We start from the raw sequence: 57671 nt of genomic DNA, 5'->3' as shown, positions 1-57671 counted from the left end.
GTACATGACCGCCGACCGCCGCGGCTTCTGGGAGGAGCGCGGCTACCACAACATCGGCGACCCCTGGAAGGAACAGCGGTACAGCTACCAGGAGGAGCCCGGGGACGGCCCCGAGCTCTGACTCCTGATCCTTCCGGTGGCCGTCAGTGGTACTGGTGCACCACCGCGTGCCCCTTGCCCCGGCCGATCATCCACTTGTTGACCGGCGTCGTCAGGACGAAGGCGACCGCCAGCGCGATGGCCAGCACCCACCAGAACAGAGGGTCGGTGAGCTCGGCGTCCATGGCGCCCGGCCACAGCACGATCACACCGTTGTCGACCAGCTCCATCACGGCGATGGACAGGGTGTCCGCGGCCAGTGCCACCTTGAGCGCCGGGCGCAGGCCGACGCCGGCCTTGAGCACGCCGCGCAGGGTGAGGGCGTAGCCGAAGAAGAAGGCCAGGACGATCGCCAGCACCAGGGTCGGCACGTTGCCCCAGCCGAGCGCGGTGCCGATGATCATGCCCAGCACCTCGCCGATGGCGCAGCCGGTGAGGCAGTGCAGGGTCGCCCGGACGGCCATCGCCCAGCTGCTGGTCGCGGCCACCTCGTGGTGGTGCGCGTGTGCCGCGTGTGATTCGTGCTGCATGAGAGCCCCCAATGCCAGGTCACGGTTCCTGCACCGACAGGAACCGTATACCCCCCTGGGGTATTCCGTCACGGGTTATGCGTCCCGGAGTTTCTTCAGCCGCTCCACATCCGCCGCGTGCCCTTCCTTGCCGCCGGGTGTCTCGATGATCAGCGGTACGCCCTCGGTGGCCGGGTGCGTCATCAGCGCCCGGAAGGGGTCCTCGCCGATGTGACCGGCGCCGATGTTCTCGTGCCGGTCCTTGTGGGCGCCGACGACGTCCTTGGAGTCATTGGCGTGGATCAGCTTCAGCCTGCCCTCGCCGACGGTGTCCACCAGCAGGTCGAGCGTCTGGTGCATGCCGGACGGGCCGGTCAGGTCGTGGCCGGCGGCGAAGATGTGGCAGGTGTCCAGGCACACGCCCAGCTTCGGATGGGCGTCCAGCGCCTCGAAGTACGGACCGAAGTCCCAGGTGCGCGAGCACAGCGAGAAGCCCTGGCCCGCCGTCGACTCCAGCAGCAGGAACGGGTCGTCGTCGTGGGTCAGCTCGTCCAGCAGCGGAAGCATGTACTCGCGTACCTGCTTCAGAGCCACCGAACGCTCCCGGCCGCCGGTCGCGCTGCCCGTGTGCACGACCACGCCGAGCGCGCCGATCTCCCGCCCGCGCCGCAGCGAGTGCCGCAGCGACTCCACCGACCTCTCGACCGTCGCCTCGGTGTGCGAACCGAAGTTGATCAGATACGGGGCATGGACGTACGCCGGGATCGACTCCGCCTCGCACACCGCGCGGAACTCCTCGTCCTGCCGCGGATTCCCGGCGGGCGTGGCCCAGCCGCGCGGGTTGGCCACGAAGACCTGGACGGTCTCCGCCTTGAGGTCGTGGGCGTAGGTGAGCCCGACGGAGCTGAGGCCGCCGGCCACGGGGACATGACCGCCGACGGGGTTGCGGGACGGGCCCGTGAGGGCGGGGCCGGACTGCTGATCTCTCACCCGTTCAGGGTGTCATGCGGTCCGGCACGGCCGGTCACCGGCCGGTGAGGGGTGACTCACCGGATGGTGATCGTGATCGTCGATCCCTTGGGCGCGGTCTCGCCGCCCTTCACGGACTGTTTCTTGACCGTGTCGCCGAACAGGCCCAGCAGACCGCGGTCCTCGTCGACCCCGAAGCCGGCGGCCTCCAGCTCGGCCCTGGCGTCGTCGACGTTGTCCCCGACCACGTCCGGGACCTCGATCATCTCGGGACCCTTGGACAGCGTCAGAGTCACGGTGTCGCCCTCGGCGGCCTGGCGGCCCTCCGCCGGCGACTGCTGCGCGACCTGGCCCGCATCGAACTCGGAGTTGACCCGCGCGGCGGCGATCTTCACCTTCAGGCCGGCCTCCTCCAGCTCGGCCCTGGCGTCGGCCGGGTCCTCGCCGGTGACGTCGGGGACGTCCACCGGGCGGCCCTTGCTCACGGTCAGCGCGACCGCGGAACCGGAGCGGACCTTGGTGCCGTCACCGGGCTCCGAGGAGATGACGGAACCCCGGCTGACGTCGTCGTTGAACTCCCGGGTCACCATGCCCGGTTGGAGACCGCTCTCCTTCAGCTCGCTTCGCGCCTTCGCCAGCGGATAGCCCTGGAGGTCGGGCACCTTCACCGTCTCCGGGCCGGCCGAGATGACCAGCGCCACGGAGTCGTTGTGACGTATGCGGGCACCGGTCTCCGGGTCCGTGCTGATGACGGTGCCGCGCCTGACGGTGTCGCTGTAGGAGCGCTCCACCTTGCCGACGTCGAGCCCGGCCTCCTCCAGCCGGTCCCGGGCCTGCGCCTCGGTCTTGGACAGCAGTGGCGGGACCTGGGTGAACTGGCCGGAGTTGATGTACCAGATGCCGACACCGAGGCCCAGGACCAGCAGGACGGCGGCGACGACGAGGAGCGGTCCGCGCGGCGCGCGCGAGCCCGACCGGCGCCGGGGCGGCGGGGGCGGCGGCGTCTGGAGCCGGCTGGTCCGGTTGAGGACGGCCTCGGGCTCGTCCCCGTTCACGGGGAGCGGACGCTGGATGTTCAGTGCGCGGGGGATCACGCTCGTGCGGTCGTCGGCGTTGCTGTGCTGCGCCGAGAGCGCCTGCGGCGGCACCGCGTCCAGCTGGTCCTCGCTCAGCGCGGCGCGCGTCTGGCGGGTCTGCGCGAGCAGTGCCACGGCGTCGTAGGGGCGGATGTCCGGGGTGCGCGCGGTGGCCGACGCGACCAGCTCGTCGAGCTCGTACGCCAGCCCCGGCACGATCGCCGAGGGCGGCGGGACGTCCTCGTGCAGGTGCTTGTAGAGCACCACGGCGGGGGAGTCCCCGTCGTGCGGCTTCTCGCCGGTCAGCATCTCGTAGAGGACGACACCGCACGCGTACACGTCGACCCGGGCGTCGGCGGTGCCGGGCTGCTCTATCTGCTCGGGGGCGAGATAGGAGACGGTGCCGAGGACGGCGCCGGTGGTGCTGGTCACGGTGTCCACGGACCGCACGAGCCCGAAGTCGGCGACCTTGACCCGCCCGTCGTCCCCTATCAACACGTTCTCGGGCTTCATGTCGCGGTGCACGAAACCGGCCCGGTGCGCGGCGCCGAGCGCGGCGAGCACCGGCTCCAGGATGTCCAGGGCGGCCCGCGGCTGCAGCGCCCCGCGGTCGCGCAGCACGTCACGCAGGGTGCAGCCCGCGACGTACTCCATGGCGAGATAGACGTACGACCCGTCGGTGCCCTGGTCGAAGACCTGCACCACGTTCGGATGCGCCAGACGGGCGACGGACTTCGCCTCCCGGATGAACCGGTCGACGAACGCACCGTCCACCGCCAGCGCGGGATGCATCACCTTGAGCGCGAGCACGCGGTCCAGGCGGGTGTCCAGGGCCCGGTAGACCGTGGCCATCCCGCCGACCGCGATCCGCGCGTCCACGCGATACCGGCCGTCGAGCACCTGCCCGACCAGAGGGTCCTGAAGGGTCGTATCCACGCAGGTGAGTGTACGAGCAGACACTGACACGCCGTCCGGTTCGGCCGGGATCGGAGCGGGACTGAAGCTGACCTGTGACGGACGCCTCACTGGCCGAAGACTTTCCCTCGAACGCGCGTTCAGAACGCGGGGCGTTCCGGGTCCAGCCGTGCGAGGCCCGCCACCGGCGACGACGCCTCCGCGAAGTGCCGCCGCGGGATCCGCCCCGCCCGGTACGCCAGCCGTCCCGCGTCCACCGCGTGCCTCATCGCGTCGGCCATCAGCACCGGCTCCTGCGCCCGCGTCACCGCCGAGGCGAGCATCACACCCGCGCACCCCAGCTCCATCGCGAGCGCCGCGTCCGACGCCGTACCGGCACCCGCGTCCAGGATCACCGGCACGCGCGCGTGCTCGACGATCAGCTGGAAGTTGTGCGGATTGCGGATGCCGAGCCCGGAACCGATCGGCGACCCGAGCGGCATGATCGCCGCGCAGCCGACGTCCTCCAGCCTCCGCGCCAGCACGGGGTCGTCATTGGTGTACGGCAGCACGGTGAAACCGTCGTCCACCAGCGTCTCGGCCGCGTCCAGCAGCTCGATCGGATCCGGCAGCAGCGTCCGCTCGTCGGCGATGACCTCCAGCTTGATCAGCTCGGTGCCGAGCGCCTCGCGCGCGAGGCGGGCCGTCAGCACGGCCTCCCCGGCGGTGAAGCAGCCCGCCGTGTTCGGCAGCACCCGGATCCCGAGCTTCTCCAGCACGGACAGCACCGAACCGTGCACCGACGGGTCCACCCGCCGCATCGCGACCGTCGTCAGCTCCGTACCGGACGCCACCAGCGCCCGCTCCAGCACGTCCAGGCTGGGCGCTCCGCCGGTGCCCATGATCAGGCGGGACGTGAAGGACGTACCGCCGAGGACGAAGGGATCGTCGGCCATGGTTCAGCCTCCTTGGACGGCGGTCAGGACCTCGACGCGATCACCCTCGGTCAGGGGCGTCGACGGCCACTGCGTGCGCGGGACGACGGTTTCGTTGAGGGCGGCGGCCACTCCGGAGGGCGCCGCGGTGAGCAGCTGTACGGCGCCGTCGAGCGCCGTACCGGGAGCGATCTCTCGTCGCTCCCCGTTGAGGGAGATGTTCATGCCGGCTGCTCCGTGAGGACGGCGGCGGTGAACCGCCGGGGTGTGAAGTCGCGGGCCTCTTGAGGGAGTTCACCGGTGGCCAGCACATGCGCCATGACGTCTCCGGTGACCGGTGTGAGCAGCACGCCGTTGCGGTAGTGCCCGGTCGCCAGCGACAGTCCCGCAAGCTCGGTCGGGCCGAGCAGCGGCGCGTTGTCGGGGGAGCCGGGGCGCAGGCCGGCCCGGGTCTCGGTGAGCGGCAGTTCCGTGATGCCCGGCACCAGCTCATGGGCGTCGCGCAGCAGTTCGTACACCCCGCCCGCGGTCACCGTGGTGTCCCAGCCCTGCTCCTCGCTCGTCGCCCCCACGACCAGCTCCCCGTTCTCGCGCGGCACCAGATACACGTGGCTGCCGCGCACCACGGCCCGCACGGTCCGGCTCAGGAACGGCGCGTACCGCCGCGGCACGGTGAGCCGCAGCACCTGCCCCTTCACGGGCCGCACGGGCGGCAGTACCTCGTCCGGGACACCCGCGAGCCGCCCGCTGAGGCTGCCGCCCGCGAGGACCACCTGGTCCGCGCCCAGCTCGGTGCCGTCCGTGGTGGTGACGCCGGCCGCCCGGTCCCGGACGACATCGAGGCGCTCGGCCCACGACCGGTGGAAGACCACGCCGGCCCGCTCGCACGCGGCCACCAGCGCCCCGGCCAGCCGCCGCGGGTCGATCTGATGGTCGCCGTCCACCCGCAGCCCGCCGCGCACACCCGGCGCGAGCATCGGCTCCAGGCGCCGGCACTCGCGCCCCGACAGCCACTCGGAGTCCAGCCCCGACCGGTGCTGCAGGGCGTGCAGTTCGCGCAGGTGCGCGCGGTCGTCGGCGTCCAGCGCGACGGCGAGCGTGCCGCAGCGGCGGTAACCGAGGTCGTGGCCGGTGAGGTCGGTGAGCTCGGCCGCGAAGTCCGGATAGCGGCGGGCCGAGGCGAGGTTCAGCCCCAGCAGGGTCTGCTCGCCGTAGTGCAGTTCCGTGACGGCGGCCAGCATCCCGGCCGCCACCTGGGCGGCGCCGCCACCCGGCTCCGGGTCCACGACGGCCGTCGTGAACCCGCGCTGCGCGGCCCGCCACGCCGTGACCAGGCCGATGATTCCGCCCCCTACGACGAGGACGTCTGACGTTCGCGTACGCGACATGGGCGTCCAGCCCCTCCCTTCGCCGGCATGACCCGGATCAGGTTCGTACGGTCGGAGGCCGCCAGCCTCCCTCTCAGCCCGGTGCGTCCGGGCTCCCGCGAGTGCTCTACTTGGGCCACCCTAGCCCGCTGCCGTATGTCTCAGTAAGGGAGCCTCAGCCCATGGCCCGCTCGCTCGACGGTCTCGTCCTCGCCCCCGTCGCGGACCAAGCCCCAGGTCAGGTGGGTACCCGGACCCGGTTCACGTACCACGAGAAGGACGGCGAGATCTGGGCCGAGTACGCGGGCGGCGACGTCGTACGCGGGTATCTCGTGGGCGTCCGGGAAGGCGACCGGCTGGACTTCCGGTACGTGCAGCTCAAGCGGGACGGGACCACGTCCTCGGGGCACTGCGTGTCCACGGTGGTCGACCTGCCCGACGGGCGGGTGCGGCTGGAGGAGAGCTGGGAGTGGGAGTCGCAGCCGGGCAGCGGCACCAGCGTTGTGGAGCAGGTCACTGAGCACGACTCCTGACTGACAAATTGTCAGTTGTCTATGGTGATCAGGTGAGCGAGCAGACGACGCAGTCGCAGCGGTCCGTGGTCGTCGCCGGCGCCGGCATGGCCGGCGTGCAGACGGCGGTCGCCCTGCGGGAACAGGGCTTCACCGGCACCATCACCCTGATCGGCGCCGAGCCCCATCAGCCCTACGACCGGCCGCCCCTGTCCAAGGCCGTGCTGCTCGGCAAGGCCGAGGGCTCCGCCTTCGACGTCGACTTCGACGCGCTCGGCATCGACCTGCGGCTCGGGCGCGAGGTGCTCGGCGTGCGCGTCGCCGACCGGGAACTGGACACCGAGGCCGGGCCCGTCCCGTACGACGTCCTCGTGCTCGCCACCGGCGCCGAACCGATCCGGCTGCCCGGCGCCGAGGGCGTGCCCGGCGTGCATCTGCTGCGCACCCTGGACGACGCCGAGCGGCTGCGGCCGGTGCTCGCCCGCCAGCACGACATCGTGGTCGTCGGGGCGGGCTGGATCGGCGCCGAGTTCGCCACGGCCGCGCGCGAGGCGGGCTGCGCGGTGACGGTCGTGGAGGCCGCCGACCGGCCGCTCGCGGGTGCGCTGCCCGCGGAGGTGGCCGCGCGGATGACCGCCTGGTACGAGGACAGCGGCACGGAGCTGCGCACCCGCGCGCGCGTGGCGCGCGTCGAGCCCGGCGCGGTGATCCTCGACGACGGCTCGCGGCTGGCCGCGGGCGCCGTCGTGGTCGGCATCGGAGCGCGGCCCGCCACGGCCTGGCTGGCCGGCTCGGGCATCGAGCTCGGCGCGCACGGCGACGTCGTCGCCGACGACCGGCTGCGCACCTCCGCGCCGGACGTCTACGCGGTCGGCGACTGCGCGTCCTTCCCGTCGGCCAGGTACGGCGAGCGCCTGCTCGTGCACCACTGGGACAACGCCCTCCAGGGCCCGCGCACGGTCGCCGCGAACATCCTCGGCGAGACCGCCGCCGTCTACGACCCCGTGCCGTACTTCTGGTCGGAGCAGTTCGGCCGTTTCGTCCAGTACGCCGGTCATCACGCCGCCGCCGACACGACCCTGTGGCGCGGCGATCCCTCGGGCCCGGCGTGGAGCGTCTGCTGGCTGCGGGAGGGGCGCCTCGTCGCCCTGCTGGCGGTGGGCCGGCCGAGGGACCTCGCGCAGGGGCGGCGGCTGATCGAGTCGGGCACGCCGATGGACGCGCGGCTGCTGACGGACCCGGCCCGGCCGCTGAAGGCGGCGACGGCTTAGCGCGTTGAGGCGATGGCTCCTCCCAGGTGGACCGGCCTGACTTCCGACTGTCAGTGGCAGATGGCAGGCTTGTTTCCGTGACCGAGATTGACGCAAAGATCGATGCTCTCGTCCCCGCCTGGCTCACCCTGCCCGACATCGCCGAACAACTCGATGTCGAGGTGACCCGCGTCCGGCAGCTGGTCAAGGAGGGCCAGCTCATCGCCGTACGCCGTGGTGAGAACCGCGCGCTGCACGTCCCTGCCGCCTTCATCGACGGCGACAAGGTCGTCAAGGGCCTGTCCGGGACCCTGACGCTGCTGCGGGACGACGGCTTCACGGACGAAGAGATGCTGGAGTGGCTCTTCACTCCCGACGAGAGCCTGCCCGGCACCCCCGCGCAGGCCCTCAGCGAGAACCGCGGCACGGAGGTGAAGCGCCGCGCCCAGGCGCTCGCCGTCTGAGCCGAACACCGGGATCCGAACAACGTCCGGCGTCCGGGCCGGGGCCGTGCGGGCCCCGGCCGCGGGCCGGCACGACCCCGGCGCCGATCGATCGCCGTCGGCGACGGGCGTGGTTCCGCGCCGCCGTACACGAGGACACCGCCGGGCCGCATACGACGGCACCGCCGGGGCCGCCCGCCGACCGGCGCCGCCCCGCCCGCTCCGCTCCGGCTACCGTGCCTGCGTCCGGCACCCGCCCGACCTCACCCGACCGGCAGTCCGACCCCAGGGGGCACCGCATGTCCGAAACCGTCACCGCAGGCAGCGTCCGCAGTCAGCTCGCCGACGCCCGGCTCTACCTCTGCACGGACGCCCGTAAGCGGCAGGGCGACCTCGCGGAGTTCCTGGACGCCGCGCTGGCCGGTGGCGTCGACATCGTGCAGCTGCGCGACAAGGGCATGGAGGCCGCCGAGGAACTGGAACACCTGAAGGTCTTCGCCGACGCCTGCGCCCGGCACGGCAAGCTGCTCGCGGTCAACGACCGCGCGGATGTGGCGCACGCCGCCGGCGCCGACGTCCTGCACCTGGGTCAGGGCGACCTCCCGGTTCCCGCCGCCCGCGCGATCCTCGGGGACGACATCCTGATCGGCCGCTCCACGCACGCCGACACCGAGGCCGACGCGGCCGCCGCCCAGGACGGCGTGGACTACTTCTGCACGGGCCCCTGCTGGCCCACCCCCACCAAGCCCGGCCGCCACGCGCCCGGCCTCGACCTGGTCCGGCACACCGGCTCCCTCGCTACCGACCGCCCCTGGTTCGCCATCGGCGGCATCGACCTCGGCAACCTCGATGAGGTGCTGGAGGCCGGCGCCCGGCGCGTCGTGGTCGTACGGGCGATCACGGAGGCGGACGACCCGGGCGCGGCGGCGGCGGAGTTCGCCAAGCGACTGCGGCAGGCCTAGGCGCGTGCTCTCGGCGTGCCGGGCGACGGCGACCTAGGCCGACCGGAGGCGGGTTCGGCCCCGCCGACGTCTCAGCCTGTGGTCAGCGCGGCCGCGTTCCCGTGGGCTTGGGGCGCTGTTCGGCCGTCGTTTGTCCAAGGAGTGGACAACAGGCCGACAAATCGGGCAAATGTCCGGCGTCCGGTTGGGGGACCGGGGACCCCTGGCTAACCTGCGGGTATGGCCCTCGGCAGCGCATCCATCAGATCGGACCACGCTCGCACCGTGCGCGAGATGCTCGCGACCGGCAAGACGACGTATTCCTTCGAGTTCTACGCCCCCAAGACCCCGAAGGGCGAGCGGAACCTGTGGAACGCGCTGCGCCGGGTCGAGGCCGTCGGCCCTGACTTCGTCTCCGTGACCTACGGCGCGGGTGGCTCCACCCGCGCCGGCACCGTCAAGGCGACCGAGGCGATCGCCTCGGACACCACGCTCACCCCGATCGCCCACCTCACCGCCGTCGACCACTCGGTGGCCGACCTGCGCAACATCATCGGCCAGTACGCCGACGCCGGGATCCGCAACATGCTGGCGCTGCGCGGCGACCCGCCCGGCGACCCGCTGGGCGAGTGGGTGCGCCACCCCCAGGGCCTGACGTACGCCGCCGAGCTCGTCGAACTGATCAAGGCGTCCGGCGATTTCTGCGTGGGCGTCGCGGCCTTCCCCGCGATGCACCCGCGCTCCGCGGACCGGGAGCTCGACGTCCGGCACTTCGTCGACAAGTGCCGCGCGGGCGCGGACTACGCGATCACGCAGATGTTCTTCGATCCGGAGGACTACCTGCGGCTGCGCGACCGCGTCTCGGCCGCCGGCTGCGACACCCCGATCATCCCCGAGATCATGCCCATCGCCAGCACGAGGACCCTGGACCGGATCCCGTCCCTCACCAACGCCGCCTTCCCGGCCGCCCTGAAAGAGCGGATCCTCACAGCGAAGGACGATCCGGCGGCTGTACGCTCGATCGGGATCGACTTCGCCACGGAGTTCTGCGCACGGCTGCTGGCCGAGGGAGTGCCCGGACTGCACTTCATCACGCTCAACAACTCCACGGCGACGCTGGAAATCTACGAGAACCTGGGCCTGCACCATCCCCCGCAGGCCTAGACCGGCCGTCCTGACATACGTCACACTGCGTAGGCGGCCACTGGGAGAGGGGCGTACATGGGCTGGACGGTCCTCTACATCGCGTTCGGCATCGTCGCGCTGTGGCTGTTGGGCGAGGTGCTGCTGCAGTACAAGGCACGGCTGCGCTGGCGGCTGCTCGCCTTCGCCGGATTCCTCGGCGTCGTGGTCGGGGTGCTGATCCCGTCCGTCATCGTCATCGGTCTGGGCGCGGCGGCGTTCGCGGTCGGCCAGACCTACGTCACGCTGTCTTTCCGCCGCGGCTTCTCGGCGGGCTGGGCGGTCTCCGCGCCGGCCCTGGGCCCGCTGGCCGCCGCCAAGCGCCGCCGCGGTGAACCGGAGCGCCAGGAGCCGACCCTGGAGGTCTCCGGCCTGGAGGAGTCCGAGGACGGATTCGCTGGCGCCGCGGCCCCCTACGGCCAGGAGACCGCCGGCTACGGCGACGACTACGACCGCGACGACGTCTTCACCCCGGCGCGCGGCCAGCACAACGCCGCGGAGACGACGGCGGTCTACGAGCCGCAGCCGATGCCGGACGACACCGGCTCGTACGGCATATACGGCGACCCCGCCTACGCCGGCGCCGACCAGAACTACGCGGCCGCGGGCCAGCAGCAGCCCCAGGACCAGTACGCGACGGCCGACCAGAGCTACGGGTACGACGCCTACGCCGGCTACGACCAGCAGAATTACGGCTACGACCCCAGCGGCCAGCAGCAGTACGCCGCCTACTCCGACCCGTACATCGGCGCCCAGACCTACGGCGGCGCCTCCTACGACGCCTACGGCCAGCAGCAGTACGGCCAGCAGGGCTACGGCCAGGACCAGTACGCCACCGGCGGCTACGGCGAGACGACCCCGCCCGGCGGCGTCTGGGTCCCGCAGCAGCGCACCGACGAGGCGTACGGCGGCGAACTCCCGCCGGAGCAGCAGTACCCGTACCAGGGCAACGGCCAGGAGAACGGGCAGGGGTACGACGAGCAGTACCGTTTCTGACGGCCCCCCGCGACACCCCTCACCCGCTCACCCGCGGATCACTGAGAGCCGCGGAACTCCGGCCCCTCCACGATCAGCCCCGCCACCAGCGCGCCCGACATCCCGGCGTGCGGCAGCCCGCCGCCCGGGTGGGACCAGCCGCCGACCGTGAACAGCCCCGCTACGGCCGTGCTGTTGGACGGGTGCAGCAGACGTCCCCGCGCCGCGGCCAGCGCGGGTGCCGGAACCGCTCCGCCCCGCACCCCGGTCACCTCCGCGATGTCGGCGGGAGTGCGCACCTCGTGCCAGAGCAGCCGGTCGCGCAGGTCCGGCACGGCACGCTCGGCGACCGTGATCAGGTGCTCGGCCTGCCGGTCGAAGATCTCAGGTCGCGCCCCGCTCCCGTCGGGCTGTGCCGGAACCGTCGACGAGAGCGTGACCGCCTCATGGCCGGCGTCCGGAACCAGCGCCGGGTCGTCCGGCCGCAGGACGGTCACCGTGGGACGCGCGGCAGGGGCGCCCGCCCCGAACAGAGCGTCCAACTCGGCCGCACGGTCCTGCGCGTGCACCACCGTGCGGTGCGCCGCGCCTTCCGGGCGGCCGCCGCGCAGCGCCAGCAGCACGGTCAGCCGGCTCGCCGCCGCGCGCTGGGGCGCGACCCCGCCCTCGCCGCGCACCGCCGTGCCCCGCAGGAGGTGGTCGAGCACGCCCGGCGCGACCCCGGAGACCACGAAGTCGGCTTCGACCACCGATCCATCGGCCAGCTCGAGTCCCGCCGCCCGGCCGTCCTTCTCCAGGATCGCGGAGACCTCCGCGCCGAAGCTGAACTCGACCTTCCGGGCCACACACCGCTCGTGGACCGCCCGCGCCAACTCCCTTGTGCCGCCCCGCACATACCAGGTGCCGAAGGCGTGCTCCAGATACGGCAGCACCGCCGCGCTCGCCGGAGCGGCGCCGGGGTCCAGGCCGTAGGCGAGGGCGTGGCTCTCCAGCAGGGCGACGAGCCGGGGGTCGCGCAGCTCCCAGGCGCCGACCTCGGCGAGCGTGCCCGCGCGGCGGGTGCGCAACAGCCGCTTGTGGGGGACCGACGGATACGGCTCGCGCTCGGCCAGCACCTGCCAGTTGGGCCACAGGGGCTCCTCCAGCAGCGGTCTGCGCGTGCGGTCCCAGGCCTCGCGGGCGCGGACCAGGAAGTCGCCCCAGCGTCCGCCCGTGCCGGCGCCCAAGGCCTCGTCCAGGGCGGCCACGACACCCGCGCGCGAGGCGTTCGGCAGCGAGACCTCGGTGCCGTCCGCGAAGACGTGCCGCGCGGACGGGTCGACCTGGACCAGCTCGACGCAGGCCTCCAGCGGCTCCTTGCCGGTCTTGATGAACAGATCGCGGTACACGGCGGGGAGCGGGAGCAGTCCGGGTCCCGTGTCGAAGCCGAAGCCGTCCCGCTCGAAGCGGCGCACCGCTCCGCCGTACGTCTCCGCACGCTCGTACACCGCCACCCGGTGGCCCGCGACGGCCAGCCGGGCGGCGGCCGCCATGGCGCCCATGCCGGCGCCGATCACCGCAATCCTTGCCATGTCAGGGACTTTATCGGCCGTCACCGACAACGGCGGCCGGGCCTCGGGGCGGCGGCCCGGCTGAGCCGGCGGCGGCTCAGCCGGGCCGCTGGGCCACCGCGTGCGCGAGCCGCTTCTCCGCCCGGCGCTCGGCCCTGCGGCGCAGGAAGCGGCGGATCCGCGAGATCATGAAGTAGAGCAGGAACAGCCCGGCGAGCAGCAGCGCGCCCGCGACGCAGGCCGCCGCGACGGGATGGAAGATCGCGAAGGTGATGATCGCGGCCACCCCGAGATCCTCGGCGAGGCTCACCACGACGTTGCTGAACGGCTCGGGCGAGGTGTTGACCGCCATCCGCGTCCCGGCCTTGACCAGATGGCTCAGCAGCGCCGTGGAACCGCCGACGGCCCCCGCCGCCAGCTCCGGCACCGATCCGCTCTGCCCGGCGAGCAGCGCCGCGACGACCGCGCCCGACACCGGCCGGATCACCGTGTGCACCGAGTCCCACGCCGAGTCGACGTACGGGATCTTGTCGGCGACGGCCTCGCACAGGAACAGCACGCCGGCCGCGATCAGGACGTCGGGCCGTTGCAGTGCGTCGGGCACCTCGTCGCTCAGCCCCGTCGCCCCGAACATGCCGAGCAGCAGCACGACGGCGTAGGCGTTGATGCCGCTGGCCCAGCCGCTTGTGAACACCAGAGGGAGTACAGACACGGGGGCGATCGTAACCAGTCGGCGACACCCGGTCCTGGGGGTGAGTGCGCAGCTCTGAGTACGCGTACCTAGCCGGTGAGATGAGTACGCGCGCGGATGGGTCGCGACCTGCGTGAACGAGAGAGTGGAGGCACGGAGAAGGGGAACGGCTCCGGCACCGGCGACACGGGGCGCCGGAACGGAGCGTCCCCGGATCCGCTCCTTCCGCCGGCCTGGTGTCGGCGGGAGTGAGACCGGGGGACCCGGGGGAACGACCGAACGGGGGTCCAGGGGGACACGGGGGAGTACGGGGGAACGGGGGAGCGCCGGTTCGAGTGTGGCCCGCGGGGGACGCGGCCACACCCGGACCGGCGCTTTCGTGTGCGCGCGTGCGCCGGGCGCCTCAGCGGCGTCCGCTCACCCGGCCCTGCAACAGCCGGGACAGCGCCGCGTGCACGTCGTCCAGGGACCGCTCCGGCTGGAAGGACTGCCAGTCCAGGGCGGCCACCAGGACCATGCCCACCAGAGCCGCGGCGGTCAGCGGGACGTCGATCTCGTCGCTGAACTCGCCGCTCTCCACGCCCTCGCGCAGCACGCCCTCGACGACCGCCACGGCCTGCTGCCGGACCACCATCAGCGTGGACTGCCAGGCCCGGTTGGTCCGCCACAGCTCGGCGACGTACAGCTGGGTGAAGGACGGGTAGCGCTCGATGAAGACCAGCCCCGCGCGGATCATCGCGTCCAGGGCGTCCACCTTGTCGCCGCCCTGCCGTGCGGTCTGCTCGGCGGCCTCGCGCAGGGAGACGGTGAGCAGGCCCACTCCGTGCCGCAGCAGCTCCTCGAAGAGGACCGACTTGCTCGCGAAGTTGTAGTAGACCGTGCCCTTCGCCACCCCGGCCCGCTCGGCGATCTCGTCGACCGTGGTGGCGGAGAAGCCCTGCTCGGCGATGAGGGTGACGGCCGCCTCGTAGAGCTTCTGCCGGGTGGCCTCACGGCGTGTGCTGCCGCCCGACGCGGCGTTGCTGCTTTCCATGCGCCTGATTGTCCCGCGCCCGCTCACAGGCTCAGCTCCGGGTGCAGCCGGTCGAGCGTCCACACCTGGCGGCGACGGGCCGACACCGCGGTCAGCGCGAGGGCGCCCGCGGTGAAGGCGACGAGCACCGCGCACGCCTGCCACACCGGTCCCAGACCGCCGCCCGTGATGAGCCTCCTGAGGGCCTCCACGACGTAGCTCATCGGGAGGAAGGGGTGCAGCGCGTTGAAGAAGCCCGGGCTGGTCTGCACCGGGTAGGTGCCGCCCGCGGAGGTCAACTGGAGCATCAGCAAGGCCAGGACCAGGATCCGGCCCGCCGCCCCGAAGCGCGCGTTGAGCCACTGCACGATCGCCGCGAAGCACGCGGTCACCAGGAACAGGAAGCCGACCGTCCCGGCCGCCCGCGCCATCTGGAGCCCGACGGCCCAGTGGAGCACCGACATCAGGGCGATGGTCTGGAGCACCCCGATCGCCACCACGGGCAGCCATCCGGCCAGCGCGATCCGCCACGCCGGGGCGCCCGCGGCGAGCGCGCGCCGGTTCATGGGCGCGATCAGCATGTACGCCACCATCGCGCCGACCCACAGGGACAGCGGGATGAAGTACGGGGCGAACCCGGTGCCGTAGTTGGGCGCCTTGTGCAGATCGCTGGAGAGGAGCTGGACCGGGTCGGCCATCACCTCGGTGCGCTGGTCGCGGTCCTTCTTGTCGTAGTCCGGGATCCGTCCCGCACCGTCGTGCAGCCCGTCCGAGAGCTTCCCGGAGCCGTCGACGAGCTTGTAGATGCCGCCGTTGAGGTCGTACGCCCCCGTCTTCAACTCGCCCACACCGCTGTCCAGGTCGGCCGCGCCGCCCTTCGCGTCGCCGAGCCCCGTGTGCAGCTTCCTGGCGCCGGCGGCGACCTTCGCGGCTCCCTGGTTCAGCTTGTTGATCCGGCTGACGGCGTCGTCGAGGTCCTCGGAGAGCCGGGGCGCGCGGTCGGCGAGCGCCTGGGACTGCTTCTGGAGGGTGGCGAGGTGCTTGTCGAGCTTCTTCAGGTCGCCGTTCTGGTCGGCGATCAGCGTGTTGAGGTCGTCGGCGATCGTCGCCACGTCCGCGGCCGACTGCCGGGCCTTCTTCAGGTCGGCGCAGGCCGGGTCGGGCAGGACGGCGTCCTCGCAGCGCGCCCGGTAGACGGTGTCCAGCACGTCGGACGCCGTGTGGGCCTTCCTGGCGGCGCCCGGAGCCCGCTCCACCAGGTCGTCGAGGTTGTCGCGGATCGCCGCAGAGGTGTGGGCGACCAACTGGGCGGTGTCCCCAATGGTCTTCTCGTTGTCCTTGAGGAACGGGCCGATCTTCCCGTTGATGCCGTTGACCTTGTCGGCCAGCGTCTGCGTGCCCTGCGCGACCTGCCGGGAGCCGTCCTCCAGGTCGCCCGCGCCCTTGTTGAGCTTGCGCAGACCGGTGGACAGCTTGCCGCTGCCCGCCTTGGCGTCCTTCAGCCCGTCGGCGAGGTCCTTGGAGCCCTTCTCCGCCTTCCCGATGCCGCCTTCGAGCCGGTCGGCCCCATTGGCGGCCTTGACCGTGGCGCCGTGGATGTCGGAGAACGACACGAAGATCCGGTCCAGGAACGACCGCGACGCCTTCGTGGACGCGGCCTCGCGCACCTCGCCGAAAACCGTCCGCGAGATCTGCCCGACGATGTAGTTGTTCGCGTCGTTCGTACGGACCTGAAGGGCGCCCGTCTCCGGCGTGTTCCCCGCGCTGGAGGCGATCCGCTCGCTGAAGTCGGCCGGCATGGTCAGCGACAGGTAGTAAGTGCCGTCCTCGACGCCCTTCTCGGCCTCGGCGGCGCTCACCTCGCGCCAGTCGAAGACGTCGCTCTCGCGCAGCCCCTTGGTGATGTCGTCGCCGGCCGTCAGCTTCTCGCCCTCGACGGCCGCCCCCTTGTCGTCGTTCACGAGCGCCACGGGGATCTTGTCGAGACGGCCGTACGGGTCCCAGAACGACCACAGGTACAGGGCGCCGTACAGCAGCGGGAGCACCAGCAGCGCGACCAGGGCGGCACGCGGCAGCTTCCCCCGGCCGAAGCGCCTCAGCTCAAGCGCGGCCAGCCTCGGCGAGCGCATCGGCGGCCTCCTTTCCGTCGGTCTTTCCGTCGGTTCCGTCGGTTCCGTCGGTTTCCGAGTCGTCCTGGGTCTCTTCGGCGTCGTCGGCCGTGGCCTGCGTGGACACCTTTACCGTGCCGTCCGGGGCTTCGCTGCACACCGCCACGACCGTGGTCCCGGCCTCGGCGAGCGACTTCAACAGCGCCCAGATGTCGGCCCGTTCGGCGTCCGAGAGCTTCAGGTCGGTGTCGTCCACGCCGAGCAGCCGCGGGCGGGCGATCAGGGCCAGCGCGAGCGACAGCCGCAGCGCCTCCGAACGCTCCAGATCCCGTACGGCCGTACGGCCGCCTTTGGGCAGCGACTCCAGGTCGAGGCCGGCCGCCGTCAGCGCGGCGTCGATCCGCAGCCTCTCCTCGGTCCGCCGCTCGGCGCGCGGGCCGAACAGGGCGCGCAGCGAGTCGCCGAACCGCCGCTGGAGCAGCGCCCGTTCGCGCAGGTGCTCGGCGACGGTCAGGGCCTGGTCCAGGTCGGTCACACCCGGGACGTGGGCCAGCGCGCTGACGCGCCGGACGGCCGCCATGCGCTTGGGCAGTGCCGCTCCGTCCACGGACGCGGTGCCCTCGGTGGGCTTCATCCGTCCCGTGAGCGCCAGCAGCAGGGACGTACGGCCGGTGCCGGACGGCCCCTCGATCGTGATCAGCGAGCCGGGCTCCGCCTCGAAGGAGACCCCGCGGAACGCCCATCCGCGGGGTCCTTCGAGCCCGAGGCCCTGGGCCGTGACGCCGACTCCGGTCACGGTTCCCCCCATCCCTGCCCCTCCAATATTTGAACTGACTGGTCAGTGCAAAAACTAGTCCGAACTCGCGCTCGAAGCAAAGTCGCAGGTCAGAACGGATTGTCAGTGCCATACCTCACGATGGGCACATACGGCATCCCGTATCGGGCATGCCGTCACACAGACGACAGGAGGTTCGTCATGGCCAGCTATCACGCAGCAGCCGCCCGCCGGCGCCGCGCCACCGGCCCTGCCCCCTCACTGACCGGCCCGGCGAGCGACGTGCACCCCGTGCTCCGCCGGACCACGGCCCCGCCCGCCGCCCTCGACCTGCTCGCCCAGGCCCGTGCAGGACTGGACGAGGCAGCCGTGCTGGAAACGTCGAACGAGCGCTACGCCACCGCCCACCTCGCCGCCCTGCGCACCGCCGCCGCCGTGCTCGCCGCGCGGGGCCGCCCGGAGCCCACGTCCAGGCGCCGGGCCCGCATCCGGAGCGCCTGGGAAGTGCTCCCCGAAATAGCGCCCGAACTCACCGAGTGGAGCGCCCTGTTCGCCTCGGGTGCCCGGCGCCGCGCCCGGGCCGAGGCCGGCATCCAGGGCGCGGCCAGCCGCCGGGACGCCGACGACCTGATACGCGACGTGGCGATGTTCCTGCGCCTCGTCGAGCGGATGCTGGTGCTCCAGCCCGTCCTGCCCCAGCCCCGCGCGGACGCGGACAGGGGGGAGGCGGACGGCACGGGCCACGCACGCGACGACATGCCGGACGCGGGCTGACCGGGCGGGTTCCCGGACGGCGTTCACGGACGGCGTTCACGAGGTGAGACGGTCGGCGTCGCCTGGCACCGCGATGGCCGGTCGGGGCGTCGTAGGCAATAGGGTGGAAGGCGCCTGAAGCCTTCCACCCCGTGACCCGGGGGAGGCAGCCCGTTCGCTCCGCCGCGCAGACGGCGGTGCCGCGCCGAGGAGTCAAATCGCCGTGTCGGACCCGATGCGCCCGCCCGTCGCCCACCAGCACCCTCAAGCGACGTCGCTGCGCTCCGACCCCTCCCGCCCCCGCGCGGCTCTCCGTACCGCCGTGGTCTGGGAGGTCCTCCAGGACGCCCTCGACCGCCGGGTCAAGGCCACGGGCCGTCAGGCGCTGGACGTACTCGACACCGGAGGCGGCAGCGGCAACTTCGCCGTACCCCTGGCCCGCCTCGGCCACCGCGTCACCGTCGTAGACCCCAGCCCGAACGCGCTCTTCGCCCTTGAGCGGCGCGCCGCCGAGGCCGAGGTCGCCGACCGGGTGAAGGGCGTCCAGGGCGACGCCCACGGCCTGTTCGACGTGGTCGAGCGCGGCGGGTACGACGTCGTGCTGTGCCACGGCGTCCTGGAGTACGTCGACGACCCCGCCGAGGGCGTTCGCAACGCGGTGGCCGCCCTGCGCTCCGAGGGCGTCCTCAGCCTGCTCGCCGCCGGCCTCGGTGGTGCCGTGCTGGCGCGGGCCCTCGCCGGTCACTTCAAGGAGGCCAAGCAGGCCCTCGAGGACCCGGACGGCCGCTGGGGCCAGGGCGACCCGATGCCGCGCCGGTTCACGGCCGAGCAGCTCACCGAGCTGGTCGAGCGGGCCGGTCTGCGCGTCGGCGCCGTGCACGGGGTGCGGATCTTCGCCGACCTGGTCCCCGGGGTGCTGGTGGACACCGAGCCCGGGGCGCTGGAGGCACTGCTGAAGCTGGAGGAGGCCGCGGCCGAGCTGTCCGCGTTCCACTCGGTGGCCACCCAGCTCCATGTGCTCGGTGAGACGGGGGAGACCGCCGAGGCCTGAGCCGCCCGCTGTGAGCGTGCCGCGGGGGTGCGCCTTGATCAGGGCCTTGGCTGCACATGGAGTACACCACAGGCCCCCCGATCGGGCGCTCGTCGCCGTATGATCGAGGGAGACCGTTCCGGCATGACGGGTCGGCTGCTGGGGAATGAAGATCTCAGCGAGCCGGGCGTCCATGCCGGAGCCCGGTTGGCCAATTGGCGTAGAGGGGCGGGTTTCACGGGGGCGATTCCCTGCCTATCCTGAAGGGACCCCCCGGGTCGCCCCGGCGACTGCACGATGAGGAGGACTCCGTGCCGCTCTCGGAGCACGAGCAGCGAATGCTCGAGCAGATGGAGCGAGCGCTGTACGCCGAAGATCCCAAGTTCGCGACAGCGCTTGAGGGAAGCGGGCTGCGTACGTACACCCGGCGACGGGTCTACCAGGCGGTCGCGGGCTTCCTCGTAGGTATCGCGCTCCTCATGGCTGGAATGGTCGCCAAGCAGGTGTGGCTCAGTGTGGTGGGCTTCCTCGTCATGCTGGGCTGTGCGGTACTCGCGGTGACCGGCTGGCGCAAGGCCCCCAAGCCGGGCGAACAGCCCGCGGGCGGCCCGCAGGCACGTCGCCAGCCACGCCAGAAGCGCTCCATGATGGACCGTATCGAACAGCGCTGGCAGCGCCGCCGTGACGAACAGGGCGGCCATTAGCTCGACGAGCAGCTCCTGAACACACGCAGGGGGTGACCACCGACCGGGTGGTCACCCCCTGACGTATGCCTCGGTGACGTCGCCTCGGTGACGTATGCCCCGGTGACGTATGCCCCGGTCCGGGAGTGGCTCGCGGAGCCGCTCCCGGACCGGGGAACCGTCACCCCTGCTGCTGTCCGGGCGACGAAGGCCTCCGCAGCGTCGGCCGGGCCGCCGCCGCGCGCCGCTTGATGTCGGCCCACCGGTCGGTCAGCGCCCACACCACCCGCACGCTGGACCGAGGCGCCAGCAGAGCCCGCAGTTTCGTCGACCAGCCGGCCTTGGACCGCAGGTCGGACGCGACGCCGCGCACGTCCTGAGCGAGGCCGGCCGTCGGCCGGGGGCTCGGGGCGTAGAGGACCTGTTCCACCGCGTCGGCGACCCGGTGCACCGAGTCCGCCGCCGGTGGATCGAGCAGACCCAGGCGGACGATGCGGGCGGCCGTCTTGCGGGGCGTCTGGGAGTCGTCCGGCGGGATGCCGAAGTCCCAGGCGGTGTCCGTCAGTTCCTGCCAGACCGCCAGCGTGTGGAGCGACACCTCCGCCTCCGTACGCCCGTGCGCTCCCAGCCGCCTCGCTCTCGTCCGCAGCCGCCACAGCATCGGCGCCGACGGGATCAGCAGCGCGGCCGCCCCGCCCAGCACCCAGGCCACGAGGACGTACCACCGCGGGCCGTCACCGCCGACGGCCACCGCGGCCTGCGGGGACTCACTGGCGCACAGCTCGGGCTTCTGCCCGGCGCAGCTCTCGCTCGTCGAGGGGGTCGCGGACGGCCCCGTGCTCGTCGACTGCGAGGGCCGGGCCACGTCCGGGAGGGTGGAGCCCGGGGTGTCCGACTGCGTGTACGACGGCACCGAGCCACGGGTCGGCGTCGGCTCGAAACGGGTCCAGCCCACGCCCTCGAAGTACAGCTCCGGCCAGGCGTGCGCGTCCCGCAGCCCCACCGAGACCGAGCCGTCGCCCTGCGGGGTGCCGGGCGCGAAGCCCACCGCGACCCGGGCCGGTATGTCCAGCGAGCGGGCCATCGCCGCCATCGCGAAGGAGAAGTGGACGCAGAATCCCTGCTTGTCCTTCAGGAAGCGGGCGATGGCCTGCGGGCCGCTGCCGACCTTCACGTCGGTGTCGTACTGGAACCCGCCGTTGACGGCGAAGTACTCCTGAAGCTTGACCGCCTGCTCGTAGTGACTGCTGGCGCCCTCCGTGACCTCACGTGCGGTCCTGCGGACCGCCGACGGCAGCGAGTCGGGCAGCTCGGTGAACTCACGCTTCAGCGCGGCAGGCGGCTCCGGCGCCTCGGCGAGCTGCTCCGCCGTCGGCTGCACGTCCAGGCTGCGCACGGTGTACGTCTCCCCGCGCGTGGTCTGACGCCGGTCGCCGACGACCGTCATCCCGAGCGGTTCGTACCGCCAGTTGCCGATGATGTCCACGCCGCTCGGCGGGTACGGCATCGGCAGCCAGTTCTGCGCGTACCAGTCCGCCGCCGAGACGGTCGTCACGACCTCCGCGCGCCGGACCTCCGCGCCGAGGCCGAAGGGCGTGGGGAACTTGTCCGGCACGGCCTCGATGCTGCGCTTGGACGGCTGCCAGGTGGTGCCGTCGAAGTCGTCCAGGGACACGATCCGCAGGTACAGGTTCGACAGGTCCGCCGTGTTGGTCTTCAGGGACAGGACCTCGCGGTCCTCGTCCACGTTCAGACTGTCGCGCAGCGACACCAGCGGGTTCACCGCGGATATCGTGCCCCCGCCGCCACGGCCCGAGCCCACCCCGGTGCCCGCGGCGTCCAGCAGGCCGCCGTTCATGGCGGGCAGGGCGAGCGGCACCACCAGGGCGACGCCCAGCGCGACCATGCCGATGCGCCGCCCGGTGCGGACCGGCGCCACCGCGCCGCCGCCGGGCTCACCGCCGGGCGTCCGTGGCGCTCCGCCGAAGACCCGGCCCCACTGCGAGAGCCGGTCGCGACCCTCGGCCAGGAGCAGCATCAGATAGCCCGCTGCGGCGACCAGGAACCACAGCCAGTCCGCGCCGCCCTCGGACAGCCCCGCCGCCACCGAGTACAGCGCCAGCAGCGGCAGCCCGGCCGGCGCGGCGCTGCGGAACGTCACCGCGAGGGTGTCCACCGCCAGACCTATGATCAGCACGCCGCCGATGAGCATCAGCCGGATGCCGTCCGACAGCGGCGCCGGGATCGAGTACCGGCTGACGTCGTCCGCGCCGGCCTGCAGCAGGTCGCCGAAGTGACGGAAGGCCTCCGGGCCGGGGATCACACCGATGATCGCCTGCTGGTGGGCGAAGGTCAGGGTCAGCAGCATCAGCGCGGCGAGCGCCTGCGCCGCCACCGTCAGCGGCCGGGCCAGCGGCACCCGCCGGGTCGCCATGCCGACGCCCGTCTGGACCGCCAGCAGGAAGATCGCCTGCATCAGCCAGGTGACCGGCGAGACCAGCGGCAGCAGGGCGCACGAGGCCATCAGCGTCGCCGCCGCGGCGCACAGCGCCATCCGTGTCCGCCCGCTCATGCCGCTCCCCCCTCGCCGCGCAGGCCACCGGCCGCGGCGGCGTCCGTGCGCGCGCGGTCGGCCTGGCGCCACAGCTCGTTCAGCGAGGCGCTCCGCGGCACGCTCAGGGCCGTCCAGCCCGCCTCCCGCAGCATCCGCAGCCGCTCCTCGCTCCTGTCCAACGCGCCGGGCACATCGCTCGGTTCCCGCACCCAGGACCCGCTGTCCAGGACGAACGCCACCGCGCCGCCGCTGCGCTGACGCATCTTGGCGGCCACCGCCGCCTGCTCCTCGTCGAGGTCGCCGAAGAAGGCGACCAGCAGCCCCTCGTTGCCGCCGCGCAGCACGTCGTACGCGCGCGACAGGCCCGTACCGTCGGAGTGGTCGATCACCGCGAGGGTGTCCATCATCAGCCCGGCCGCGTCCGCCGACTCCTGGCTGGCGCCCGCGAACCCGTCGGTGCCCTCGCCGGGCACCGAGCTGCCCGTGTCGGTCAGCAGCCGTACGGAGAAGCCCCGCTCCAGCATGTGGACCAGCACCGACGCCGTGCCCGACACGGCCCACTCGAAGGCCGAGTCGGGGCCCGCGCCCTGGAAGGCCAGGCCGCGGGTGTCCAGCAGCACCGTGCAGCGGGCGCGCTGCGGCTGCTCCTCGCGGCGCACCATCAGCTCGCCGTAGCGGGCGGTGGAGCGCCAGTGGACGCGGCGCAGGTCGTCGCCGTAGCGATAGCCGCGCGGGATCACGTCGTCCTCGCCGGCCAGTGCCAGCGAGCGCTGCCGGCCGTCGCCGTATCCCTTCGCCTCCCCGCTGAAGCGCACCGGCGGCAGCGGCTCCACCCGCGGGATGACCGTGAGGGTGTCGTACGACGAGAACGAGCGGGTCAGCTCGCACATGCCGAACGGGTCGCTCAGCCGCAGCTGCAAGGGGCCCAGCGGGTAGCGGCCGCGCAGGTCGGAACGGACCCGGTAGGACACCTCGCGGCGGCCGCCCGGCTCGACGCGGTCCAGCACGAAGCGCGGTCGCGGGCCGAGGACGTACGGCACCCGGTCCTGGAGCATCAGCAGGCCGGTGGGCAGCCGGGAGACGTTGTCCATCCGCAGGTGCACCCGGGCCTCGCTGCCGGCGGGCACGCGCGCGGGGGAGAGCCGGCGGCTGCCCGCGACCCGGTAGCGGGTGCGGTACAGCACCGTCGCGCAGACCAGGGGCAGCACCGCGAGCAGCAGTCCGACACGCAGCAGATCGCTCTGGCCGAGTACGTAGGCGCAGACGGCGGCCGCGACACCGGCGGCCAGGAACGAGCGGCCGCGCGTGGTCAGACCGGCCAGTGCCGTGCGGACCCCGCTCTTGTCGCCCTGGTCCGGCTCGGCCTGGCCGGTACTGCCGGAGGTCATCCGAGCCTCCGCGGCGGCTGCTGGCCGTACGCGGTGGCGCCGCGGCCGAGACCGCCGAAGCCGCTCTGCTGGTGCGGAGCCGCGGGCACCGGGGTGCGCTGGAGGATCTCCTGGACGACCTGCTCGGACGTCCGGCGGTTGAGCTGGGCCTGCGCGGTGGGCAGCAGGCGGTGGGCGAGGACGGCGACCGCGAGGGCCTGCACGTCGTCCGGCAGCGCGTACTCCCGGCCGCTGAGGGCCGCCGACGCCTTCGCCGCGCGCAGCAGGTGCAGCGTCGCGCGCGGGGAGGCGCCGAGTCTGAGGTCGGGGTGGTTGCGCGTGGCCGAGACCAGGTCCACCGCGTACCGGCGGACCGGCTCGGCGACGTGCACGCCGCGCACCGCGTCGATCAGCTTCACGATGTCGTGCGCGTGCGCCACCGGCTGAAGGTCCTCCAGCGGCGAGGCGCCGCCGTGCACGTCCAGCATCTGCAGTTCGGCCTCCACGCTGGGGTAGCCGACGGAGACGCGGGCCATGAAGCGGTCGCGCTGGGCCTCGGGCAGCGGGTAGGTGCCCTCCATCTCGACCGGGTTCTGCGTCGCCACCACCATGAAGGGGCTCGGCAGCTCGTAGGTCTGCCCGTCGATCGTGACCTGGCGCTCCTCCATGGACTCCAGCAGCGCGGACTGCGTCTTCGGCGAGGCGCGGTTGATCTCGTCGCCGATCACGATCTGCGCGAAGATCGCACCGGGCTTGAACTCGAAGTCCTTGCGCTGCTGGTCCCAGATGGACACACCCGTGATGTCCGACGGCAGCAGGTCCGGCGTGAACTGGATGCGCCGCACCGAGCAGTCGATGGACCGCGCCAGTGCCTTCGCGAGCATGGTCTTGCCCACGCCGGGGACATCCTCGATCAGAAGATGCCCCTCGGCGAGCAGTACGGTCAGCGAAAGCCGTACGACCTCGGGCTTGCCCTCGATCACACCCTCCACGGAACTGCGGACCCGCTCCACAGTCGCGGTCAGATCAGTGAGGCTCGCTCGATCGTCATAGGTCGTCACCCGGCCCTCCTCGGCCCGTTCTTTCCGGGCCGACGCTTATCCACGCGGACCGGCCCACCCCTGGAACACGGACACCACGCGTGAAACGTTCCGCGTGCTGCCACCCTCGCATTCTTGCTGCCGTTACCGATTCGTGTCACTCGCCTGTGGACAACTGCCTGCGATATGTCGCGTCTTACGGCCTTTTGGGCACGCCCGAGCGCAAATTGACAGCCAAACGACAGCTACCAGGGAAGGTTACGCGGGTCCGAGGCGGCGCCTACGCGGGGTCGATCTCGCGCAGCAGACCCGTCTTCACGTCGAAGACGAAGCCCCGCACCTCGTCGGTGTGCAGCAGGAACGGCGAGGTCCGCACGCGCTGCATCGACTGCCGTACGTCCTGGTCGACGTCCCGGAAGGCCTCCACCGCCCAGGCCGGACGCTGGCCGACCTCCAGCTCCAGCTCGTTGCGGAAGTCCTCGGTGATGCTCTCCAGGCCGCAGCCCGTGTGGTGGATCAGGACGATGCTGCGGGTGCCGAGCTTGCGCTGGCTGATCGTCAGCGAGCGGATCACGTCGTCCGTGACCACCCCGCCCGCGTTGCGGATGGTGTGGCAGTCGCCCAGCTGCAGACCGAGCGCGGCGTGCAGGTCGAGGCGGGCGTCCATGCAGGCCACGACGGCGACGTGCAGGACGGGACGGGCGTCCATGCCCGGGTCGGTGAAGGCGGCGGCGTAGCGCTCGTTGGCGTCGACGAGACGGTCGGTGACCGTGCCGCTGCGGACTATCGCACTGTCGGGGCCGGTGGGAACCGATGCAGAAGTCGTCATACCCATGACGTTACTGGTCACGTCCAGGCCGGTCCTGTTGTGAGAGGGGACAAAGAACGTCATTGAGGCTTGTTGTGAGCTAACCCACGGGGGTGGCGTGAGTGCGCCCATACGAGCCATTTTCCGGGCCGGGCGTCCTCGGGGGAACCCGAAGCGGCGACGCGCAGGCCGGTTGATTGACCGCGCGACACCGTGGACTAAAGTGACGCGAAGCGGGAGGCGAGACTCCCTGCTGGACTGTTTACCCCGGAGACCCCGGCGATTTTTCCGGAGATCTCCCCGCGTGCGCGGCGCGTACGTACGGCTCGGCCTCCTCCCGCTCCCGGCCGGCTGACGCTTTTGGCGCCGGCAGGCCTCCCCTTCACGAGCGGGCGGGGACCCGGCGGTGCGTACGGCGTCGGATCAGAGAGGGCCCCTTGAGTCACAGTCGACACGTCCCGGTGATGCTCCAGCGGTGCCTGGACCTGTTGGCCCCCGCCCTCAGACGCCCGGGAGCGGTCGTCGTCGACTGCACGCTCGGGCTCGGCGGCCACAGCGAGGCGCTCCTGACGCAGTTCCCCGAGGCCCGGCTCGTCGCCCTCGACCGCGACAAGGAGGCCCTGCGGCTGTCCGGAGAGCGGCTCGCCCCGTACGGGGAGCGCGCGACCCTGGTGCACGCGGTCTACGACGAGCTCCCGGAGGTGCTGGCCAGGCTCGGCCTCCCGCGCGTGCAGGGCGTCCTGTTCGACCTGGGCGTCTCGTCCATGCAGCTCGACGAGGCCGACCGCGGCTTCGCCTACGCCCAGGACGCCCCCCTCGACATGCGCATGGACCAGACGACCGGCATCAGCGCCGCCGAGGTCCTCAACACCTACCCGCCCGGTGAGCTGGTGCGGATCCTGCGCGCGTACGGCGAGGAGAAGCAGGCCAAGCGGATCGTCGGCGCGATCGTGCGGGAGCGCGAGAAGGAGCCGTTCAGCAACAGCGCCCGGCTGGTGGAACTGATCCGGGACGCGCTGCCCCAGGCGGCCAAGCGCACCGGCGGCAATCCGGCCAAGCGCACCTTCCAGGCGCTGCGCATCGAGGTCAACGGCGAGCTCTCCGTGCTGGAGCGGGCGATCCCGGCGGCGGTGGAGGCCCTCGACGTCGGCGGGCGGATCGCCGTGCTGTCGTACCACTCGCTGGAGGACCGCCTGGTCAAGCAGGTGTTCGCGGCCGGAGCCGCCAGCACCGCACCGCCCGGACTCCCCGTCGTCCCCGAGCGTTACCAGCCGCGGCTCAAGCTGCTGACGCGCGGTGCCGAACTTCCCACGGAGGAAGAGGTCGCCGAGAACCGGCGCGCGGCACCCGCGCGTCTGCGTGGGGCCGAGCGGATCAGGGAGTCCATCGAATGAGAGGCGCGAGGCGGGGGCGGGCGCCCGGGACCAGGACTCGGACCCGGGAGTTGGAAAACCGGACTCAGGGGAGGGTGAGTGAGTAGGAAACCCGAACTGAGGGGGCGGGCCGCCCGGCTCGCGCGGCTCTTCCCTCCAGGCGCCGCACAGGCCGCCCGCGCCCCCTTCGTCCTTCTCGTCGTCCTGCTCCTCGGAGGCGGACTCATCGGCCTCCTCGTGCTGAACTCCGCCCTCAGCGAGGGCGCGTTCAAGCTCGACGACATCCAGCGGGAGACGAAGTCCCTCACCGACGAGGAACAGTCCCTCCAGCGGGACATCGACGCCTACTCCGCACCGGACGCCCTGCAGCGCCGGGCCCGCGAACTGGGCATGGTCCCGGGCGGCGACCCCGCCTTCCTCAACCCGGACGGCACGGTCAAGGGCGTCCCCAGCGCCGCGCCCAGCGCCCAGACCGGCGGCCTCAGCCCCCTCGTCGTCGCCCCCGAGGCCCTCGCCGGCGACCCGGCGACGCCGGTCACCTCCGGCTCCTCCACCACGCCGGCCGGGGCCACGCCCGAGCCCGCGACCCCCGAGGGCGCGCCGCAGTACGTACCCGCCCAGCAGCCCACCGCGTCCGCCCCGTCCGCCCAGTCCTCCACGTACCCGACCCCCGGCAGGTGACGGAAGTGTCCGACAGGGAACCGCCACGCCGCCGCGTGCCCGGACCCGCCAAGCCCGCCCGCGCCGGCGGCGCCCAGCGGCGGCCCGGCCCCGGCGCCCGCCCGGCCCGCCGCCCGGGACGGCCCCGCCCCGGGGCCGCCGGCACCATCCGGCTCGGCAGCCCCCGTCCCCGGCTGCGCATGGTCGGAGTGGCCCTGACCCTCGTCCTGATCGCCTTCGTCGTACGGCTGCTCCAGGTGCAGGGCGTCGACGCGAGCACCTACGCCGCCAAAGCCCAGAAGAACCGCTACGTCGGCTACACCCTGGCCGCCGAGCGCGGCGGCATCATCGACCGCAACGGCGTGGCCCTCGCGGCCAGCGTGGACGCGTACGACATCACCGCCGACCCCACGCTCTTCTCCCGCCGGCAGCTGAAGATCGACGACGGCCCCGAGCAGGCGGCCGCCCTCCTCGCGCCGATCCTCGGCCAGGACCAGGAGAAGATCGTCAACAAGCTCCGGCCCGCCAACAAGAACCTGCGCTACACCCTGCTGGCCAGCCGTCAGACCCCGCAGGTCTGGAAGCAGATCAAGGACCTGAAGAACGCGCTGGCCACGAAGGCGGAGAAGGACAAGAGCACGGCCAACGTCCTCGCGGGCGTCCTGTCGGTCGCCAGCAGCAAGCGCGTGTACCCCAACGGCGACCTCGCCGCCGGGATACTGGGCTGGGTCAACGCCGACGGCAAGGGCGGCGGCGGGATCGAGCAGCAGCTGAACGAGGAGCTGTCCGGCAAGGACGGCGAGATCCGCTACGCCCAGTCCGGCGGCCGGCAGGTGCCGACCGTGGGCTCCACCGAGACGCCCGCCGTGCCCGGCAGCGACGTCGAGCTCACCATCGACCGCGACATCCAGTGGGCCGCGCAGAACGCGATCACCAAGCAGGTGCAGGAGTCCCGGGCCGACCGCGGCTATGTGATCGTCCAGGACACCCGCACCGGCGAGATCCTCGCCATGGCCAACTCGCCCGGCTTCGACCCGAACGACCTCTCCGAGGCCAGCAGCGCCAACATGGGGAACGCCGCCCTCCAGGACGCCTACGAGCCCGGCTCCACCGCGAAGGTCATGTCGATGGCCGCCGTGCTGGAGGAGGGGGTGGCCACGCCCGGCACGCATGTCATCGTGCCCAACCGGCTGCACCGCGGCGACCGGCTCTTCAAGGACGACATCGACCACGACACCTGGTACCTCACGCTCAACGGCGTGCTCGCCAAGTCCAGCAACATCGGCACGATCCTCGCCACCGGCCAGCTCGGCAAGACCCAGCAGACGTCCAACAAGGTCCTCTACGACTACCTGCGCAAGTTCGGCCTCGGCAGCTACACCGGCCTCGGCTTCCCCGGCGAGACCCGGGGCATCCTCGCCGCCCCGGACAAGTGGTCGACCTCGCAGCAGTACACGATTCCTTTCGGCCAGGGCCTGTCCCTCAACGCGATGCAGGCGGCCTCGATCTACTCGACGATCGCCAACGGCGGCGTACGGGTCGAGCCGACGCTCGTGCGCGGCATCGAGGGGCCCGACGGGCAGTTCACCGAGGCGGAGAAGCCCAAGAAGTCGCGGGTCATCAGCGCCAAGACGGCGAAGACCCTCGCCCAGATGCTGGAGTCCGTGGTGGACGACGAGGAGGGCACCGGCAACAAGGCGCGCATCCCCGGCTACCGGGTCGCGGGCAAGACGGGTACGGCGAACCGCGTGGATCCGGCCACCGGAAAGTACCGCGGCTACACCTCCTCCTTCGCCGGTTTCGCGCCCGCCGACAACCCCCGGATCACGGTCTACTGCGCCATCCAGAACGCCACCCAGGGCAACTACTTCGGCGGCCAGATCTGCGGCCCGATCTACAAGCAGGTGATGGAGTTCGCGCTGAAGACCCTCCAGGTCCCGCCGACCGGGGCCAAGCCCGCCAAGCTCCCGGTCGCCTACAAACCCTGACAACCCTGATCAGCACCGAGCAGCCAGGAACCACCTCGTGACAACGATCACCCCGGACCCCGGGAACCAGCCTCCGCCCCGCCCCTCACTTCGCTCCGAGGCGGGTACGCCCGGTACGCTCACCGCCGTGCCACACGCTGATCAGTCCCAAACCACCCAGAAGGGGCAGCCCGTGACATATCCGGGACCGCCCAGGCCGGCCCACGTCTCCGCCACACCCCTCGCGGAGCTCGCCGATCAGCTGGGTGCCCCCGCGCCTGCGGGCACCGACGGCGCCGCCGAGGTCACGGGCATCACCCACGACTCGCGCGCCGTCCGCCCCGGCGACCTGTACGCCGCCCTCCCGGGCGCCCGCCTGCACGGCGCCGACTTCGTCACGCAGGCCGCAGGCCTCGGCGCGGCCGCCGTCCTGACCGACGCGACCGGCGCCGAACGCGCCGCGGAGACCGGCCTGCCGGTCCTGGTGGTCGAGGACCCGCGCGGGCAGATGGGCGAGCTGGCGGCCACGATCTACGGCCATCCGGGCCGCGATCTGCTCCAGATCGGCATCACCGGCACCTCCGGCAAGACCACCACGGCCTACCTCGTCGAGGGCGGCCTGAAGACGCTCAGGTCGACCGGCCTGATCGGCACGGTCGAGATGCGCATCGGCGACGAGCGCATCAAGTCCGAGCGCACCACCCCCGAAGCGACCGACCTGCAAGCCCTGTTCGCCGTCATGCGCGAGCGCGGCGTCGACGCGGTCGCGATGGAGGTCTCCAGCCACGCGCTGGTCCTCGGCCGGGTCGACGGCTGCGTCTTCGACATCGCGGTGTTCACCAACCTCAGCCCGGAACACATGGAGTTCCACTCCGACATGGAGGACTACTTCCGGGCCAAGGCGCAGCTGTTCACGCCGAAACGCAGCAGGCTCGGCGTCGTCAATCTCGACGACGAGTACGGCCGCAGGCTCGCCGAGGAGGCGACCGTCCCGGTCGTCACCTACTCCGCCGAGGGCCACCCCGACGCCGACTGGCGCGCCGAGGACGTCCAGGTCGGCCCGATGGACGCGACGTTCACGGTGATCGGCCCCAAGGGCGAGCGGATCGCCGCCACTTCGCCGCTGCCGGGCCCCTTCAACGTGGCGAACACCCTCGCCGCCGTCGTCGCCCTGGCCGCCGCCGGCATCGACGCGCAGACCGCGGCCGACGGCGTCGCCGCCGTGCCGGGCGTGCCGGGCCGCCTGGAGCGCGTGGACGCCGGGCAGCCGTATCTCGCGGTCGTGGACTACGCCCACAAGACCGACGCCGTCGAGTCGGTCCTCAAGGCGCTGCGCAAGGTCACCGAGGGCAAGGTGCACATCGTGCTCGGCTGCGGCGGGGACCGCGACAGGACCAAGCGGGAGCCCATGGGCGCCGCCGCGGCCAGGCTCGCCGACACCGCCGTACTGACCTCCGACAACCCCCGCTCCGAGGACCCCCTCGCGATCCTCGCGACCATGCTCCAGGGCGCGGCGTCCGTGCCGGCGCACGAGCGTGGCGAGGTCCAGGTCTTCGAGGACCGGGCCGCCGCGATCGCCGCCGCCGTCGCGCGCGCCCGGCCCGGGGACACCGTGCTGGTCGCGGGCAAGGGCCATGAGCAGGGCCAGGACATCGCCGGAGTGGTCCGTCCCTTCGACGACCGCCAGGTGCTTCGCGAAGCTATCCAGAAGACCCAGGGATGAACTTGTGATCGCCCTCTCTCTCGCCGAGATCGCAGAAGTCGTCGGCGGGCAGACGCACGACATACCGGATCCGTCGGTCCAGGTCACCGGATCCGTCGTCCGGGACTCCCGTGAGGTGGAGCCCGGCAGCCTCTTCGTCGCCTTCGTCGGTGAGCGGGTGGACGGCCACGACTTCGCCGAGGCCGTCGTCGCGGCCGGCGCGGTGGCCGTCCTGGGCTCCCGGCCCGTGGGCGTGCCCGCGATCGTCGTGGCGGATGTCCAAAAGGCCCTCGGCGCCCTCGCCCGCCATGTCGTCCAGCGGCTCGGCGCGACCCTCGTGGCGCTGACCGGCTCGGCCGGCAAGACCAGCACCAAGGACCTGATCGCCCAGGTGCTCCAGAGCAAGGCGCCCACCGTGTTCACGCCGGGCTCGCTCAACAACGAGATCGGGCTGCCGCTGACCGCCCTCAGCGCCACCGACGAGACGAGGTTCCTCGTCCTGGAGATGGGCGCCCGCGGCATCGGCCACATCCGCTACCTCGCCGACCTGACGCCCCCGAAGATCGGCCTGGTGCTGAACGTCGGCACCGCCCACATCGGCGAGTTCGGCGGCCGCGAGCAGATCGCCCAGGCGAAGGGCGAGCTCGTCGAGGCGCTGCCGGCCGACGGTGCCGCGATCCTCAACGCAGACGATCCCCTCGTACGGGCCATGGCCTCCCGTACGAAGGCGAAGGTGATCCTTTTCGGAGAGTCCGGCGAAGCGGACGTTCGCGCCGAGAACGTGCGACTCACGGACAGCGGACAGCCTTCCTTCATGCTTCACACACCCTCCGGGTGCAGCGATGTGACCATGCGCCTGTACGGTGAGCACCACGTGTCGAACGCGCTCGCCGCGGCCGCCGTCGCCCATGAGCTGGGCATGTCCGCAAGTGAGATCGCCACCGCGCTCTCCGAGGCGGGCTCCCTCTCCCGCTGGCGTATGGAGGTCACCGAGCGCCCGGACGGCGTGACAGTCGTCAACGACGCCTACAACGCGAACCCCGAGTCCATGCGGGCCGCCCTCAGGGCGCTGGCGGCCATGGGCGCCGGGCGCCGTACGTGGGCGGTGCTCGGCAAGATGGCCGAGCTCGGGGACGAGGCGCTCGCCGAGCACGACGCGGTCGGACGGCTCGCCGTCCGGCTCAACGTCAGCAAGCTCGTCGCGGTCGGGGGCAGGGAAGCGTCCTGGCTGCAACTGGGCGCATATAACGAGGGTTCGTGGGGTGAGGAGTCGGTGCACGTGTCCGACGCACAGGCGGCGGTCGACCTGTTGCGCAGCGAGTTGCGCCCAGGGGACGTCGTGCTCGTGAAGGCGTCCCGTTCGGTCGGTCTGGAGAGTGTCGCCGAGGCGCTGCTCGCGGGCGGTACCCAGGGTGAGGTTGCCGCCCGATGATGAATCAGATCCTGTTCTCAGGAGTCATTGGCCTCTTCCTCACCCTGATCGGCACCCCGCTGCTGATCAAGCTGCTGGCCCGCAAGGGCTACGGCCAGTACATCCGGGACGACGGCCCGCGCGAGCACCACAGCAAGCGCGGTACGCCGACCATGGGCGGTATCGCCTTCATCCTGGCCACGATCGCCGCGTACTTCCTGTCCAAGCTGATCACCGGCAAGCCGCCGACGTTCTCCGGCGTCCTGGTGCTCGGCCTGATGGCCGGCATGGGTCTGGTCGGCTTCCTGGACGACTACATCAAGATCGTCAAGCGTCGTTCGCTGGGTCTGCGGGCCAAGGCCAAGATGGCCGGCCAGCTGCTCGGCGGTATCGCCTTCGCGGTGCTCTCGCTCCAGTTCGCGGACAACCGGGGCAACACCCCGGCCTCCACCAAGCTCTCCTTCGTGCAGGACTTCGGCTGGTCCATCGGCCCGGTGCTGTTCGTCATCTGGGCGCTGTTCATGATCCTCGCCATGTCGAACGGCGTGAACCTGACGGACGGCCTGGACGGCCTCGCCACCGGCGCCTCCGTGCTGGTCTTCGGCGCCTACACCTTCATCGGCGTCTGGCAGTTCCAGGAGTCCTGCGCCAACGCCCAGACGCTCGCCAACCCGGGTGCCTGTTACGAAGTGCGAGATCCACTCGACCTCGCCGTCGTCTCCTCGGCGCTGATGGGTGCCTGCCTCGGCTTCCTGTGGTGGAACACGTCCCCCGCCAAGATCTTCATGGGTGACACCGGCTCGCTGGCCCTCGGCGGCGCGCTCGCCGGCCTCGCCATCTGCTCGCGCACCGAGCTGCTGCTCGCCATCCTCGGCGGCCTGTTCGTACTGATCACCATGTCGGTGGTCATCCAGGTCGGCTCCTTCCGCCTCACCGGCAAGCGCGTCTTCCGGATGGCGCCACTCCAGCACCACTTCGAACTCAAGGGCTGGTCCGAAGTCCTTGTGGTGGTCCGCTTCTGGATCATTCAGGGCATCTGTGTGATCGTCGGACTGGGCCTCTTCTACGCGGGATGGGCAGCGGACAAGTGACCGACTGGCAGGGTAAGAGCGTCACCGTCGCCGGGCTCGGCGTCTCCGGGATCCCGGCGGCCAAGGTGCTGCACGGCCTCGGCGCGAAGGTCACCGTCGTCAACGACGGCGACGACGCACGCGCGCGGGCCCAGGCGGCCGAACTCGAGGCGCTGGGCATCGCCGTACGCCTCGGTGACGGGGCGACCCTGCCCGAAGGCACCGAACTGATCGTCACCGCGCCCGGCTGGAAGCCGGACAAGCCGCTGTTCGCGGCGGCTCGTGACGCGGGCGTCGAGATCTGGGGCGACGTCGAGCTCGCCTGGCGGCTGCGCGGCCCGGACGCCGCGCCCTGGCTGGCCGTCACCGGCACCAACGGCAAGACCACGACCGTCCAGATGCTGGCCTCCATCCTGAAGGCGGCGGGCCTGCGCACCGCCGCCGTCGGCAACATCGGCGTCTCCCTGCTGGACGCGGTGCTCGGCGAGGAGCAGTACGACGTCCTCGCCGTCGAGTTGTCCAGCTACCAGCTCCACTGGGCGCCCTCGCTGCGCGCCCACTCGGCCGCCGTGCTGAACCTCGCGCCCGACCACCTCGACTGGCACGGCTCCATGGAGGCGTACGCCGCCGACAAGGGCCGTATCTACGAGGGCAATCGCGTCGCCTGCGTCTACAACGTCGCCGAGAAGGCGACCGAGGACCTGGTGCGCGAGGCGGACGTCGAGGAGGGCTGCCGGGCCATCGGGTTCACGCTGGGCACCCCCGGCCCGTCCCAACTGGGTGTCGTCGAGGGCATCCTCGTCGACCGCGCCTTCGTCGAGAACCGGCAGCAGAACGCCCAGGAGCTCGCCGAGGTCTCCGACGTCAACCCGCCGGCCCCGCACAACATCGCCAACGCCCTTGCGGCGGCGGCCCTCGCCCGCGCCTTCGGGGTGCCCCCGCAGGCCGTACGGGACGGGCTGCGGGCCTTCACGCCGGACGCCCACCGCATCGCGCACGTGGCCGACGTGGACGAGGTCGCCTACGTCGACGACTCCAAGGCCACCAACACCCACGCGGCGGAAGCGTCGTTGGCGGCGTACGAGTCGATCGTCTGGATCGCGGGCGGGCTCGCCAAGGGAGCCGTCTTCGACGAACTGGTCGCCAAGTCCGCCGAGCGGCTGCGCGGGGTCGTCCTGATCGGTGCCGATCGTGGCCTGATCCGTGAAGCCCTCGCGCGACACGCGCCGGAAGTACCCGTCGTCGACCTCGACCGGACCGACACTGGGGCGATGCTCGCGGCAGTCCAGGAGGCCCGGCGACTCGCTGTCGCCGGAGACACGGTGCTCTTGGCACCTGCCTGTGCCTCGATGGACATGTTCGCCAACTACAACCAGCGCGGTGACGCGTTCGCGGAGGCGGTCCGCGAACTCGGCGCGGGCGCCTGACGGCGGGTCTCGGCCACAGCGGGTGCTTCGGGACCCTTGGAGGGACGCGTGACTCGGATGTGGCCGGACGGTTCGTACGCCCACGGCGAGGCGGTGAGCGCCGATGCCCGGTAGCCGTACGGGACGGCCGCCCGTGCAGCGAGCCGTTCGCCGGCCCGTCGCCGCCGGATCGGCGCGAGAGAGCGCCGTACGGCGGCTCCACACGCGCCTGCGCCGCGCGTGGGACCGGCCGCTGACCGCGTACTACCTGATCCTCGGCGGCAGTCTGCTGATCACCGTGCTGGGACTGGTGATGGTCTACTCGGCCTCCCAGATCACCGCGCTCCAGCTGTCCAAGCCGGGGTCGTACTTCTTCCGCAAGCAACTCCTGGCCGCCGTGATCGGCAGCCTGCTGCTGTTCGCGGCCTCCCGGATGCCGTTGAAGCTGCACCGGGCGCTGGCCTACCCCATCCTCGCGGGCGCCGTCTTCCTGATGGCGCTGGTGCAGGTGCCCGGGATAGGAGTCGCGGTCAACGGCAACCAGAACTGGATCGCCCTCGGCGGCTCCTTCCAGATCCAGCCCAGCGAGTTCGGCAAGCTCGCGCTGGTGCTGTGGGGCGCCGACCTGATCGCCCGCAAGCAGGACAAGAAGCTGCTGACCCAGTGGAAGCACATGCTGGTGCCGCTCGTGCCGGTCGCCTTCATGCTGCTCGGGCTGATCATGCTGGGCGGCGACATGGGTACGGCGATCATCCTGTCGGCGATCCTGTTCGGCCTGCTGTGGCTGGCCGGGGCGCCGACCCGGCTCTTCGTGGGCGTGCTGTCGGTCGCCGGTCTTATCGGGCTCGTCCTGATCAAGACCAGCGCGAACCGCATGGCCCGCCTCCAGTGCCTCGGTGCCACCGAACCGCGCGGCGGCGCCGTCGACTGCTGGCAGGCCGTGCACGGCATCTACGCGCTCGCGTCCGGCGGAATCTTCGGTTCCGGGCTGGGTGCGAGTGTGGAGAAATGGGGGCAACTCCCCGAAGCCCACACCGACTTCATCTTCGCCGTCACCGGTGAGGAACTGGGCCTCGCGGGGACGCTGTCGGTGCTCGCCCTCTTCGCGGCTCTAGGCTATGCGGGTATCCGCGTGGCCGGACGCACGGAGGACCCCTTCGTGAGATATGCCGCGGGGGGCGTGACCACCTGGATCACCGCGCAAGCCGTGATCAACATCGGTGCGGTGCTCGGCCTGCTGCCGATCGCCGGTGTCCCCCTCCCGCTGTTCTCGTACGGAGGGTCCGCCTTGCTGCCGACCATGTTCGCCATCGGGCTGCTGATCGCCTTCGCGCGCGACGAGCCCGCTGCGCGGGCGGCGCTTTCTATGCGGCAACCCCGCTTTGGTAGAAAGCGTGCGGGAGGCGCCGCGCAGAGCCGGGGGCCTCGGAGATGGAACACGATGCGACGGCGTGCCTCGGCGGCGCGTACGTCCGGAGAGCGGTGAATTTCGGTGCATGTCGTACTCGCCGGTGGGGGGACCGCCGGCCACATCGAGCCCGCGCTCGCCCTCGCGGACGCCCTGCGCAGGCAGGATCCGACCGTGGGGATCACGGCCCTGGGCACGGAGCGCGGCCTGGAGACCAAGCTCGTTCCGCAGCGGGGCTATGAGCTCGCGCTGATCCCGGCGGTACCGCTGCCGCGCAAGCCCACCCCCGAGCTGATCACCGTCCCGGGCCGGCTGCGCGGCACGATCAAGGCGACCGAGCAGATCCTGGAGCGCACCAAGGCGGACGCCGTGGTCGGCTTCGGCGGCTATGTCGCCCTGCCCGGGTACCTCGCCGCCAAGCGCCTCGGCGTGCCGATCATCATCCACGAGGCCAACGCCCGTCCCGGCCTCGCCAACAAGATCGGCTCGCGCTACGCCGCCCAGGTCGCCGTCGCCACCCCGGACAGCAAGCTGCGCAACTCCCGCTACATCGGCATCCCGCTGCGCCACACCATCGCCACCCTGGACCGGGCCGCCGCCCGCCCCGAGGCGCGCGCGATGTTCGGGCTCGACCCGAACCTGCCGACGCTGCTGGTCTCCGGCGGCTCGCAGGGCGCACGCCGGCTGAACGAGGTCGTCCAGCAGGTCGCGCCCTGGCTCCAGCAGGCCGGAATCCAGATCCTGCACGCGGTCGGTCCGAAGAACGAACTGCCGCAGGTGCATCAGATGCCGGGGATGCCCCCCTACATCCCGGTAAGTTACTTGGACCGGATGGACCTCGCGTACGCCGCGGCCGACATGATGCTCTGCCGCGCGGGCGCGATGACCGTCGCCGAACTCTCCGCCGTCGGACTCCCGGCCGCCTACGTCCCGCTGCCCATCGGCAACGGCGAACAGCGGCTGAACGCCCAGCCGGTGGTCAAGGCCGGCGGCGGGCTGCTGGTCGACGACGCGGAACTGACCCCCGAGTGGGTCCAGCAGAACGTCCTGCCCGTGCTCGCCGATCCGCACCGGCTGTACGAGATGTCCCGCGCCGCAAGCGAGTTCGGCCGCCGGGACGCCGACGACCTGCTCGTCGGCATGGTGTACGAGGCGATCGCCTCGCAGCGCCGCCAGTAACCGTACGACGGAGGGCAGGGAGCGTGGCCGGACCGACGACCGCCGAGCGCGGTGAACGCCAGCAGAAGTCGTCCGACCCGCCCCTCGCCCGGCGGCGGTTGAGACTGTCCCGCCTTCGTACGATCATCATCCTTACGGTCGTCCTGGTGCTCCTCGGCGCCGGCTCCGTCTGGGCGTTGTACGGCTCCCAGTGGCTGCGCGTGGAGCGGGTATCGGTGGCCGGGACCCGGGTGCTGACCACCGAGCAGGTTCTCGAGGCGGCCGAGGCGCCCGTCGGAGCGCCGCTGATTTCCGTCGACACCGCCGCGATTGAGACGCGACTGCGCCGGAAATTGCCCCGAATTGACGAAGTCGACGTGGTGCGATCCTGGCCTCATGGAATCGGGCTGAAAGTGATTGAGCGCACTCCGGTTCTGGTCGTTCAAAACGGCGGAAAGTTCATCGAAGTGGACGATGAAGGTGTCCGTTTCGCCACGGTTTCCGCGGCCCCGAAAGGCGTTCCGGCACTGGAATTGACGGTGTCCCGGTCGAGCTCCGCCGCCGCGAGCCTGCGCCGTTTCGGCGAGACCCGCCTCGCACGGGAGGCCGTGCGGGTCGCCGGCGCCCTTCCGGCCGCCGTCGCGCGTGACACCCAGGTCGTCAAGGTCCGTTCCTACGACGACATCTCGCTCGTGTTGGCAGGCGGTACGACCGTCGCCTGGGGAAGCGGCGAGAACGGCGCCGCGAAGGCTCGCGCACTCACCGCTCTCATGAAAGCCTCGCCGGATGCGCGGCACTTCGACGTCAGCGTTCCCACCGCCCCTGCGTCAGCCGGGAGTTGACGCACATCTGCGCAGGCCAGCACCCTGGTTGGGCAGCGACATGGCTGATCACATAGGGTGAAAAGAAAAACGGGAGGTTCGGCGTGTTCGTTGAACGTGCGCCACTTGTCGACTTAGTGTCCTGTTCAGAAGACTTCAAGGAACAGACACACTGGTAACCCTAAACTTCAGGGTTAGGGTTCGGGTCGGCGCTACGGACCGTCCCATTCGGCATCAGTCGCCGGTTCACGAAGCGGAGCGCTTCCCGTGATCCGGTGACCCGTAACTCGAGGCGAGAGGCCTTCGACGTGGCAGCACCGCAGAACTACCTCGCAGTCATCAAAGTCATCGGTGTCGGCGGCGGTGGTGTCAATGCCATCAACCGGATGATCGAGGTCGGTCTCAAGGGCGTCGAGTTCATCGCCATCAACACCGACGCGCAAGCTCTGTTGATGAGCGACGCCGACGTCAAGCTCGACGTCGGCCGTGAACTCACCCGCGGACTCGGCGCCGGAGCCAACCCGGCCGTCGGCCGCAAGGCCGCCGAGGACCACCGCGAGGAGATCGAGGAGGTCCTCAAGGGGGCCGACATGGTCTTCGTGACGGCCGGTGAAGGCGGCGGCACCGGCACCGGCGGCGCGCCCGTCGTGGCCAACATCGCCCGCTCGCTGGGCGCCCTCACCATCGGCGTGGTCACCCGCCCGTTCACCTTCGAGGGACGGCGCCGCGCCAACCAGGCCGAGGACGGCATCGCCGAGCTCCGCGAAGAGGTCGACACCCTCATCGTCATCCCGAACGACCGGCTGCTGTCCATCTCGGACCGCCAGGTCTCGGTGCTCGACGCCTTCAAGTCGGCCGACCAGGTCCTCCTCTCCGGTGTCCAGGGCATCACCGACCTCATCACCACCCCCGGTCTCATCAACCTCGACTTCGCCGACGTCAAGTCGGTCATGTCCGAGGCCGGTTCGGCCCTCATGGGCATCGGCTCGGCCCGCGGCGACGACCGCGCGGTGGCGGCGGCCGAGATGGCGATCTCCTCGCCGCTCCTGGAGGCGTCCATCGACGGCGCCCGGGGCGTGCTGCTCTCCATCTCCGGCGGCTCGGACCTCGGTCTGTTCGAGATCAACGAGGCCGCCCAGCTGGTCAGCGAGGCCGCCCACCCCGAGGCCAACATCATCTTCGGCGCGGTCATCGACGACGCCCTCGGCGACGAGGTCCGGGTCACCGTGATCGCGGCCGGCTTCGACGGCGGCCAGCCGCCGGCCCGCCGGGACAACGTCCTCGGCTCGACCTCGTCCTCGGCCCGCCGCGAGGAGCCCACTCCGGTACGGCAGCCCGAGTCCCGCCCGTCCTTCGGCTCGCTCGGCAGCGTCACGCCGAAGGAGGAGCCGGAGCCCGCGCCGGAGCCGGTCGCCGACATCCCGGTCGCCCCGCCGGTCCCGCCGTCGCGGACTTACGCGGACAGCGCGGCCGAGGAGCTGGACGTCCCGGACTTCCTTAAGTGATCCTTCTGACGTGATAGGACAGCGCGACACCGTGAGCGGCGCGCACTTCGCTTTCACCGACCGGTGGGGCGGGGTGAGCGCCGCTCCGTATGAGGAGCTCAACCTCGGCGGAGCCGTCGGCGACGACCCCGAGGCGGTACGGACCAACCGGGAGCTGGCCGCCAAGTCGCTCGGGCTCACCGCGGGCGACGTGGTCTGGATGAACCAGGTGCACGGCAACGACGTCGTCGTGGTCGACGGACCGTGGCGTGATCGTCCGGTGCCCGAGGTCGACGCGATCGTCACGACGCGGCGGGGTCTCGCCCTCGCCGTCCTCACGGCCGACTGCGTGCCGGTCCTGCTGACCGACCCGGTCGCCGGGATCGCCGCCGCGGCCCACGCGGGACGGCCCGGCATGATCGCCGGGGTCGTCCCGGCCGCGCTACGCGCGATGACCGAGCTGGGCGCCGATCCCGCCCGGATCGTCGCCCGCACCGGACCGGTCGTCTGCGGCCGGTGCTACGAGGTTCCGGAGGCGATGCGCGCCGAGGTGGCCGCCGAGGAGCCGACCGCGTACGCCGAGACGAGCTGGGGCACACCCGCGGTGGACGTGGCCGCCGGAGTGCACGCCCAGCTCGCGCGACTCGGGGTGCGCGATCGGGCGCAGTCCCCGGTGTGCACGCTGGAGTCGGGCGATCACTTCTCGTACCGCCGCGAGCGCACCACAGGGCGACTCGCGGGATATGTCTGGTTGGACTGAGAGAGCATGACGGACCGTAAGGGCGAACTCGCCGCGAACCTGGCGCAGGTGGAGGAACGAATCACCGCCGCCTGCGTCGCCGCCGGACGCAAGCGCGAGGAAGTGACCCTCATCGTGGTCACCAAGACCTACCCGGCGAGCGATGTCCGGCTCCTGTCGGAACTCGGTGTGCGCCATGTCGCCGAGAACCGCGACCAGGACGCGGCACCGAAGGCCGCCGCCTGCTCGGACCTGCCGCTCGCCTGGCACTTCGTCGGCCAGTTGCAGACCAACAAGGTGCGGTCCGTGGTCGGTTACGCGGATCTCGTGCAGTCCGTCGACCGTTCCAAGCTGGTGACGGCCCTGTCCAAGGAGGCCGAGCGGCAGGAGCGCGAGGTCGGCTGCCTCATCCAGGTGGCCCTGGACGCGGGGACGAGCGAGCGGGGTGAGCGCGGTGGCGTGGCGCCCGGCGGGGTCGAGGAGTTGGCCGGTCGGATCGCGTCCGCCCCGGGGCTGCGGCTCGACGGGCTCATGACCGTCGCCCCGCTCGCCGGGGAGTACGCGGGGCGCCAACAGGCGGCGTTCGAGCGGTTGATGGATTTGTCGACCGACCTGCGCCGAGACCATCCGGCTGCGAACATGGTCTCGGCAGGGATGAGTGCGGATCTCGAAGAGGCGGTGGCGGCGGGTGCGACACATGTGCGCGTCGGCACTGCGGTACTCGGAGTCCGCCCCAGGCTCGGGTAACGTCGCCAAGAAGTCGGACCACAGCAGAAAATATGGTCAATGTCGCCGAAAGGCGGGCGTAACGACCGTGTGGATCGCAGGCACTTGGCAGTCGCCGATCCACCACAGAGCGGAGGACTCAGAGAATGGCCGGCGCGATGCGCAAGATGGCGGTCTACCTCGGCCTCGTGGAGGACGATGGGTACGACGGCCGGGGGTTCGACCCCGATGACGACTTCGAGCCCGAACTGGACCCGGAGCCCGAGCGGGACCACCGACGGCACGAGCCGTCGCATCAGTCACACAGCGCACATCAGTCCCAAAGGGACGAAGAGGTGCGAATCGTTCAGCCGCCCGCTCCGCGTGAGCCTGTGGCCCGTGCGACTTCGCTACCCGCGGAATCCGGCCGTCCGGCGCGCATCGCGCCCGTGGCGTCCATCACACAAGAACGCGCAAGCCTGGAGAAGAACGCACCGGTGATCATGCCCAAGGTCGTGTCGGAACGAGAGCCGTACCGGATCACCACACTTCACCCGCGGACCTACAACGAGGCCCGTACCATCGGGGAACACTTCCGTGAAGGCACCCCGGTGATCATGAATCTGACTGAGATGGATGACACAGACGCGAAGCGACTTGTCGACTTTGCGGCCGGTTTGGTGTTTGGTCTTCACGGCAGCATCGAGCGGGTGACCCAGAAGGTGTTCCTGTTGTCTCCTGCTAACGTCGATGTCACGGCGGAGGACAAGGCCCGCATCGCAGAGGGCGGGTTCTTCAACCAGAGCTGAGACGCACCACCGGAAGAACAGCACGGAACAGGGGAGAGGGAAGCACCAGACATGAGCGTGGTCATGCAGGTTCTCTATATCGCGCTGATGGTGTTCCTCATCGTGCTCATCTTCCGGTTGGTCATGGACTACGTCTTCCAGTTCGCCCGCTCATGGCAACCCGGCAAGGCGATGGTGGTCGTTCTGGAGGCCACCTACACTGTCACTGATCCACCGCTGAAGCTTCTGCGGCGGTTCATCCCGCCGCTGCGTCTCGGGGGCGTGGCGCTCGACCTGTCCTTCTTCGTACTGATGATCATCGTCTACATCCTGATCACCCTTGTACGGAGCGCGATGTGAACGATGTGACAGATACGGTCTTGCCGACTGCCGACGACTACGTTGAGGTGAAGAGATGCCGTTGACCCCCGAGGACGTGCGGAACAAGCAGTTCACGACCGTCCGCCTCCGAGAAGGCTATGACGAGGACGAGGTCGATGCCTTCCTCGATGAGGTCGAAGCCGAACTGACGCGCCTGCTCCGCGAGAACGAGGACCTGCGCGCCAAGCTGGCCGCGGCCACGCGTGCTGCTGCCCAGAACCAGCAGAACATGCGCAAGCCCCCGGAGGGTCCCGGCGGTCCCCAGGACCAGCAGGGCGGTATGCCCCAGCAGGGTGGAATGCCTCAGGGCGGCATGCCTCAGCAGGGCATGCGCGGTCCCGGGGCTCCCGTACCCGCCGGCATATCGGGCCCGCCGCAGCAGCAGATGGGTGGCCCCATGGGTGGTCCGCCCCAGCTGCCGAGCGGTGCCCCGCAGCTGCCCGCCGGTCCCGGCGGTCAGGGTGGCCCTCAGGGTCCCGGTCCGATGGGCCAGGGTCCGGGGCCGATGGGCCAGCCCCCCATGCAGCAGATGGGCGGCCCCATGGGCGGTCCTATGGGTGGCCCGATGGGCGGTCCCGGTCAGGGCGGCCCCGGCGGCGACAGCGCCGCACGCGTTCTGTCGCTCGCGCAGCAGACCGCCGACCAGGCGATCGCCGAGGCCCGTTCCGAGGCCAACAAGATCGTCGGCGAGGCGCGTTCGCGTGCCGAGGGTCTCGAGCGGGACGCCCGTGCCAAGGCTGACGCCCTGGAGCGGGACGCGCAGGAGAAGCACCGCGTCGCGATGGGCTCCCTGGAGTCCGCTCGCGCCACGCTGGAGCGCAAGGTCGAGGACCTGCGCGGCTTCGAGCGCGAGTACCGCACGCGACTGAAGTCCTACCTCGAGTCCCAGCTGCGCCAGCTGGAGACCCAGGCGGACGACTCGCTCGCCCCGCCGCGCACTCCGGCGACCGCGTCGCTCCCGCCGTCCCCGGCGCCCTCCATGGCACCGGCCGGCGCGAGTGCCCCGTCCTACGGAGGCAACCAGGGCATGGGCGGCGCCCCGTCCCCGGCTGCTCCGTCCTACGGCGGTCAGCAGCAGATGTCCCCGGCGATGACCCAGCCGATGGCTCCGGTCCGGCCGCAGGGTCCGGGCCCCATGGGTCAGGCCCCGTCGCCGATGCGCGGGTTCCTCATCGACGAGGACGACAACTGACGGTTGGTAGTACGCCGTAGGCGTCGGCAGCGTTCAGGGCGGGGCCCCGGATTTGATCCGGGGCCCCGCCCTTTTGCTCTGTGTGCGCCCGGAGTTTGCGGTGCTTGTTCGGCGTTGGGTGGGGTGTCCGACGTACGCAACGCCGAAGGCCCGGTACCACCAAGATTCTTTGGCGGTACCGGGCCTTCGGCGTGCGGTGCCCTTCGGGCTACACCTTGCGCAGGCGGAAGGTGAGGGTCAGGCCCTCGTCCGTGAAGGCGGAGCCGTAGGTGTCGTCCGCCTCGCCCTGGGCGAAGTCCGTCGCCAGGACCTCGTCGGCGATGAGCTCGCTGTGCCCGGTCAGGGCCGCGATCGTCGCCGGGTCCGTCGCCGTCCAGCGCAGGGCGATCCGGTCGGCCACGTCGAGGCCGCTGTTCTTGCGGGCCTCCTGGATCAGGCGGATCGCGTCACGGGCGAGGCCCGCCCGGCGCAGCTCCTCCGTGATCTCCAGGTCGAGGGCGACCGTCGCGCCCGAGTCGGAGGCGACCGACCAACCCTCGCGCGGGGTCTCGGTGATGATCACCTCGTCCGGGGCGAGCGTGACCGTCTCACCGTCGACCTCCACCGACGCCGTGCCCTCGCGCAGGGCCAGGGACAGGGCCGCCGCGTCCGCGTTCGCGACGGCCTTCGCCACGTCCTGGACGCGCTTGCCGAACCGCTTGCCCAGGGCGCGGAAGTTGGCCTTGGCGGTGGTGTCCACCAGGCTGCCGCCGACCTCGGACAGGGAGGCGAGCGCGCTGACGTTCAGCTCCTCCGTGATCTGCGTGTGCAACTCGGGGTCGAGGGCGGCGAAGCCCGTCGCCGCGATGAGCGCCCGGGACAGCGGCTGGCGGGTCTTCACGCCGGACTCCGCGCGCGTGGCGCGGCCCAGCTCGACCAGCCGGCGCACGAGGACCATCTGCTTCGACAGCTCCGGGTCGATCGCCGCCAGGTCCGCCTCCGGCCAGGACGCGAGGTGCACCGACTCCGGGGCGCCCGGGGACACCGGCACGATCAGGTCCTGCCAGACCCGCTCGGTGATGAACGGGGTCAGCGGGGCCATCAGCTTCGTGACCGTCTCGACGACCTCGTGCAGCGTGCGCAGCGCCGCCTTGTCGCCCTGCCAGAAGCGGCGACGCGACCGGCGGACGTACCAGTTGGACAGGTCGTCGACGAACGCCGAGAGGAGCTTGCCGGCGCGCTGGGTGTCGTAGGCGTCCAGGGCCTGTGTCACCTGGTCGGTGAGCGCGTGCAGTTCGGACAGCAGCCAGCGGTCCAGGACCGGGCGGTCGGCCGGGGCCGGGTCGGCCGCGGACGGCGCCCAGTTCGACGTACGGGCGTACAGGGCCTGGAAGGCCACCGTGTTCCAGTACGTCAGGAGCGTCTTGCGGACGACCTCCTGGATCGTGCCGTGGCCCACGCGGCGTGCCGCCCACGGGGAGCCGCCGGCCGCCATGAACCAGCGCACCGCGTCGGCGCCGTGCTGGTCCATCAGCGGGATCGGCTGGAGGATGTTGCCCAGGTGCTTGGACATCTTGCGGCCGTCCTCGGCGAGGATGTGGCCGAGGCAGACGACGTTCTCGTACGACGACTTGTCGAAGACCAGGGTGCCGATCGCCATCAGCGTGTAGAACCAGCCGCGGGTCTGGTCGATGGCCTCGCAGATGAACTGCGCCGGGTAGCGGGCCTCGAACAGTTCCTTGTTCTTGTACGGGTAGCCCCACTGCGCGAACGGCATGGAACCCGAGTCGTACCAGGCGTCGATGACCTCCGGCACGCGGGTGGCCGTCTGGGCGCACTGCGGGCAGTCGAAGGTGACGTCGTCGATGTACGGGCGGTGCGGGTCCAGGCCCGACTGGTCGGTGCCGGTCAGCTCGGTGAGCTCCGCGCGGGAGCCGACGACCGTGAGGTGGTCGTCCTCGCAGCGCCAGATCGGCAGCGGGGTGCCCCAGTAGCGGTTGCGGGACAGCGCCCAGTCGATGTTGTTGTTCAGCCAGTCGCCGTAGCGGCCGTGCTTGACCGTCTCCGGGAACCAGTTGGTGTCCTCGTTCTCCTGGAGGAGGCGGTCCTTGATGGCCGTGGTGCGGATGTACCAGGACGGCTGCGCGTAGTAGAGGAGCGCGGTGTGGCAGCGCCAGCAGTGCGGGTAGCTGTGCTCGTACGGGATGTGCCGGAAGAGGAGGCCGCGCTGCTGGAGGTCCTCGGTGAGCTTTTCGTCCGCCTTCTTGAAGAAGACGCCGCCGACGAGGGGGACGTCCTCCTCGAAGGTGCCGTCCGGGCGGACAGGGTTCACGACAGGCAGGCCGTACGCGCGGCAGACCTTGAGGTCGTCCTCACCGAAGGCGGGGGACTGGTGGACCAGACCCGTGCCGTCCTCGGTGGTGACGTACTCGGCGTTGACCACGTAGTGGGTGCCGCCCTCGGTCTCCGGGAACTCCACGAGCTCGAAGGGGCGTTGATACGTCCAGCGCTCCATCTCGGCGCCGGTGAAGGACTGCCCGGTGGTCTCCCAGCCCTCGCCGAGCGCCTTGGCGACCAGCGGCTCGGCGACGACGAGCTTCTCCTCGCCGTTGGTCGCGACGACGTAGGTGACCTCGGGGTGGGCGGCCACGGCCGTGTTGGAGACGAGCGTCCAGGGCGTGGTCGTCCAGACCAGGAGCGCGGCCTCGCCGGCCAGCGGACCGGAGGTGAGCGGGAAACGGACGTACACGGACGGGTCGACGACCGTCTCGTAGCCCTGCGCCAGCTCGTGGTCGGACAGGCCGGTGCCGCAGCGCGGGCACCACGGGGCGACGCGGTGGTCCTGGACCAGCAGGCCCTTGTTGAAGATCTCCTTCAGCGACCACCAGACGGACTCGATGTACTCGGGCTCCATCGTGACGTAGGCGTCGTCGAGGTCGACCCAGTAGCCCATGCGGGTCGTCAGGTCGGAGAAGGCGTCGGTGTGGCGCAGCACGGACTCGCGGCACTTGGCGTTGAACTCGGCGATGCCGTACGCCTCGATGTCCTTCTTGCCGGAGAAGCCGAGCTCCTTCTCGACCGCCAGCTCCACCGGGAGGCCGTGGCAGTCCCAGCCGGCCTTGCGGGCCACGTGGTAGCCGCGCATGGTGCGGAAGCGGGGGAAGACGTCCTTGAAGACGCGGGCCTCGATGTGGTGGGCGCCGGGCATGCCGTTGGCGGTGGGCGGGCCCTCGTAGAACACCCACTCGGGGCGGCCCTCGGACTGCTCCAGGCTCTTGGCGAAGATCTTCTGCTCGCGCCAGAATTCGAGCACCGCGTGCTCGAGCGCGGGCAGGTCGACCTGGGCGGGCACCTGGCGGTACGTCGGCGTTGTCATCAGCGAGCTTCCTCCGGCGGACTTGCTGCCTTCCGTCCGGAGGGACGAGAGCCGAGTCTTTCGGTACGCCGGTTTCGGCGCGCTCCCGCGGTACCACCCTCCTTGGCCCTCCGACGCGGGGTGTGCGTCGGCGAGCCCCCTCATTGGGGTCGCGATGCCGGCTCTACTCGCCGCTGCGCTTCGGCTGCGGCTTTCTTCCGGCGGCTCCGGGGTGATCTTCACGTCGCGCTCGCCCCCGGGCTCACACCGTCCCCGGGTCGCTCTGGGCTGCGTACGCCGCTACTCGTCCCCATCCACGCTTTTCGCTCCGCCCAGTGTACGGCGCCGCGCGGACAGCGGCCGACCGTATTTCCGAGGGGTGAGGGCGGAGGGAGGGCCTGGCTCGCGGTGACTCGAATGGTCCGGTACGCGTGTTCGGATTCTGGGACGTCCGGCTCGGTTGCATACCCCGCGGGGAGCTGGGCACAACGCATGCAGGTCGGCCGCGCGACGTGCGCGAGGCGGGCGAATCGGGCGGTGTGCCCCGTTGCCGCGGGACTCAAGTCGATTTATCGTCCCAGCACGATTCGCGTGCAAGATCACAATATGTGAAGGGGCCGCGGCATGGTGGCGAAGAAGCCCGCCGTACAGCAGTCGGCGTCGAGCAGGTCCACACATGCGGATGCCTCCGGCGGTGCGGCCAAGGACGTGGGTGGGAAGAAGGGTGCGCAGGGGGGTGTGCGGGGCGGGAAGCCGGTGAAGACGGTCCGGGGGGCCGCCGGGGGAGAGGTGGCGGCGAAGAAGGCCGGGAAGGAGAAGGGCGGGGGCGTGCGGGGCGCGCAGGGCGCCGGGAAGACGGCTGGGAAGGCGGTCGGCAGGACGGTCGGTAAGAAAGCGGTCGCTGCCAAGGCGGAGGCTTCTGCGGCGGCCGGGAAGAAGGCCGTCGTATCGAAGACGGCACCGAAGGAAACCGCTGCCAGGAAGGGCGGTGCCGAGAAGGCCCGTGCTGAGAAGGGCGGTGCCGAGAAGGCCAGTGCTGAGAAGGGTGGAGCCGGGAAGGCCCGTGCTGAGAAGGGTGGAGCCGGGAAGGCCGGTGCTGAGAAGGGTGGAGCCGGGAAGGCCGGTGCCGACAAGGGCGGAGCCGGGAAGGCCGGTGCCGACAAGGCCGCGGTCAAGAAGGCGTCCGCTTCCAAGGCACGCGCGGCCGGGAAGAAGACCGCGGCTGCGCAGGCGGTGGCCGACGAGGCGGTCGCCGCGAGGAGCGTCGTAGAGGGCAAGGCCGGCAGGCCGGACAAGGAGGCCGCGGGAAGCGTCGCCAAGAAGAGCACAGCGAAGAAGAGCGCCTCCAGGAAGAGCGCGGCCAAGCGGAGCGTGGGCGCGCAGGGGGCGGCCGGGAAAGGTGCGGTCGCCGAGAGCAGGGTCAAGAAGGTGGGCGCGGCGCAGGCCGCGGAGCAGACGGGAGCCACGACGGTGGTTGCGAAGAAGACCCCTGGCACGGCCACGGCGGCCAAGACCGCCGTTCCCAAGGCACGCATCTCCGCCGCGGCGGAGCCCGGCGAGCTCGCGGTACGCCCCGGTGAGGACCCCTGGACCCCGGAGGAGGTCGAGGAGGCACGGGCCGAGCTGATGGCCGAGGTGATGCGGCTGCGCGAGGAGATCACGTCCTCCGAGCAGTCCCTGGTCGGCCTGATGCGGGACTCCGGGGACGGCGCGGGCGACGACCAGGCCGACACCGGCGCCAAGAACATCACGCGCGAGCACGAGCTGGCGCTCGCCGCCAACGCGCAGGAGATGCTCATCCAGACCGAGCGGGCCCTGGAGCGGCTCGACGCCGGCACCTACGGACTGTGCGAGAACTGCGGCAACCCGATCGGCAAGGCCCGCATGCAGGCCTTCCCGCGCGCGACCCTGTGCGTGGAGTGCAAGCAGAAGCAGGAACGGCGGTACTGACCGGTCAGCGGGTGCCTCGGGGCGTGCCGTACTCTCGTCCTCAGTCAGGTACCTAGGTTGAGGGACTCACGTGGCAGAGGCGGAGCGCATCATCGGTACGCCGGATACCCCAGAGCCGGCGGGAACCGAGCCGGAGCAGTCCGACGCGGGCGCGAAGGCCGCCGGCGACGCCGGGACCACGGCCGAGCGGCCCCGGGGCAGGCGCCGGATCGCCGTGCTGTTCGGCGTCGCCGCGTTCGCGTACGCCCTCGACCTGATCAGCAAGATGATCGTCGTCGCCAAGCTGGAGCACCACCCGCCGATCGAGATCATCGGGGACTGGCTGAAGTTCGAGGCGATCCGCAACGCGGGCGCGGCCTTCGGCTTCGGCGAGGCCTTCACCGTGATCTTCACGGTGATCGCGGCGGCCGTGATCGTGGTGATCGCCCGGCTCGCCCGCAAGCTGTACAGCCTGCCCTGGGCGATCGCGCTCGGCCTGCTGCTCGGCGGCGCGCTCGGCAACCTCACCGACCGGATCTTCCGCTCGCCGGGCGTCTTCGAGGGCGCGGTCGTGGACTTCATCGCGCCCAAGCACTTCGCCGTGTTCAACCTCGCCGACTCGGCGATCGTGTGCGGCGGCATCCTGATCGTGCTGCTGTCGTTCCGGGGGCTGGACCCCGACGGCACCGTGCACAAGGACTGAGCGCACAGACCGGCGGACGGTGTTGTCGGACCCGTCCGGCATACTCGTCGGGTGAGCACGATTCCCGAGATCCGTACCCTGCCCGTGCCGGACGGCCTGGAGGGCGAGCGCGTCGACGCCGCCATCTCCCGCATGTTCGGCTTCTCCAGGACCAAGGCGGCCGAGCTGGCCGCGGCGGGCAAGGTCCAGGTGGACGGCACCGTGGTCGGCAAGTCCGAGCGCGTGCACGGCGGGGCCTGGCTGGAGGTCGAGATGCCGGGCGCGCCCGCCCCGGTGCAGATCGTCGCCGAGCCGGTCGAGGGCATGGAGATCGTGCACGACGACGATGACGTGGTCGTGATCGTCAAGCCGGTCGGCGTCGCGGCCCACCCGAGCCCCGGCTGGTCCGGGCCGACGGTCATCGGCGGGCTCGCCGCCGCCGGGTACCGGATCTCGACGTCCGGGGCCGCCGAGCGCCAGGGCATCGTGCACCGGCTCGACGTGGGCACTTCGGGACTCATGGCCGTCGCCAAGTCCGAGCGCGCGTACACCTCGCTCAAGCGCCAGTTCAAGGAGCGCACGGTCGACAAGCGCTACCACACGCTCGTCCAGGGCCACCCCGACCCGACCAGCGGAACCATCGACGCCCCCATCGGCCGTCACCCCAACCACGACTACAAGTGGGCGGTCACGGCCGACGGCAAGCCGTCCGTCACGCACTACGACCTCATCGAGGCCTTCCGTGCGGCCTCGCTGCTCGACGTGAAGCTGGAGACGGGCCGCACCCACCAGATCCGTGTGCACATGGCGGCCCACCGCCACCCCTGCGTGGGCGACCTCACCTACGGCGCCGACCCGACGCTCGCCAAGCGGCTCCGGCTGACCCGCCAGTGGCTGCACGCCGTGCGGCTCGGCTTCGAGCACCCGGGGGACGGGGCGTGGGTCGAGTTCGAGAGCGACTACCCGGCCGACCTGCAGAAGGCCCTGGACCAGGTCCGCGAGGAGACGTGGGCATGACCTCCGCGTCCGCCGAGTCCTCCGCGTCCGCTGTCCCGCCGTATGCCGTGCGGGTCGCCGAAGACCCCGCCGACCGCGAGGCGTGCTTCGCGGTGCGCAAGGAGGTCTTCGTCGTCGAGCAGGGCGTCCCGCAGGAGATCGAGTACGACGCCTACGACGCCGACGCGGTGCATGTGCTGGCGGTCCGGGACGACGGGCTGCCGCTCGGGACCGGGCGGCTGCTGTACGGCGAGGCGGCCGCGGCCAAGGTCGACGGCGATCCCTCGGTGGGGTCGCTGGGGCGGCTCGCGGTGAACCGGGCGGCGCGGGGGCTCGGCGTCGGCGCGGCCCTGGTGCGGGCGATCGAGGAGGCGGCACGCGCGCGTGGGCTGGCGGCCGTGGACCTGCACGCGCAGACGCATGCGATGGGGTTCTACGAGCGGCTGGGGTACGTGGCGTACGGGCCGGAGTTCCCGGACGCGGGGATACCGCACCGGGCGATGCGGCGCGCTCTGTAGCCGAGGGCCCGTAAGCGCTGGTGGAAAGGGCGGCGTGGCAGGCTTGAGGTCTGCCTTGTGGATGCCGATGTCACCGGAGCGCTGACCGTGGATCAGTTGGCCCTGTTGTTCCTGCTGTTGCTCGGGGCCGTGGTGAGTGTCCCGGTGGGGGACCGGTTCGGGTTGCCGGCGCCGGTGCTGATGACCCTGCTCGGGATCGTCCTCGCGCTGCTCGACTTCGTGCCGAACGTCGACGTACCGCCGGATCTCATCCTTCCGCTGCTGTTGCCGCCGTTGCTGTACGCGGCCGTGCGGCGCACCTCGTGGCGCCAGTTCGCGGCGAACGTGCGGCCCATCTTCCTGCTGGCCGTGGCTTTGGTCTTCGTCACGACGCTGTGCGTGGCCGCGGTCGCCCACGCGATCGTGCCGGGGCTGCCGCTGGCGGCCGCCGTGGCGCTGGGCGCGCTCGTCGCGCCGCCCGATCCGGTCGCCGCCACCGCCGTCGCCGGGCAACTCGGGCTGCCGAGGCGACTGGTGTCCATCCTGGAGGGCGAGGGGCTCTTCAACGACGTCACCGCCATCGTGCTGTACCACGTGGCCATCGCGGCCGCCGTCAGCGGCAGCTTCACCGCGTGGGAGGCGGGGCTCGATCTCGTTCTCTCCGCCGTCGTCGCACTGGCCGTCGGGCTCGCCCTCGGCTGGGGCGCCTACAAGCTGATGGACCTGCTGGGGGACGCGACCCTGCAGATCGGGCTCTCGCTGCTCGTGCCGTACGCCTCGTACGTGCTGGCGGAGGAGCTGCACGGCTCCGGTGTGCTCGCCGTGCTGGTCACCGCCATGTTCCTCGCCGAGTACGCCACCGACGCCGACGACGTGATGACGCGGCTCGCCGGGCACACCTTCTGGGACATCGTCGACACGCTGGTCACCGGCGTGGCGTTCGGGCTGATCGGGCTCGAACTGCACATCGCGGTGAGCACGGCGTCCGGTCGCTGGCAGGAGATGCTCGGCTGGGCGGCCACGGTGGTCGGGGTCGTCGTGGCGGTGCGGCTGCTGTGGCTGCTGCCGGCCACCTGGCTCACCAAGCGGCTGCACGCCAAGCGGGACGTCGACGAGGAGATCCCGGTCAGCTGGCGGGAGACCGTCGTGATGTGGTGGTCGGGGATGCGCGGTGTGGCGTCCGTCGCCCTGGCGCTGGCCATCCCCCTGGAGACCGACGCGGGCGACCCCTTCCCCAACCGCAACGAGATCATCTTCATCGCCTTCGGGGTGATCATGGCGACGCTGGTGGTGCAGGGGCTGACCCTGCCGTGGCTGGTGCGGCGGCTCGGGGTGCGCGCCGACAGCGCGCGGGAGAAGGAGTTCGAGAAGCAGCTGGCGGTGCGTGCGGCGAAGGCCGCCAAGCGCCGGCTCAGGGAGATCGAGACCGTCGAGGAGCTGCCGGAGGAACTCTCCGAGCAGATGCTGCGGCGGGCGTTCGACATCGGGCTGCGGATCAGCCCGGACATGGGGGAGGAGGAGCGGCGCGAGGCCCATCACCAGCGGGCGCGGCGGCTGAAGCGGGTGCGGCGGATCCAGGGCGAGATGCTGAGCGCCGCGCGCCACGAGGTGCTGGCGGCGCGCAGCGAGCCGGGGGCCGACCCCGAGGTGGTGGACCGGGTGCTGCGGCATTTGGACGTGCGCAGTCTGAGGTGATCGCGCCGCCGGGGCTCGTCGTTTCGTACGATCTGATCATGGCTCGCAACGTGGTGATCAGTGGTGGCGGTACGGGGATCGGGCTCGCGGCGGCGCAGCTGTTCGCGGCGGACGGGGACCGGGTGCTGCTGCTCGGCAGACGCGCCGAGGTGCTGGAGGAGGCCGGGGTGCCCGGGGCCCTCACCTACGCGGCGGATCTGAGCAGGCCGCGCGGGGTGCGGGGCGTCGAGCGGTTCGTGGCGGCGGAGCTCGGCACCGTGGACGTGCTGATCCACAGTGCCGGCGGCTCCGGGTACCTGGAGCCCAAGGTGGACAGCGACGAGCCCCTCGACGTCGTCCTGCACAACTGGACCCTCAACTTCGGCCTCAACACCCTGACGGCCGCCCTGCTCACCGAGGCGCTGAAGGACCGGCTCGCCGACCCCGGCGGGCGGGTGCTGTTCCTCAGCTCCATCGCGGCTTTCCGGGGGTCCGGCAGCGGGGCGTACGCGGCGTCCAAGGCCGCGCTGCACCCGTACGCCCATGATCTGGCGCGGCAGTTGGGGCCGCGCGGGATCACCGTGAACGTGGTCGCGCCCGGCTACGTCGAGGACACGGAGTTCTTCGGCGACGGCATGGACGAGGAGCGGCGCGCCCGGCTCGTCGGGGAGACCTCGACCGGGCGCGCCGGCACGCCGGGGGACGTCGCCGCCACCCTGCACTGGCTGGCGTCCCACGGCGCCGGGCACATCACCTCGCAGATCATCCAGGTGAACGGCGGGGCCGAACGCGGTCACTGAGCGCGGCGGGCGCGGTCACAGGCGGTCCGGGCGGGCCGCCGGCTGGTGGTCGTGCTGGTGGGTGCGGCGGGCCGTCGGTATCCGGCTGGGGACCGGGTAGCCGGGCGGCAGGGCCGCGTCCGCCGCGTTGACGCGGGGCAGCGCGTACGGGTGCTTCTCGCTCAGCCAGTGGATCAGCTGCTCGCGCACCGCGACCCGCACCGTCCACAGGTCGTCCGCGTCCTTGGCGGTGACCAGCGCCCGCACCTCCATGGTGCTCGGGGTGGAGTCGGTGACGACCAGTCCGTAGTCGCGGCCGTCCCACGCCGGGCACGCGCGCAGGATGTCGCGCAGTTGCTCGCGCATGGCCTCCATCGGCGCCGAGTGGTCGACGTGCAGGAAGACGGTGCCGGTCATCTGGGCGCCGCCGCGCGACCAGTTCTCGAAGGCCTTGGAGGTGAAGTACGACACAGGCATCGTGATCCGGCGCTCGTCCCACGTCCGCACGGTCAGGAACGTCAGCGTGATCTCCTCGACCGTGCCCCACTCGCCGTCCACGACGACCGTGTCCCCGATGCGCACCATGTCGCCGAAGGCGATCTGCAGCCCCGCGAACATGTTGCTCAGCGTGGACTGCGCCGCCACACCGGCGACGATGCCGAGGATGCCGGCCGAGGCCAGCAGCGAGGCGCCGGCCGCGCGGAACGCCGGGAACGTCAGCAGCATCGCGGCGACCGCCACCACGCCGACGACGGCCGAGACGACCCGCATGATCAGCGTCACCTGGGTGCGCACCCGGCGGACCCGGGCGGCGTCCCGGTGGACGCGGGCATAGCGGCTGTACGAGGTCTCCACGACCGCCGCCACGATCCGTATCGCGAGCCAGGCGGCCGCCCCGATCAGTACCAGCGTCAGCACCCGGCCGATGGCGACCTTGTGCTCCTCCAGCAGCTGTGCCTCGTCGTACGACCCTCTCAGCAGGGCCGCGCACAGCACGAGCTGCCAGGGCACGCGGGCGCGGCGCAGCAGACCCCACAGGGGCGTCTCACTGTGCCGTTCGTCGGCCTTGCGCATCAGACGGTCGGTGGCCCACCCGATGACAAGGGTGAGCAGAACCGAGCCGCCGACCACGATCAGCGGGCGGAGTATGTTCTCCATGCCTTCGAACGTAACCAGCGAAGGGGGGTCATGAACATGTGCGTCGGTGAGGCGGTCGTCACGGCGCTGTCGTACCCGGCTGGCACCATGGCCTCATGAACATCATGCTGTTTCACTCGACCTACGGCCTCAGGCCCGCGGTGCGCCAGGCCGCGGACCGGCTGCGTGCCGCCGGACACGAGGTGTGGACGCCGGACCTCTTCGAGGGGCACACCTTCGAGACGGTCGAGGAGGGCATGGAGTTCAACGAGCGGATCGGCAAGGACGAGCTGCTGAAGCGGGCCGTGCTCGCCGCCGCGCCCTACTCGGAGCGAGGCCTCGTGTACGCCGGGTTCTCGCTCGGCGCCTCCGTCGCCCAGACGCTCGCGCTCGGCGACGAGAAGGCACGCGGACTGCTGCTCCTGCACGGCACCTCGGACATCGCGGCGGGCGTCGAGGTGGACGACCTGCCGGTGCAGCTCCATGTCGCCGAGCCCGACCCGTTCGAGACTGACGACTGGCTGAGCGCCTGGTATCTCCAGATGGGCAGGGCGGGCGCCGACGTCGAGGTGTACAGATACGCCGGGGCCGGCCACATCTACACCGACCCCGACCTGCCGGACTACGACGAGGAGGCCGCCGAGGCCACCTGGCGGGTGGCGCTCGGCTTCCTGGAGTCCCTCTAGGCTCAGCCCGCCGCCCGGTACGCCGCCCAGTTCTGCTGCATGCGGGTCACCTGGCCCGCGGTGAACTGGTACATGCAGACGTCGTACGTGTAGTCCATGAAGTTGGGGATCGGGTCCGCGCCCGCCTTGCGGGTGCAGGTGTCCCGTCCCTCCGGGCACTCGTACGCGGCGCTCTTCTCGGCCGGGGTGTCCTCGACGTAGTCGCCGTTGCCGTTACAGCCGCCCTGGAAGGTGTGGTACAGGCCCATCCAGTGGCCGACCTCGTGGGTCGCGGTGTCGCCCTCGTCGTAGTGGGTGGCCGAGCCGCCCGGCAGTGAGGCGTCGAGGAGGACCACGCCGTCCATGGACGGGCTCGACTTGTAGGAGCTGGGGAAGGTCGCCCAGCCGAGGAGACCGTCGCCGAGGTTGGCGGTGTAGACGTTGAGCGCGCCCGCGCCGCCCTTGCGCAGGGCGGACTTCATCGCCTTCTCCTCCGGCGAGCCGTAACCGACGCCGTACCAGGCCGCGTTGTCGGTGTAGTCGGTGCCGGCCAGGGTGAACTGGTAGCCGGAGTCGACGTTTCCGGTGCCCTGGCCGGCGTAGGCCGCGTTCAGGACGTTGATCTGGGCGTTGATGTCGGCGGCGTCGAGCTGTCCGGTCGCGCCGTCGTGGATGACGTGGAAGTAGACCGGGATGGTGGTCGAGGCGGCCGCCGCGAGGCTGCGGTTGCCGGTGGCGGGCAGCTTGTCGAGCTTCTTCCGCAGATCGGCGTCCATCGCCTGGGCCTTGGCCGCGCTGACCTCGTTGGGCTCGGCGACGGCCTCGCCGGCGTGTCCGGGGTGGGCCTCGCGGGCCGCGGCGTGGCCGGTCTCCTCGGCGCAGTCGGCGGCCGGAGCCTGGGCCGCCGCGACTGTGGTGGGGGCCGACAGCGGAGTGAGCATCAAGGTTCCGGCCACCGCGGTCGTGGCGAGAACACGTCTGCGCGTAAGGGGGGATATTCGGGCAAGCACACGCATGCTGACTCCTGGCTGATGCGTTGGGGAGAGGGCGCAGGGGTCTTCCTGGCCGCCGCCCGGACATTACGTGGACATGCCCATGTCCGAAGAGAATCGATCAGGCCCAATCAAATGCCCGGCAGATAGGGGTATTTGGGGTAAGTGAATGATCAACTGTCCGGAGTGCGAGATCGCGGTGTAACGGGTTCCGCTGCCCGGGCGGGTGGTGTGTCCGTATTCGGGACGCGACTCGCACCACCCGCCGTAGCGATGTGATCTCCGGTTAACGGCCCGCAAACGGGCCAGGAGTGGCCGAAAATCGACCTTGAGGCACAGGGCTTACACAGGGTCGTAGGTGCGCTCGACCTTCTGCGTGCCGCTGCGGGTGCGGTACGAACGCGCCCAGGAAGCGCCGGAGTCCTGCTTGGTCTTGTCGGCCAGGACGTAGTAGTCCATCTGCGCGCGGTCGGCCGTGATGTCCAGGATTCCGTAGCCGTGGCGGTCGGTGTCGACCCAGTGGACGTGCCGGTTGGCGGCCCGGATGAGCGGCGAGGCGATCGCGGAGACGGTGCCCTCGGGGACCTTCACGATGTCGTCGAGGTTGTCGGAGGTGACCGACGTGACGACGAACTCCGTGGCCGCGGACGCGGACAGCGGGTAGGTGCCGGCGTTCACCGGTACGTCGTTGGCCCACGCCATGTGGATGTCGCCGGTCAGGAACACGGTGTTGCGGATCGCGTTCGAGCGCAGATGGGCGAGCAGCTCGCGGCGGTCGTCCGTGTAGCCGTCCCACTGGTCGGTGTTGAGGGCGAGGCCCTCCTGCGGCAGGCCGAGCAGCTTGGCCAGCGGCTTGAGCAGGTCCGCGGAGAGGGAGCCGATCGCGAACGGCGCGATCATCACCGAGTTGCCGACCAGCCGCCAGGTGGTGTCGGAGGACTTCAGGCCCGCCTTCAGCCAGTCCAGTTGGGCGCGCCCGGTGAGCGTGCGGTCCGGGTCGTCGACGTCGCCGTTGCCGACCTTGACCTGCTCGGAGCGGAAGGAGCGCAGGTCCAGCAGGGACAGGTCGGCGAGCTTGCCGAAGCGCAGCCGGCGGTATGTGGTGCCGGCGACGGCCGGACGCACCGGCATCCACTCGAAGTACGCCTGCTTGGCGGCGGCCTGGCGCGCGGCCCACGCGCCCTCGGCGCCCTCGGTG

The 57671-nt window shown here is 71.4% G+C and carries 52 protein-coding genes and 1 riboswitch (1 of these 53 running past the window's edge); of the genes, 33 read left to right on the top strand and 19 right to left on the bottom strand.

All coding sequences use genetic code 11. From position 1 onward, the window contains the following. Positions 1–121, top strand: the end of a protein-coding gene (locus tag ACIRD7_RS22720) for a sulfite oxidase-like oxidoreductase (protein ID WP_403456005.1). The gene continues 512 nt to the left of window position 1, outside the view; only the last 121 of its 633 coding nucleotides appear in the window; the start codon falls outside the window, past its left edge; the stop codon is at positions 119–121. Between the two features lie 22 nt (positions 122–143). Here ACIRD7_RS22720 and ACIRD7_RS22715 read toward each other — a convergent pair whose 3' ends face one another. The 6 genes from ACIRD7_RS22715 to thiO all read right to left on the bottom strand — a co-directional run bounded on the left by ACIRD7_RS22715 (position 144) and on the right by thiO (position 5870). Continuing rightward, entirely contained in the window at positions 144–629 is a 486-nt protein-coding gene (locus ACIRD7_RS22715) for a DUF4396 domain-containing protein (RefSeq protein WP_403456004.1), read from the bottom strand. A gap of 75 nt (positions 630–704) precedes the next feature. Continuing rightward, complete coding sequence (locus ACIRD7_RS22710) at positions 705–1598, bottom strand: deoxyribonuclease IV (protein WP_403456003.1); 894 nt, start codon at positions 1596–1598, stop codon at positions 705–707. Positions 1599–1654: 56 nt separating this feature from the next. Further along, complete coding sequence (pknB, locus tag ACIRD7_RS22705; RefSeq protein ID WP_403456001.1) at positions 1655–3589, bottom strand: Stk1 family PASTA domain-containing Ser/Thr kinase; 1935 nt, start codon at positions 3587–3589, stop codon at positions 1655–1657. 119 nt (positions 3590–3708) lie between these two features. After that, positions 3709–4503 (bottom strand): thiazole synthase, encoded by a 795-nt coding sequence (locus ACIRD7_RS22700; RefSeq protein WP_403456000.1) that lies wholly within the window; start codon positions 4501–4503, stop codon positions 3709–3711. A gap of 3 nt (positions 4504–4506) precedes the next feature. After that, positions 4507–4707, bottom strand: a complete 201-nt coding sequence (thiS, locus tag ACIRD7_RS22695; protein WP_403455997.1) for a sulfur carrier protein ThiS — start codon at positions 4705–4707, stop codon at positions 4507–4509. After that, complete coding sequence (gene thiO / locus ACIRD7_RS22690) at positions 4704–5870, bottom strand: glycine oxidase ThiO (RefSeq protein ID WP_403455995.1); 1167 nt, start codon at positions 5868–5870, stop codon at positions 4704–4706. The genes thiS and thiO overlap by 4 nt, the downstream gene beginning before the upstream one ends. Continuing rightward, positions 5868–5979, bottom strand: a riboswitch (TPP riboswitch). (Overlaps the previous gene by 3 nt.) A 52-nt stretch (positions 5980–6031) precedes the next feature. Between thiO and ACIRD7_RS22685 the strand changes: the two genes are divergently transcribed. The 6 genes from ACIRD7_RS22685 (at position 6032) to ACIRD7_RS22660 (ending at position 11173) form a co-directional block, all read left to right on the top strand. Further along, entirely contained in the window at positions 6032–6382 is a 351-nt protein-coding gene (locus ACIRD7_RS22685; protein ID WP_403455992.1) for a hypothetical protein, read from the top strand. Between the two features lie 32 nt (positions 6383–6414). After that, on the top strand, positions 6415–7632 hold the full coding sequence (locus ACIRD7_RS22680; protein ID WP_403455989.1) for an NAD(P)/FAD-dependent oxidoreductase: 1218 nt from the start codon (positions 6415–6417) through the stop codon (positions 7630–7632). A gap of 77 nt (positions 7633–7709) precedes the next feature. Beyond that, positions 7710–8075 carry an Rv2175c family DNA-binding protein gene (locus ACIRD7_RS22675; protein ID WP_403455987.1) on the top strand — a complete coding sequence of 122 codons (366 nt, stop codon included), beginning with the start codon at positions 7710–7712 and terminating at the stop codon, positions 8073–8075. A gap of 278 nt (positions 8076–8353) precedes the next feature. Further along, the gene (gene thiE, locus ACIRD7_RS22670) at positions 8354–9016 is read left to right on the top strand and encodes a thiamine phosphate synthase (RefSeq protein ID WP_403455984.1); all 663 of its coding nucleotides are present in this window, start codon (positions 8354–8356) and stop codon (positions 9014–9016) included. A 219-nt stretch (positions 9017–9235) separates the two neighbouring features. Next, complete coding sequence (gene metF / locus ACIRD7_RS22665; RefSeq protein ID WP_403455981.1) at positions 9236–10159, top strand: methylenetetrahydrofolate reductase [NAD(P)H]; 924 nt, start codon at positions 9236–9238, stop codon at positions 10157–10159. A gap of 57 nt (positions 10160–10216) precedes the next feature. Continuing rightward, the gene (locus ACIRD7_RS22660) at positions 10217–11173 is read left to right on the top strand and encodes a hypothetical protein (protein WP_403455979.1); all 957 of its coding nucleotides are present in this window, start codon (positions 10217–10219) and stop codon (positions 11171–11173) included. Positions 11174–11211: 38 nt separating this feature from the next. Here ACIRD7_RS22660 and ACIRD7_RS22655 read toward each other — a convergent pair whose 3' ends face one another. The 5 genes from ACIRD7_RS22655 to ACIRD7_RS22635 all read right to left on the bottom strand — a co-directional run bounded on the left by ACIRD7_RS22655 (position 11212) and on the right by ACIRD7_RS22635 (position 17321). After that, entirely contained in the window at positions 11212–12723 is a 1512-nt protein-coding gene (locus ACIRD7_RS22655) for a phytoene desaturase family protein (RefSeq protein ID WP_403455976.1), read from the bottom strand. A gap of 76 nt (positions 12724–12799) precedes the next feature. Then, a complete protein-coding gene (locus ACIRD7_RS22650; protein WP_403455973.1) occupies positions 12800–13414 on the bottom strand; it encodes a DUF4126 domain-containing protein in 615 nt (204 codons plus the stop codon). Positions 13415–13796: 382 nt separating this feature from the next. Then, a complete protein-coding gene (locus ACIRD7_RS22645; RefSeq protein ID WP_403455970.1) occupies positions 13797–14426 on the bottom strand; it encodes a TetR/AcrR family transcriptional regulator in 630 nt (209 codons plus the stop codon). 23 nt (positions 14427–14449) lie between these two features. Continuing rightward, positions 14450–16534: a YhgE/Pip family protein gene (locus tag ACIRD7_RS22640; RefSeq protein ID WP_403455967.1), complete on the bottom strand. Its 2085-nt coding sequence runs from the start codon at positions 16532–16534 to the stop codon at positions 14450–14452. Next, complete coding sequence (locus ACIRD7_RS22635; protein WP_403455966.1) at positions 16506–17321, bottom strand: ATP-binding cassette domain-containing protein; 816 nt, start codon at positions 17319–17321, stop codon at positions 16506–16508. Before ACIRD7_RS22635 ends, ACIRD7_RS22640 begins: the two co-directional genes overlap by 29 nt. Positions 17322–17489: 168 nt before the next feature. Here ACIRD7_RS22635 and ACIRD7_RS22630 point away from each other — a divergent pair, with 168 nt between their 5' ends. The 3 genes from ACIRD7_RS22630 (at position 17490) to ACIRD7_RS22620 (ending at position 19775) form a co-directional block, all read left to right on the top strand. Continuing rightward, a complete protein-coding gene (locus tag ACIRD7_RS22630) occupies positions 17490–18062 on the top strand; it encodes an SAV_6107 family HEPN domain-containing protein (protein ID WP_403455964.1) in 573 nt (190 codons plus the stop codon). Positions 18063–18264: 202 nt separating this feature from the next. Next, on the top strand, positions 18265–19092 hold the full coding sequence (locus tag ACIRD7_RS22625; protein WP_403455962.1) for a class I SAM-dependent methyltransferase: 828 nt from the start codon (positions 18265–18267) through the stop codon (positions 19090–19092). A gap of 290 nt (positions 19093–19382) precedes the next feature. Beyond that, entirely contained in the window at positions 19383–19775 is a 393-nt protein-coding gene (locus ACIRD7_RS22620) for a DUF3040 domain-containing protein (RefSeq protein ID WP_274238306.1), read from the top strand. A gap of 160 nt (positions 19776–19935) precedes the next feature. Here the strand turns inward: ACIRD7_RS22620 and ACIRD7_RS22615 are convergent, their stop codons facing one another. The 4 genes from ACIRD7_RS22615 to ACIRD7_RS22600 all read right to left on the bottom strand — a co-directional run bounded on the left by ACIRD7_RS22615 (position 19936) and on the right by ACIRD7_RS22600 (position 25544). Beyond that, positions 19936–22326, bottom strand: coding sequence for a DUF3488 and DUF4129 domain-containing transglutaminase family protein (locus ACIRD7_RS22615; protein ID WP_403455960.1), 2391 nt, complete (start codon positions 22324–22326; stop codon positions 19936–19938). Next, complete coding sequence (locus ACIRD7_RS22610) at positions 22323–23696, bottom strand: DUF58 domain-containing protein (RefSeq protein ID WP_403455959.1); 1374 nt, start codon at positions 23694–23696, stop codon at positions 22323–22325. The genes ACIRD7_RS22615 and ACIRD7_RS22610 overlap by 4 nt, the downstream gene beginning before the upstream one ends. Then, a complete protein-coding gene (locus ACIRD7_RS22605) occupies positions 23693–24736 on the bottom strand; it encodes an AAA family ATPase (RefSeq protein WP_403455957.1) in 1044 nt (347 codons plus the stop codon). Before ACIRD7_RS22605 ends, ACIRD7_RS22610 begins: the two co-directional genes overlap by 4 nt. A 259-nt stretch (positions 24737–24995) precedes the next feature. Then, complete coding sequence (locus tag ACIRD7_RS22600) at positions 24996–25544, bottom strand: beta-class carbonic anhydrase (protein WP_403455954.1); 549 nt, start codon at positions 25542–25544, stop codon at positions 24996–24998. 416 nt (positions 25545–25960) lie between these two features. Here ACIRD7_RS22600 and rsmH point away from each other — a divergent pair, with 416 nt between their 5' ends. From rsmH to ACIRD7_RS22520, 16 genes are all read left to right on the top strand, one after another. Beyond that, positions 25961–26917: a 16S rRNA (cytosine(1402)-N(4))-methyltransferase RsmH gene (rsmH, locus tag ACIRD7_RS22595; RefSeq protein ID WP_403455951.1), complete on the top strand. Its 957-nt coding sequence runs from the start codon at positions 25961–25963 to the stop codon at positions 26915–26917. A gap of 78 nt (positions 26918–26995) precedes the next feature. Then, a complete protein-coding gene (locus tag ACIRD7_RS22590; protein ID WP_403455949.1) occupies positions 26996–27577 on the top strand; it encodes a septum formation initiator family protein in 582 nt (193 codons plus the stop codon). Between the two features lie 5 nt (positions 27578–27582). Further along, the gene (locus ACIRD7_RS22585) at positions 27583–29544 is read left to right on the top strand and encodes a peptidoglycan D,D-transpeptidase FtsI family protein (protein ID WP_403455947.1); all 1962 of its coding nucleotides are present in this window, start codon (positions 27583–27585) and stop codon (positions 29542–29544) included. A 172-nt stretch (positions 29545–29716) separates the two neighbouring features. After that, entirely contained in the window at positions 29717–31246 is a 1530-nt protein-coding gene (locus tag ACIRD7_RS22580; RefSeq protein WP_403455944.1) for a UDP-N-acetylmuramoyl-L-alanyl-D-glutamate--2,6-diaminopimelate ligase, read from the top strand. Positions 31247–31250: 4 nt separating this feature from the next. Next, entirely contained in the window at positions 31251–32657 is a 1407-nt protein-coding gene (gene murF / locus ACIRD7_RS22575) for a UDP-N-acetylmuramoyl-tripeptide--D-alanyl-D-alanine ligase (RefSeq protein ID WP_403455943.1), read from the top strand. After that, complete coding sequence (gene mraY, locus ACIRD7_RS22570; RefSeq protein WP_403455940.1) at positions 32654–33727, top strand: phospho-N-acetylmuramoyl-pentapeptide-transferase; 1074 nt, start codon at positions 32654–32656, stop codon at positions 33725–33727. Before murF ends, mraY begins: the two co-directional genes overlap by 4 nt. Further along, entirely contained in the window at positions 33709–35133 is a 1425-nt protein-coding gene (gene murD / locus ACIRD7_RS22565) for a UDP-N-acetylmuramoyl-L-alanine--D-glutamate ligase (RefSeq protein WP_403455937.1), read from the top strand. The genes mraY and murD overlap by 19 nt, the downstream gene beginning before the upstream one ends. 103 nt (positions 35134–35236) lie before the next feature. Further along, positions 35237–36598, top strand: coding sequence for a putative lipid II flippase FtsW (gene ftsW, locus ACIRD7_RS22560; RefSeq protein WP_403455934.1), 1362 nt, complete (start codon positions 35237–35239; stop codon positions 36596–36598). A gap of 6 nt (positions 36599–36604) precedes the next feature. After that, entirely contained in the window at positions 36605–37699 is a 1095-nt protein-coding gene (gene murG / locus ACIRD7_RS22555) for an undecaprenyldiphospho-muramoylpentapeptide beta-N-acetylglucosaminyltransferase (RefSeq protein ID WP_403455932.1), read from the top strand. A 23-nt stretch (positions 37700–37722) separates the two neighbouring features. Next, positions 37723–38520 carry a cell division protein FtsQ/DivIB gene (locus tag ACIRD7_RS22550; protein ID WP_403455931.1) on the top strand — a complete coding sequence of 266 codons (798 nt, stop codon included), beginning with the start codon at positions 37723–37725 and terminating at the stop codon, positions 38518–38520. Between the two features lie 287 nt (positions 38521–38807). Continuing rightward, a complete protein-coding gene (gene ftsZ, locus ACIRD7_RS22545) occupies positions 38808–40004 on the top strand; it encodes a cell division protein FtsZ (RefSeq protein ID WP_403455930.1) in 1197 nt (398 codons plus the stop codon). 10 nt (positions 40005–40014) lie between these two features. Next, positions 40015–40743, top strand: a complete 729-nt coding sequence (gene pgeF / locus ACIRD7_RS22540) for a peptidoglycan editing factor PgeF (RefSeq protein WP_403455928.1) — start codon at positions 40015–40017, stop codon at positions 40741–40743. 6 nt (positions 40744–40749) lie between these two features. Further along, a complete protein-coding gene (locus tag ACIRD7_RS22535) occupies positions 40750–41469 on the top strand; it encodes a YggS family pyridoxal phosphate-dependent enzyme (protein WP_403455926.1) in 720 nt (239 codons plus the stop codon). A 125-nt stretch (positions 41470–41594) separates the two neighbouring features. Further along, positions 41595–42236, top strand: a complete 642-nt coding sequence (locus ACIRD7_RS22530) for a cell division protein SepF (RefSeq protein WP_030950524.1) — start codon at positions 41595–41597, stop codon at positions 42234–42236. 51 nt (positions 42237–42287) lie between these two features. Next, the gene (locus ACIRD7_RS22525) at positions 42288–42575 is read left to right on the top strand and encodes a YggT family protein (protein ID WP_403455924.1); all 288 of its coding nucleotides are present in this window, start codon (positions 42288–42290) and stop codon (positions 42573–42575) included. A 55-nt stretch (positions 42576–42630) separates the two neighbouring features. Further along, positions 42631–43788, top strand: a complete 1158-nt coding sequence (locus tag ACIRD7_RS22520) for a DivIVA domain-containing protein (protein WP_403455922.1) — start codon at positions 42631–42633, stop codon at positions 43786–43788. A gap of 208 nt (positions 43789–43996) precedes the next feature. On the opposite strand, the gene ileS is transcribed toward ACIRD7_RS22520, so the two are convergent. Then, positions 43997–47143, bottom strand: coding sequence for an isoleucine--tRNA ligase (ileS, locus tag ACIRD7_RS22515; RefSeq protein WP_403455920.1), 3147 nt, complete (start codon positions 47141–47143; stop codon positions 43997–43999). 603 nt (positions 47144–47746) lie between these two features. Here ileS and ACIRD7_RS22510 point away from each other — a divergent pair. From ACIRD7_RS22510 to ACIRD7_RS22485, 6 genes are all read left to right on the top strand, one after another. Further along, positions 47747–49072, top strand: coding sequence for a TraR/DksA family transcriptional regulator (locus ACIRD7_RS22510; protein WP_403455917.1), 1326 nt, complete (start codon positions 47747–47749; stop codon positions 49070–49072). A 70-nt stretch (positions 49073–49142) separates the two neighbouring features. Continuing rightward, complete coding sequence (gene lspA, locus ACIRD7_RS22505) at positions 49143–49754, top strand: signal peptidase II (protein WP_403455915.1); 612 nt, start codon at positions 49143–49145, stop codon at positions 49752–49754. A 51-nt stretch (positions 49755–49805) separates the two neighbouring features. Further along, complete coding sequence (locus ACIRD7_RS22500; protein ID WP_403455912.1) at positions 49806–50750, top strand: RluA family pseudouridine synthase; 945 nt, start codon at positions 49806–49808, stop codon at positions 50748–50750. After that, the gene (locus tag ACIRD7_RS22495; RefSeq protein WP_403455910.1) at positions 50747–51247 is read left to right on the top strand and encodes a GNAT family N-acetyltransferase; all 501 of its coding nucleotides are present in this window, start codon (positions 50747–50749) and stop codon (positions 51245–51247) included. Before ACIRD7_RS22500 ends, ACIRD7_RS22495 begins: the two co-directional genes overlap by 4 nt. Positions 51248–51334: 87 nt before the next feature. Further along, positions 51335–52921 (top strand): Na+/H+ antiporter, encoded by a 1587-nt coding sequence (locus tag ACIRD7_RS22490; protein WP_403456402.1) that lies wholly within the window; start codon positions 51335–51337, stop codon positions 52919–52921. Between the two features lie 38 nt (positions 52922–52959). After that, positions 52960–53700, top strand: coding sequence for an SDR family NAD(P)-dependent oxidoreductase (locus ACIRD7_RS22485; protein WP_403455908.1), 741 nt, complete (start codon positions 52960–52962; stop codon positions 53698–53700). A 15-nt stretch (positions 53701–53715) separates the two neighbouring features. Here ACIRD7_RS22485 and ACIRD7_RS22480 read toward each other — a convergent pair whose 3' ends face one another. Further along, positions 53716–54837 carry a mechanosensitive ion channel family protein gene (locus ACIRD7_RS22480; RefSeq protein WP_403455905.1) on the bottom strand — a complete coding sequence of 374 codons (1122 nt, stop codon included), beginning with the start codon at positions 54835–54837 and terminating at the stop codon, positions 53716–53718. Between the two features lie 95 nt (positions 54838–54932). Between ACIRD7_RS22480 and ACIRD7_RS22475 the strand changes: the two genes are divergently transcribed. Further along, positions 54933–55502, top strand: a complete 570-nt coding sequence (locus tag ACIRD7_RS22475) for a dienelactone hydrolase family protein (RefSeq protein ID WP_403455903.1) — start codon at positions 54933–54935, stop codon at positions 55500–55502. A gap of 2 nt (positions 55503–55504) precedes the next feature. On the opposite strand, the gene ACIRD7_RS22470 is transcribed toward ACIRD7_RS22475, so the two are convergent. Both ACIRD7_RS22470 and ACIRD7_RS22465 read right to left on the bottom strand, forming a co-directional pair. Beyond that, the gene (locus tag ACIRD7_RS22470; RefSeq protein WP_403455901.1) at positions 55505–56497 is read right to left on the bottom strand and encodes a zinc metalloprotease; all 993 of its coding nucleotides are present in this window, start codon (positions 56495–56497) and stop codon (positions 55505–55507) included. Positions 56498–56815: 318 nt separating this feature from the next. Then, the coding region (locus tag ACIRD7_RS22465; protein ID WP_403455898.1) for an alkaline phosphatase D family protein at positions 56816–57671 on the bottom strand (856 nt) is incomplete at its 5' end.

Source organism: Streptomyces sp. NPDC093568, from assembly GCF_044764945.1.
Taxonomy (GTDB): Bacteria; Actinomycetota; Actinomycetes; order Streptomycetales; family Streptomycetaceae; genus Streptomyces.
Note: the sequence above shows the minus strand (reverse complement) of the source record. Positions and strands in the feature narration are given on the sequence as shown.

Coding starts and splice junctions, on each gene's coding strand:
- thiO (WP_403455995.1), bottom strand. CDS start 5,870: ATGTCGCGTACGCGAACGTCAGACGTCCTCGTCGTAGGGGGCGGAATC.
- thiE (WP_403455984.1), top strand. CDS start 8,354: ATGTCCGAAACCGTCACCGCAGGCAGCGTCCGCAGTCAGCTCGCCGAC.
- ACIRD7_RS22630 (WP_403455964.1), top strand. CDS start 17,490: ATGGCCAGCTATCACGCAGCAGCCGCCCGCCGGCGCCGCGCCACCGGC.
- ileS (WP_403455920.1), bottom strand. CDS start 47,143: ATGACAACGCCGACGTACCGCCAGGTGCCCGCCCAGGTCGACCTGCCC.
- mraY (WP_403455940.1), top strand. CDS start 32,654: ATGATGAATCAGATCCTGTTCTCAGGAGTCATTGGCCTCTTCCTCACC.
- ftsW (WP_403455934.1), top strand. CDS start 35,237: ATGCCCGGTAGCCGTACGGGACGGCCGCCCGTGCAGCGAGCCGTTCGC.
- ACIRD7_RS22480 (WP_403455905.1), bottom strand. CDS start 54,837: ATGGAGAACATACTCCGCCCGCTGATCGTGGTCGGCGGCTCGGTTCTG.
- ACIRD7_RS22530 (WP_030950524.1), top strand. CDS start 41,595: ATGGCCGGCGCGATGCGCAAGATGGCGGTCTACCTCGGCCTCGTGGAG.
- ACIRD7_RS22495 (WP_403455910.1), top strand. CDS start 50,747: ATGACCTCCGCGTCCGCCGAGTCCTCCGCGTCCGCTGTCCCGCCGTAT.
- ACIRD7_RS22640 (WP_403455967.1), bottom strand. CDS start 16,534: ATGCGCTCGCCGAGGCTGGCCGCGCTTGAGCTGAGGCGCTTCGGCCGG.
- metF (WP_403455981.1), top strand. CDS start 9,236: ATGGCCCTCGGCAGCGCATCCATCAGATCGGACCACGCTCGCACCGTG.
- ACIRD7_RS22700 (WP_403456000.1), bottom strand. CDS start 4,503: ATGGCCGACGATCCCTTCGTCCTCGGCGGTACGTCCTTCACGTCCCGC.
- ACIRD7_RS22485 (WP_403455908.1), top strand. CDS start 52,960: ATGGCTCGCAACGTGGTGATCAGTGGTGGCGGTACGGGGATCGGGCTC.
- ACIRD7_RS22470 (WP_403455901.1), bottom strand. CDS start 56,497: ATGCGTGTGCTTGCCCGAATATCCCCCCTTACGCGCAGACGTGTTCTC.
- ACIRD7_RS22660 (WP_403455979.1), top strand. CDS start 10,217: ATGGGCTGGACGGTCCTCTACATCGCGTTCGGCATCGTCGCGCTGTGG.
- ACIRD7_RS22635 (WP_403455966.1), bottom strand. CDS start 17,321: ATGGGGGGAACCGTGACCGGAGTCGGCGTCACGGCCCAGGGCCTCGGG.
- ACIRD7_RS22510 (WP_403455917.1), top strand. CDS start 47,747: ATGGTGGCGAAGAAGCCCGCCGTACAGCAGTCGGCGTCGAGCAGGTCC.
- thiS (WP_403455997.1), bottom strand. CDS start 4,707: ATGAACATCTCCCTCAACGGGGAGCGACGAGAGATCGCTCCCGGTACG.
- ACIRD7_RS22600 (WP_403455954.1), bottom strand. CDS start 25,544: ATGACGACTTCTGCATCGGTTCCCACCGGCCCCGACAGTGCGATAGTC.
- ACIRD7_RS22715 (WP_403456004.1), bottom strand. CDS start 629: ATGCAGCACGAATCACACGCGGCACACGCGCACCACCACGAGGTGGCC.
- ACIRD7_RS22520 (WP_403455922.1), top strand. CDS start 42,631: ATGCCGTTGACCCCCGAGGACGTGCGGAACAAGCAGTTCACGACCGTC.
- ACIRD7_RS22525 (WP_403455924.1), top strand. CDS start 42,288: ATGAGCGTGGTCATGCAGGTTCTCTATATCGCGCTGATGGTGTTCCTC.
- ACIRD7_RS22645 (WP_403455970.1), bottom strand. CDS start 14,426: ATGGAAAGCAGCAACGCCGCGTCGGGCGGCAGCACACGCCGTGAGGCC.
- ACIRD7_RS22655 (WP_403455976.1), bottom strand. CDS start 12,723: ATGGCAAGGATTGCGGTGATCGGCGCCGGCATGGGCGCCATGGCGGCC.
- ACIRD7_RS22535 (WP_403455926.1), top strand. CDS start 40,750: ATGACGGACCGTAAGGGCGAACTCGCCGCGAACCTGGCGCAGGTGGAG.
- ACIRD7_RS22685 (WP_403455992.1), top strand. CDS start 6,032: ATGGCCCGCTCGCTCGACGGTCTCGTCCTCGCCCCCGTCGCGGACCAA.
- ACIRD7_RS22475 (WP_403455903.1), top strand. CDS start 54,933: ATGAACATCATGCTGTTTCACTCGACCTACGGCCTCAGGCCCGCGGTG.
- murD (WP_403455937.1), top strand. CDS start 33,709: ATGGGCAGCGGACAAGTGACCGACTGGCAGGGTAAGAGCGTCACCGTC.
- ACIRD7_RS22610 (WP_403455959.1), bottom strand. CDS start 23,696: ATGACCTCCGGCAGTACCGGCCAGGCCGAGCCGGACCAGGGCGACAAG.
- ACIRD7_RS22615 (WP_403455960.1), bottom strand. CDS start 22,326: ATGAGCGGGCGGACACGGATGGCGCTGTGCGCCGCGGCGGCGACGCTG.